44 protein-coding genes are annotated in these 51,470 nt (G+C 40.7%); 17 read left to right on the top strand and 27 right to left on the bottom strand.

Annotation, left to right across the window (positions count from 1 at the left end; translation table 11 throughout):
* Positions 1–91: 91 nt before the first annotated feature.
* Positions 92–604 carry a hypothetical protein gene (locus tag HHA41_RS08510; RefSeq protein ID WP_104852169.1) on the bottom strand — a complete coding sequence of 171 codons (513 nt, stop codon included), beginning with the start codon at positions 602–604 and terminating at the stop codon, positions 92–94.
* Positions 605–798: 194 nt separating this feature from the next.
* Between HHA41_RS08510 and HHA41_RS08505 the strand changes: the two genes are divergently transcribed.
* Positions 799–1,845 (top strand): nitronate monooxygenase, encoded by a 1,047-nt coding sequence (locus HHA41_RS08505; RefSeq protein WP_168461353.1) that lies wholly within the window; start codon positions 799–801, stop codon positions 1,843–1,845.
* 84 nt (positions 1,846–1,929) lie between these two features.
* On the opposite strand, the gene dusB is transcribed toward HHA41_RS08505, so the two are convergent.
* The gene (dusB, locus tag HHA41_RS08500) at positions 1,930–2,952 is read right to left on the bottom strand and encodes a tRNA dihydrouridine synthase DusB (RefSeq protein WP_168461352.1); all 1,023 of its coding nucleotides are present in this window, start codon (positions 2,950–2,952) and stop codon (positions 1,930–1,932) included.
* Positions 2,953–3,035: 83 nt separating this feature from the next.
* Between dusB and HHA41_RS08495 the strand changes: the two genes are divergently transcribed.
* Positions 3,036–4,241, top strand: coding sequence for a DUF1615 family protein (locus HHA41_RS08495; protein ID WP_168461350.1), 1,206 nt, complete (start codon positions 3,036–3,038; stop codon positions 4,239–4,241).
* Positions 4,208–4,855, top strand: a complete 648-nt coding sequence (locus tag HHA41_RS08490) for an HAD-IB family hydrolase (RefSeq protein ID WP_168417956.1) — start codon at positions 4,208–4,210, stop codon at positions 4,853–4,855. The genes HHA41_RS08495 and HHA41_RS08490 overlap by 34 nt, the downstream gene beginning before the upstream one ends.
* A gap of 150 nt (positions 4,856–5,005) precedes the next feature.
* On the opposite strand, the gene HHA41_RS08485 is transcribed toward HHA41_RS08490, so the two are convergent.
* A complete protein-coding gene (locus HHA41_RS08485) occupies positions 5,006–6,100 on the bottom strand; it encodes an acyl-CoA desaturase (RefSeq protein WP_168417957.1) in 1,095 nt (364 codons plus the stop codon).
* A 13-nt stretch (positions 6,101–6,113) separates the two neighbouring features.
* A complete protein-coding gene (locus HHA41_RS08480) occupies positions 6,114–7,184 on the bottom strand; it encodes a ferredoxin reductase (RefSeq protein WP_168417958.1) in 1,071 nt (356 codons plus the stop codon).
* A 154-nt stretch (positions 7,185–7,338) separates the two neighbouring features.
* On the opposite strand from HHA41_RS08480, the gene fabR reads away from it, so the two are divergent.
* Positions 7,339–8,019, top strand: a complete 681-nt coding sequence (fabR, locus tag HHA41_RS08475; RefSeq protein ID WP_168461349.1) for an HTH-type transcriptional repressor FabR — start codon at positions 7,339–7,341, stop codon at positions 8,017–8,019.
* 197 nt (positions 8,020–8,216) lie between these two features.
* On the top strand, positions 8,217–8,654 hold the full coding sequence (locus tag HHA41_RS08470; protein WP_168461348.1) for a hypothetical protein: 438 nt from the start codon (positions 8,217–8,219) through the stop codon (positions 8,652–8,654).
* 109 nt (positions 8,655–8,763) lie between these two features.
* Here the strand turns inward: HHA41_RS08470 and rapA are convergent, their stop codons facing one another.
* The 7 genes from rapA to HHA41_RS08435 form a co-directional block, all read right to left on the bottom strand.
* Positions 8,764–11,601 carry an RNA polymerase-associated protein RapA gene (gene rapA / locus HHA41_RS08465; RefSeq protein WP_168461346.1) on the bottom strand — a complete coding sequence of 946 codons (2,838 nt, stop codon included), beginning with the start codon at positions 11,599–11,601 and terminating at the stop codon, positions 8,764–8,766.
* 146 nt (positions 11,602–11,747) lie between these two features.
* Complete coding sequence (locus tag HHA41_RS08460; RefSeq protein WP_168461344.1) at positions 11,748–12,392, bottom strand: RluA family pseudouridine synthase; 645 nt, start codon at positions 12,390–12,392, stop codon at positions 11,748–11,750.
* A gap of 162 nt (positions 12,393–12,554) precedes the next feature.
* Positions 12,555–13,271, bottom strand: coding sequence for an acyl carrier protein (locus HHA41_RS08455; protein ID WP_168461343.1), 717 nt, complete (start codon positions 13,269–13,271; stop codon positions 12,555–12,557).
* A gap of 645 nt (positions 13,272–13,916) precedes the next feature.
* Positions 13,917–14,333, bottom strand: coding sequence for a heme-binding protein (locus HHA41_RS08450; protein WP_168417964.1), 417 nt, complete (start codon positions 14,331–14,333; stop codon positions 13,917–13,919).
* Between the two features lie 78 nt (positions 14,334–14,411).
* Entirely contained in the window at positions 14,412–15,713 is a 1,302-nt protein-coding gene (gene hemL / locus HHA41_RS08445; protein ID WP_168417965.1) for a glutamate-1-semialdehyde 2,1-aminomutase, read from the bottom strand.
* A gap of 33 nt (positions 15,714–15,746) precedes the next feature.
* Positions 15,747–16,367: a thiamine phosphate synthase gene (gene thiE / locus HHA41_RS08440; protein ID WP_168417966.1), complete on the bottom strand. Its 621-nt coding sequence runs from the start codon at positions 16,365–16,367 to the stop codon at positions 15,747–15,749.
* Positions 16,368–17,056: 689 nt separating this feature from the next.
* Complete coding sequence (locus tag HHA41_RS08435; RefSeq protein WP_168417993.1) at positions 17,057–17,440, bottom strand: DUF962 domain-containing protein; 384 nt, start codon at positions 17,438–17,440, stop codon at positions 17,057–17,059.
* Between the two features lie 241 nt (positions 17,441–17,681).
* Between HHA41_RS08435 and HHA41_RS08430 the strand changes: the two genes are divergently transcribed.
* Together HHA41_RS08430 and HHA41_RS08425 are read left to right on the top strand one after the other, a co-directional pair.
* Positions 17,682–19,148, top strand: a complete 1,467-nt coding sequence (locus HHA41_RS08430) for a CYTH domain-containing protein (protein ID WP_168417967.1) — start codon at positions 17,682–17,684, stop codon at positions 19,146–19,148.
* Between the two features lie 171 nt (positions 19,149–19,319).
* Positions 19,320–20,786, top strand: coding sequence for a CHAD domain-containing protein (locus HHA41_RS08425; RefSeq protein ID WP_168461341.1), 1,467 nt, complete (start codon positions 19,320–19,322; stop codon positions 20,784–20,786).
* Between the two features lie 127 nt (positions 20,787–20,913).
* On the opposite strand, the gene HHA41_RS08420 is transcribed toward HHA41_RS08425, so the two are convergent.
* Positions 20,914–21,546, bottom strand: a complete 633-nt coding sequence (locus HHA41_RS08420) for a hypothetical protein (RefSeq protein ID WP_168417969.1) — start codon at positions 21,544–21,546, stop codon at positions 20,914–20,916.
* A gap of 108 nt (positions 21,547–21,654) precedes the next feature.
* Between HHA41_RS08420 and HHA41_RS08415 the strand changes: the two genes are divergently transcribed.
* Both HHA41_RS08415 and HHA41_RS08410 read left to right on the top strand, forming a co-directional pair.
* Positions 21,655–22,056, top strand: coding sequence for a DUF3144 domain-containing protein (locus tag HHA41_RS08415; RefSeq protein ID WP_019836689.1), 402 nt, complete (start codon positions 21,655–21,657; stop codon positions 22,054–22,056).
* Positions 22,057–22,191: 135 nt separating this feature from the next.
* Positions 22,192–23,256 carry an amidohydrolase family protein gene (locus HHA41_RS08410; protein WP_168461339.1) on the top strand — a complete coding sequence of 355 codons (1,065 nt, stop codon included), beginning with the start codon at positions 22,192–22,194 and terminating at the stop codon, positions 23,254–23,256.
* Between the two features lie 105 nt (positions 23,257–23,361).
* Here the strand turns inward: HHA41_RS08410 and HHA41_RS08405 are convergent, their stop codons facing one another.
* The 3 genes from HHA41_RS08405 to HHA41_RS08395 form a co-directional block, all read right to left on the bottom strand.
* Entirely contained in the window at positions 23,362–26,157 is a 2,796-nt protein-coding gene (locus HHA41_RS08405; protein ID WP_168461337.1) for a M16 family metallopeptidase, read from the bottom strand.
* 158 nt (positions 26,158–26,315) lie between these two features.
* Positions 26,316–27,140, bottom strand: a complete 825-nt coding sequence (locus HHA41_RS08400) for a PhzF family phenazine biosynthesis protein (RefSeq protein WP_168461335.1) — start codon at positions 27,138–27,140, stop codon at positions 26,316–26,318.
* A gap of 104 nt (positions 27,141–27,244) precedes the next feature.
* A complete protein-coding gene (locus tag HHA41_RS08395) occupies positions 27,245–27,805 on the bottom strand; it encodes a M23 family metallopeptidase (protein ID WP_168417973.1) in 561 nt (186 codons plus the stop codon).
* A 248-nt stretch (positions 27,806–28,053) separates the two neighbouring features.
* Here HHA41_RS08395 and HHA41_RS08390 point away from each other — a divergent pair, with 248 nt between their 5' ends.
* Complete coding sequence (locus HHA41_RS08390) at positions 28,054–28,839, top strand: rRNA large subunit pseudouridine synthase E (protein WP_168417974.1); 786 nt, start codon at positions 28,054–28,056, stop codon at positions 28,837–28,839.
* An 86-nt stretch (positions 28,840–28,925) separates the two neighbouring features.
* On the opposite strand, the gene HHA41_RS08385 is transcribed toward HHA41_RS08390, so the two are convergent.
* A complete protein-coding gene (locus HHA41_RS08385) occupies positions 28,926–30,629 on the bottom strand; it encodes a M61 family metallopeptidase (protein WP_168461333.1) in 1,704 nt (567 codons plus the stop codon).
* A gap of 205 nt (positions 30,630–30,834) precedes the next feature.
* On the opposite strand from HHA41_RS08385, the gene HHA41_RS08380 reads away from it, so the two are divergent.
* From HHA41_RS08380 to HHA41_RS08370, 3 genes are all read left to right on the top strand, one after another.
* Positions 30,835–32,145 carry a D-alanyl-D-alanine carboxypeptidase family protein gene (locus HHA41_RS08380; protein ID WP_168461332.1) on the top strand — a complete coding sequence of 437 codons (1,311 nt, stop codon included), beginning with the start codon at positions 30,835–30,837 and terminating at the stop codon, positions 32,143–32,145.
* Positions 32,146–32,426: 281 nt separating this feature from the next.
* Positions 32,427–32,909: a peptidylprolyl isomerase gene (slyD, locus tag HHA41_RS08375; protein ID WP_168417977.1), complete on the top strand. Its 483-nt coding sequence runs from the start codon at positions 32,427–32,429 to the stop codon at positions 32,907–32,909.
* A gap of 206 nt (positions 32,910–33,115) precedes the next feature.
* Positions 33,116–34,558: a deoxyribodipyrimidine photo-lyase gene (locus tag HHA41_RS08370; RefSeq protein ID WP_168461330.1), complete on the top strand. Its 1,443-nt coding sequence runs from the start codon at positions 33,116–33,118 to the stop codon at positions 34,556–34,558.
* A 78-nt stretch (positions 34,559–34,636) separates the two neighbouring features.
* On the opposite strand, the gene yaaA is transcribed toward HHA41_RS08370, so the two are convergent.
* The 6 genes from yaaA to HHA41_RS08340 all read right to left on the bottom strand — a co-directional run bounded on the left by yaaA (position 34,637) and on the right by HHA41_RS08340 (position 42,247).
* Positions 34,637–35,416, bottom strand: coding sequence for a peroxide stress protein YaaA (yaaA, locus tag HHA41_RS08365; protein ID WP_168417979.1), 780 nt, complete (start codon positions 35,414–35,416; stop codon positions 34,637–34,639).
* A gap of 343 nt (positions 35,417–35,759) precedes the next feature.
* On the bottom strand, positions 35,760–36,125 hold the full coding sequence (locus HHA41_RS08360; protein ID WP_168461328.1) for a hypothetical protein: 366 nt from the start codon (positions 36,123–36,125) through the stop codon (positions 35,760–35,762).
* A 137-nt stretch (positions 36,126–36,262) separates the two neighbouring features.
* A complete protein-coding gene (locus HHA41_RS08355; protein WP_168461326.1) occupies positions 36,263–38,509 on the bottom strand; it encodes a bifunctional prephenate dehydrogenase/3-phosphoshikimate 1-carboxyvinyltransferase in 2,247 nt (748 codons plus the stop codon).
* A gap of 3 nt (positions 38,510–38,512) precedes the next feature.
* Positions 38,513–39,604, bottom strand: a complete 1,092-nt coding sequence (hisC, locus tag HHA41_RS08350) for a histidinol-phosphate transaminase (protein ID WP_168461325.1) — start codon at positions 39,602–39,604, stop codon at positions 38,513–38,515.
* Positions 39,605–39,676: 72 nt separating this feature from the next.
* Positions 39,677–40,786, bottom strand: a complete 1,110-nt coding sequence (gene pheA / locus HHA41_RS08345) for a prephenate dehydratase (RefSeq protein ID WP_168461323.1) — start codon at positions 40,784–40,786, stop codon at positions 39,677–39,679.
* A 318-nt stretch (positions 40,787–41,104) separates the two neighbouring features.
* The gene (locus HHA41_RS08340; protein ID WP_168417982.1) at positions 41,105–42,247 is read right to left on the bottom strand and encodes an acyl-CoA dehydrogenase family protein; all 1,143 of its coding nucleotides are present in this window, start codon (positions 42,245–42,247) and stop codon (positions 41,105–41,107) included.
* 237 nt (positions 42,248–42,484) lie between these two features.
* On the opposite strand from HHA41_RS08340, the gene HHA41_RS08335 reads away from it, so the two are divergent.
* On the top strand, positions 42,485–43,495 hold the full coding sequence (locus HHA41_RS08335) for a glycosyl transferase family protein (protein ID WP_168417983.1): 1,011 nt from the start codon (positions 42,485–42,487) through the stop codon (positions 43,493–43,495).
* 97 nt (positions 43,496–43,592) lie between these two features.
* Here the strand turns inward: HHA41_RS08335 and HHA41_RS08330 are convergent, their stop codons facing one another.
* Together HHA41_RS08330 and HHA41_RS08325 are read right to left on the bottom strand one after the other, a co-directional pair.
* Positions 43,593–43,862 (bottom strand): DUF1315 family protein, encoded by a 270-nt coding sequence (locus HHA41_RS08330; RefSeq protein ID WP_168417984.1) that lies wholly within the window; start codon positions 43,860–43,862, stop codon positions 43,593–43,595.
* Positions 43,862–44,779 carry an NAD(+) kinase gene (locus HHA41_RS08325; RefSeq protein WP_236162403.1) on the bottom strand — a complete coding sequence of 306 codons (918 nt, stop codon included), beginning with the start codon at positions 44,777–44,779 and terminating at the stop codon, positions 43,862–43,864. Before HHA41_RS08325 ends, HHA41_RS08330 begins: the two co-directional genes overlap by 1 nt.
* Positions 44,780–44,959: 180 nt before the next feature.
* Between HHA41_RS08325 and mrcB the strand changes: the two genes are divergently transcribed.
* Positions 44,960–47,353 carry a penicillin-binding protein 1B gene (mrcB, locus tag HHA41_RS08320; protein ID WP_168461322.1) on the top strand — a complete coding sequence of 798 codons (2,394 nt, stop codon included), beginning with the start codon at positions 44,960–44,962 and terminating at the stop codon, positions 47,351–47,353.
* A gap of 28 nt (positions 47,354–47,381) precedes the next feature.
* On the top strand, positions 47,382–47,945 hold the full coding sequence (locus HHA41_RS08315) for a tetratricopeptide repeat protein (RefSeq protein ID WP_168461320.1): 564 nt from the start codon (positions 47,382–47,384) through the stop codon (positions 47,943–47,945).
* A 78-nt stretch (positions 47,946–48,023) separates the two neighbouring features.
* Here HHA41_RS08315 and HHA41_RS08310 read toward each other — a convergent pair whose 3' ends face one another.
* A complete protein-coding gene (locus HHA41_RS08310; RefSeq protein ID WP_168417988.1) occupies positions 48,024–48,923 on the bottom strand; it encodes a thiamine phosphate synthase in 900 nt (299 codons plus the stop codon).
* A 136-nt stretch (positions 48,924–49,059) separates the two neighbouring features.
* Here HHA41_RS08310 and HHA41_RS08305 point away from each other — a divergent pair, with 136 nt between their 5' ends.
* The gene (locus HHA41_RS08305; protein WP_168417989.1) at positions 49,060–49,230 is read left to right on the top strand and encodes a hemin uptake protein HemP; all 171 of its coding nucleotides are present in this window, start codon (positions 49,060–49,062) and stop codon (positions 49,228–49,230) included.
* A gap of 115 nt (positions 49,231–49,345) precedes the next feature.
* Here the strand turns inward: HHA41_RS08305 and HHA41_RS08300 are convergent, their stop codons facing one another.
* Together HHA41_RS08300 and HHA41_RS08295 are read right to left on the bottom strand one after the other, a co-directional pair.
* Positions 49,346–50,692: an ATP-binding protein gene (locus HHA41_RS08300; RefSeq protein WP_168417990.1), complete on the bottom strand. Its 1,347-nt coding sequence runs from the start codon at positions 50,690–50,692 to the stop codon at positions 49,346–49,348.
* Positions 50,693–50,704: 12 nt separating this feature from the next.
* Entirely contained in the window at positions 50,705–51,370 is a 666-nt protein-coding gene (locus HHA41_RS08295; RefSeq protein ID WP_168417991.1) for a response regulator transcription factor, read from the bottom strand.
* Positions 51,371–51,470 lie beyond the last annotated feature (100 nt).

Raw genomic sequence — 51,470 nt, 5'->3', positions numbered from 1 at the left:
CTTGCCACTACTGAATCGACATAGACAAAATGAGCACTTATGCAAATATTTGTCTATATTTTTAGTTATAGTTAATTGCTCCCATTGCCTACTATAAAGCTGCCTTTAAATTGCAACCATAACCCATCGTCTGCTGGACTTGTCGGTAACTGGTATAGCGATTCAAAATAAAATCATAATATGCTTCAGGACTTGCAAAGTTAGCCGGCAAATTCTCTTTTTCAGCTTGCGGCAATTGCACATCTTTTAGCAACGCTAGATTGTAATGCCCCAGCCGATACAACTCTGAAAAATAGCCATTCATCATGTCACAATATGCAATTTTAGTCGGCTTCAACGCAGTACTGCTCACGAGATGCTGATTTAAACTTCGCAGGTTATTTACATCTAATGGAAATTGATGTGAAAACGCAATGCTTTCCACTTGTTTGAACTGCTTAAAATCTTGAGCTAATTTAGTATTTAAAGCATCTATACGTTGCTGCAATGCTACTGCATCCTGCACCTGATATTTTTGAGGATCAACTTGCTGTACTTTTGGTTCTTCACGACAAGCCACTAAACCCAGCACAGTAAGTAAAGCACCGTAAACTAATGGTTTCATTTATTTACTCAATCATTTCACACTTGTTAGACATTATGCCTGAAAAAAAGTGAAAAGAATGACTAAAACGAACCTGTACTTTCCCCCTCCTACATAGTTAAAGTTTAGTGCTGATATTTCTAGAATAAATGATGAATATGATTTGCCAATTTTTATAGACTTGGGCAAAGTAGATAAAAACTGGAGTAAATAATATGGCTTTATTAAAACAACTGAATATAAAACATCCTATTTTTCTTGCTCCAATGGCGGGTGTTTCAACCCCTGAACTTGCTGCAGAAGTTTCTAATCAAGGTGGATTAGGCTCGCTTGGTTTAGGCGCACATACAGTCGAAGCTGCGCGTGAACAAATCATTCAAACTCAAGCCCTCACCGACAATTCATTTCAAGTAAATTTCTTTTGCCATGAATCCACACCACTCAATGAACAGATTGCACAGGCATGGATTACACAATTTGCGCCAATTTTTGCCCAATATGATGTCACCCCACCTGCACAACTAAAATGTATTTATCCAAGCTTTAAAGACCATGATGATTATTTAAATCTGGTTTTGGAAACCCAACCACAAGCAGTAAGTTTTCATTTTGGAATTCCACATGAGCATCAAATTCAAGCATTAAAAGATGCAGGAATCATCACCATGGTTTCTGCTACAAATTTAGCCGAAGCTCAGGCGATTGAAGCAGCAGGAATTGATATTATTATTGCGCAAGGGATTGAAGCTGGTGGGCACAGAGGTGTTTTTAATCAGGCATTTGATAGTGCTGTGAAAACCAGTGATTTAGTGCAACTGATTCATCAGCATTGCACAACACCTGTGGTCGCTGCAGGTGGAATTATGAATGGTCAGCAGGCCAAACACATGCTTAACCTTGGTGCATCTGCCGTACAACTGGGTACTGCGTTTGTACAATGTAAAAGTTCAAATGCCAATGCGGCTTATCGGCAAGCTTTGTTCCAACAAAACATCACCCAAATTACAGAAAGTATTTCTGGACGTCCTGCACGTGGTTTGATTAATCACTGGCACACAAAGATTGATACACCTAATCGTATCGCTGTGCCTAGCTATCCATACACTTACGATCTCGCCAAACAATTACATGCAGCAGCAGTCAAACATGGTGAGCAAGGTTATGCGCCATTCTGGGCAGGCAGTAATGTTAGCCAAATTCGTGAATTAGAAGCTGCAGATTTAATCAATCAATTGGTGCTAGAGATGATTCACGCACATTAAACAAGAATACAACCGCTCTGCTTTAAACAAGCAAAGCGGTTAAGAGTGAAATTTTAACTATAAAATCAAAATCTTAAATGCTAATCAAGTATCCAGTAAATTAACACTTTCTACTTGTACATCACTCATGATTTCACCATGTGCCAATAACTGATTGAAGTAGTCCTCCACCACTTTAAATTGTTCGGCAGTACTTTCAACTTTATACATGTTTTGGCGAAACTCATTACTTGAACGTAAACCTTTGGTGTACCAAGCAATGTGTTTACGTGAAATTCGACAACCTGAATATTCCCCATAAAACTCATAAAGCTCGGCTAAATGCCCCAATAAGACTTTTTGAACTTCTGCAATACTCGGTGCGGCAAGCAACTCCCCTGTTGCTAAATAATGTGCAATTTCCCGAAAAATCCACGGACGTCCCTGTGCTGCACGTCCAATCATAATGGCATCAGCACCTGTGTAATCTAGTACATATTTGGCTTTTTCAGGGCTATCTATATCACCATTGGCAATGACTGGAATCTGCAACATACTTTTCACGTCTTTAATCAGTGAGTAACGTGCATGATTTAAATACATATCTTCACGGGTACGACCATGCAAAGCCAAAGCGGCAATACCGGCTTGTTCCGCACGCTTTGCCACACGTAAGATATTTTCCTGACCATTTAAAAAACCCAAACGGGTTTTAAGGGTTACAGGTACATCAACCGCAGCAACAACTGTGTCTAAAATACGTGCCACCAAATCTTCATCTTGCAACAAGGCAGACCCCGCCAATTTATTACAGACTTTTTTGGCAGGACAGCCCATATTGATATCAACAATTTGCGCCCCGTTGGCCACCTGATAGCGTGCTGCTTCCGCTAAATCATGCGGATCTGAACCTGCAATTTGTGCAGAAATTGGCGCAAGCTCCCCATCAAAATTGGCACGATACAAACTCTTTTTACTCATGCGCAAAGTTTTGTCAGATGTCATCATTTCACTGACTGCATGCCCAGCTCCAAAGTATTTGCACAGTGAGCGAAATGGCCGATCAGTAACGCCTGCCATTGGGGCAACAATCAAATTATTTGACAGTTGATAGGGACCAATATACATATATATTCTTAACTTTAATGATTGGCATAGTATACTGCATCTGCCCTTTGGGCTCATCCATTTGGAACGAGTTTTCCCTATCTATGAAAGACACTGTATTCACTTCTTTGATGAAACCCTTCAGCGTGCTCGCCTTATACTTAAGCTTAGCAGCCTGTGGAGACAGCGCATGGTGGTCTAAGGACAATGAGCCAACCTTGGAAGCAGAACATATTCGCAAACTGATTCCTAACCGTGTCAGTGAACGCAGTGCTTGGGCTAAAGATATTTATGATATTTCTGAGCAATTAGGTATTCCACAAACCAAAGAAAATATGTGCACCATTATTGCTGTGGTTGATCAGGAATCCAACTTTGTAGCAGACCCGCAAGTTTATGGTTTAGGCGAAAAAGCTGTTAAAGAAGTACAAGATCGTTTGGATGAAAAATTTAAAGATAAACTGGGCGAAGCAATTGGCGGTACGGTTGCAGGCTATTTTCAGGATGTGCTGAAAAATCACCCTAGCCCTGAAGATAACTATTTGAGTCAAATGCGTCGGGTAAAAACTGAACGTGAATTAGATGAACTATACCGTGAAATTTTTGACTACATGGCAAAGCATTATCATGTTTCCGCACTAACAGGTGCTGCCAAACTGTTTGGTCAAAATATTGGTGAAAAACTTAATCCAATTACCACTTTAGGTTCTATGCAAGTGCATATTAGCTATGCCAAAGAGCATAAACGTCAAAGTGGTAACATCGCAGAGTTACGCAGTGATCTATATACCCAGTATGGTGGCTTATATTATGGGATTCATCGTTTAATGATGTACCCTGCTGACTATGATCAACCGCTATACCGTTTTGCTGACTATAACTCGGGCATGTATTCGAGCCGCAATGCTGCATTCCAAAGTATGCTGAATGATTTAACCGAAGCTGAACTCGATTTAGATGGTGATTTACTTCTTTACGCTAAAGATGGCGGTGTGCGTAATGCAAAGAGTGAATCAGAACGTGAATTAATTGCTGTTTTTGCTAAACATAATATTTTGGTTACACCACGACAAATTCGTGCAGACTTAAAAAAAGAAAAAGAAAAGAAATTTGAAGATACTGCGACCTATCTGGCTGTCACTAAACTCTATAAAGCACAAACGGGCAAAGAGCCATTTTATGCCATGATGCCACAAGTGGTGATTTCAGGGCCTAAACTGAGTCGAGATTACAACACCAATTGGTTCGCAACACGAGTCAATGGACGTTATAAAACATGCATACAAAAAGCCAAAAATATAAAAATCTAGCCTTATTTGATTTTGATGGCACCCTGTGCAGCAAAGACAGTTTTACGGGGTTCATTTTCTATGCCTTGTCTAAACGACACATTATCAAACAAGGTTTAAAAACCTTACCGTGGATTCAGGCCTTTTATTTAAAAGTCTATCCTGCACATGCCATGCGCCCTAAATTATTTAATGCTATGTTTAAAGATGCAAGTACAACTGAAATATTAGCACTTGCACAACGCTATGCAGCAGATTTAATGCATGATCTAAACCCACAACTATTACTACAATTAAAGCAACATCAATTCAATGGTGATGATGTGGTGGTGGTTTCTGCGAGTGTGGATATTTATTTGCAGTATATTTGTCAGCAATTAAATGTTGGTTTGATTTGTACCGAAACAGAAATTGAAAGTCAGCAATTTACAGGGCAATATTCAACACCTGATTGTAGTCGGGAACAAAAGCAAATTCGGATTTTAGAACAGTATGATTTAAAAAATTATGCTGCTATTTATGCGTATGGCAATAGTGATGAAGATGAAGCTATGCTGAGTTTAGCAACCCATCCATATATGGTCGGTGTAGATCAAACCTTACCTGAAATTATGGCTTATAAAAAACTGGCTTGATAAAGCCTAGTAAAAGTATTATTTTTAGGGGGGGATTACCACATAAAAAAAGCGGCTCATCTAAGCCGCTTTTCTATATCATTAAAGATATATTTATCACTGTTTGATGAATCACTTACTAATCTAAAATTTCATAAATGATATTCATGCTTATTTCTTGAATGGAAAAGCATATTTCACAATACGTTTTAATACACTGCCGTATTGCTTAACCAAGCTAGCATTGTTGTAGTTCAAGCCATATTTTTCACACACAGCTTGCACTTTTGGCGCCATTTGACGATAACGACGCGCAGGCACATCTGGGTACAAATGGTGTTCAATTTGATGGCTTAAATGCCCTGTCAAAATGTGGAATGCTTCTGAACCTGTAAGATTAGATGAACCACGAATTTGACGCATATACCAATGTCCACGGCTTTCATTTTGCATGACTGACTTTGGAAACACTTCTACATCTTTAGTAAAGTGACCGCAGAAAATAATACTAAATGTCCAAATATTACGAATACCATTCGCAACCAAATTACCTGTAAATACTGGCAGAGCTGATGGCCCAGCAATTAGTGGGAAAAACACATAGTCTTTGAACAATTGTTTGCCAATTTTCTTCTGCATTGGCTGCCATTCTTTTTTAGCTTGTGCTTTGCTTTTTCGGCCATTCAAAATTTTACCAATTTCTAAATTCTGAATCGCAACGCCCCACTGGAACAATAAGCAGAACGGGATACTATATAAAGGTTGTAATAAATAGCCCGATCTCCAACGCTGTTCTGGGAACAAACGCACTAAACCATAACCAATATCATCATCCATGCCTTTAATATTGGTATAGGTATGATGTTTGAAGTTATGGGTTTGACGCCAGTTGTCTGAAGTACCCACAGTATCCCATTCATAGCTTGCGCCATTGAATTTAGGATCATTCATCCAGTCATATTGACCGTGCATGACGTTATGGCCTAACTCCATGTTTTCCATGATTTTGGCAAAGCCTAATAGCCCTGTACCCAATACCCATGCTGGCGGAAACCAACCAGCAAACAATAAGGCACGACCTGCCATTGAGCTATAACGAATCGTTGAGTAAACACGGCGGATGTATTTCGCATCTTTTTCGCCAATATCATCCAAAACTTCTTGTTTAATAGCATCTAATTCACGTGCAAGCTCATCTAATTCTAATTGAGTGAGTTCACGGTTTTTAGGATTGCGAAAGTATTCTATTTTCACTGGCATATTCATAATCGAAACTCGCTTATAAATCAATAATTAAATCTGTTTGTGCTGAGTTAACACATATTTTTAACTGGTTATTTGGTTCACTATTTTGAACACTATCTACCAAGTTTTTTGTTGAGCCTTCAGCTTTATTACATACGCATTTATGGCAAATACCCATGCGGCAACCATATTTCGGTTTGATATTTTGCTGCTCTAGGCTTTCTAAAATTGATTTGCCTTTTGGAATGGTCACAATCTTTTTAGATTTAGTTAAGGTGACTTGTACCAAGCCCACATCGTCCCCTAAAACAGGGGTCATGCTAAAAGCTTCAGTTTTAACCACAGCAGCCTGAGTAAACAGTTGTTCAACCTGAGTAGTAAAACCAGATGGGCCACATGCAAATACGGTGCTCTGATCCATATTTGCCAAGTCTTGTAGATGTTCCGCATTTAAACGACTGTGTTTCAAACTCGGCTCTTGGGTATAAAATACTTGCAATGTAAAGTTAGGAAATTGCTCTGCCCAAGCTTCGAATTGTGCTTTAAAAGCTGCATCTGCAAAGGTTTTAACCCAATACAGTAAATGAATTGAAGTACCACCCAAACGGCCTGACTGCACCAAATTCTGAATGAAGCTGTACATTGGCGTAATGCCACTGCCCGCTGCCAATAAGATTAAAGGCTGCGTTTGAGCAGGCAATTGCATGTCGCCATAAGGTGCACCAAATTCTAATGTGTCGCCCAACTTAGCCTGCTCAACCAGCCATGTACTGACTTTGCCCTGATCGACCTTTTTCACGGTCAATAAAACATGTTGTGCATCTAACTGAGTCAAACTATAAGTTCGCTCATAGCGTACACCTTGAATGTTTACATAAACTGGATGATGCTGACCTGCTGCACCCATTTGAAACTTTTTATTGACTTGTAGTGTGAGACTCACCACATCTTTTGCGGTTTGCTCTTTTTTTACAATTTTGCCGAGTGACTGATTCACCGACCATAAAGGATTTACTTTTTGCAACCAGAAGTTTGCTGCATAAGGGTCTAACACAGCCGTTGCAAGACTACTAAGGGGAGATTTTCTTTTTTCAGTTAGCTGCATGATTCAGCACCACCCGATGAAATTTTAATTATTATACACATGTATATATATTTGTATATACACTTGTATTGTTTCTAATCATTTCACAAGTACTAGCGCAGCCGCTATAATGCCTCTAAGCTTATAAATTATTGAAAATATGACTCAACCTGCCATGAAAACAAACCATGATGTGACTTTCCCAGAATCTGAAACGGTTCGTGAGCCTCTTGTCGTGCGTACGGTTGGGCGAAAAGCCACCATTACCAAACAAGAGCTATTTCAGGCAGCATTAAATTTAATTGGCCCACAGAAAAGTATCGCCTCGTTAAGTTTACGTGAAGTTGCACGTGCAGCAGGCATTGCACCAAACAGTTTTTATCGTCATTTTAAAGATATAGATGAACTTGCAATTGAGTTGATTGATCGTGCAGGTGTGGTCTTACGTCAAATTTTGCATCAAGCACGCTTAAAAGCATCTAAACAAAACAGTATTATTCGCAGCTCGGTTGAAGTATTTATTGAACAATTAGATACCGATGAAGGCAATTTAAGTCTGTTATTACGTGAAGGGTATACAGGTTCAATTCCATATAAACTGGCAGTAGAGCGTCAATTGAACTACTTCCAACAAGAATTGCAGGATGATTTAATTCGTCTAGAACGCTTAAATAACAGTAAGCTGGCGCATCCTGATATTGCAGCCAAAGCGATTACTCAACTGGTGTTTAATATGGGCGCCAAAGTGATTGATATGCCCACGGCTGAACGTAAAGAAACCGCCGAACAAACCATGATTATGATTCGTATGATTTTAGAAGGCGCACGTCATTTGGATGAAGCTAAAATTCGATAAATCTAAACTTTGCTCCTCTCTATCAAAGCGGCTTTGTGAATACAAAGCTGATTTTTTATTTGGAATGAATCTGTTTTGATATACAGCATAATTTACTAAGCAGAAAACCACAACGTCACTTTATGACGCAGAAATTCGACAATAAATCCCAAACTTTCTATGATAATAGTGTAATAACAACAAACTAAAGGAAAAATATGCTCTTTCTTGATGACACGAACGATGCACAACCGCAACAACAATTCAGCCTCGATGTATCACAAAATGCTGCCTCTATTCAGCGACACATCTTAGCACTCTGTCAAAAGCATAAACCTGAAGTGATTGTCGCTGAAGGTATAGAGGCAAATTATATTTTAGAAAATTTACCTGAAATTCAACCTCACTGCGGTGCCATTGCCCTCAAACAACCAACGCTAGAAAATGTTTCTTTTGAAAAGTTACAACAAGCCTTTTTACAACGTGGGCAACAGCGTTTTTATAATGTAATCGTGATGCTATCTCAGGATCATCCTCAATTTAAACAATTGAGTCATTTATTTTATATGATCAAACCCGATGCTAACTTTGAGGCAGAAGTCGAATATTTACTCAATACCTACTTTCTACTAGGTGATGCAACAGACACAGATTAAATGACAAACCCTAAATAGCAAAACCTGCATGACACAACTAAAGTCAAAAAATAAAGCACCCGAAGGCGCTTTATTATGGATACAGTAGATACAGATTTACTGTCACTGATTATGGCTTAACCACCACCATCACCTGAATGGCTTCAGGCGTAACCGACAAACCATCCAACAAACTCAAACCTTCTTTTTGCAATTTCTGTAAGCGTGTAATTTCATCTTCACGAATACTTGGGTTAAATTGCTTTAAATAGCTTAAACGGTCAATTTCGTATTGCCATTTTTTGCTATATACATCTTTGGCTTGTTGCTTAAATTCAGGCAACGCAGCTTTGGCCAATTCCAAGGCTTGTGTATAACGTGCTTCGATTACATCGCGGCGTGCTTTCACCACTTGGCGGCAACTGTTGCCATCTAAATGATGTAAATAAGGTTTTAAAATTTCAGGTGCAATTTTTTGCGATAAGTCCTGACCTTTTTCACTCAATAAAACACGAACAAGTTGCTGCGGCAGACTCGATGGCAAGTTCAGCGCTTTCGGTGCAATTACATCCACTTTAAACCAAACTTCCAGTAATATCGAACCTTGTGGCAAGGCAGCAGATTTTAATACTGCAACGTTAGTACTACCGAACCCTTGAGTATTGATCATTTCCATCACACTTTCTGTGAATGGATGCTCTAGTGTTAGATATTGCGCATCTTCACGAATTTGTGCCTGATCACGATAAAAAGTCGCAGTCATGCCCTCTTCGTCTAAAGTCAAACCTTGAACTTGCATTTGATCCGTAGGTTTAATAATCACTGTACCGTTACTTTGCTCATCGAAGTCAATATTGGTCGAGGCCATAAAGCGCTTCATAAATATTGGCAAAGTGGTATTGTCATCATACTCTTCAAGTGCCTGCACAATTTCTTGTGCTACCACAGGACGGCATGAGTTGTACTCCAACAAACGATCTCGGCCTGCTTGTAATTCTGCTTCCAACGCTTCTCGCTGTACGCTTACTGCTTCCAATAAATCTTCAAACTGTTGTCCCAAATCTGCAAGTAAGCAGTCTTTTAAATCGACAATAAAGTTTTCTTGTAAGGTTTGTGCAGTTGGGGAAATGTTGCTGAAAATATTAAGTGCTTCGTTGTACCAACGGAACATACGTTCTTGTGCTGTACCAATTAAATATGGCACATGAATCTGAATACGGTTTTCCTGACCAATACGGTCTAAACGACCGATACGTTGCTCCAATACATCTGGGTTGGCTGGCAGGTCAAACAAAATCAGGTCTGAGGCAAACTGGAAGTTACGTCCTTCAGAACCAATTTCAGAACACAATAAAATTTGTGCGCCGTAAGAGTCTTCTGCGAAATACGCTGCCGCTTGGTCACGCTCAAGTAAGCTCATACCTTCATGGAACATTGCTGTACGAATACCTGCATGTAGGCGCAGCGCATTTTCAAGCGCCTCTACTACAGGGCCGCTACGCGCAATTAAAAGCACTTTTTTGTGTTTTAAATCGCTGCGCAAACGCTCCATTAACCACATCACACGTGGGTCAGTTTCCATCCAGCTACCATCGAGCTGTGCTTCTTCTGGCCACATTTGTTCACGTAATTTACCATCTTTAGACCAGTTTTCTGGTGCAGCCAATGGCGCAGGCTGACAATCACGACCTGGGAAACCTTGAATTGCTTCACGCGTGTTACGGAACAAAATACGCCCTGTACCGTGACGATCTAATAATTCGTGGATAGCACGGAAACGCTGCTCGGTATTATCTTCAATGCGATGTCCCAACAAACCTTCCAATGCTGCAAAATGGTTTTCTTCCAATGCAGTATCTGACATTAACACTTCAGCAATTTTTGCCGTATGTTGATATTGTGCTTCTTCATCCAAGAAACGATCTAGTGAACTAAAACGTTGTGGGTCAAGCAAGCGTAAACGTGCAAAATGGCTTTCTACACCCAATTGTTCAGGCGTTGCTGTGAGTAATAACACCCCTGCCGTTTGTTCTGCTAACTCTTCGACCAGATCATAGCGGTCATTGCCGCCTTCTTCTTCGCTCCACATTAAGTGATGCGCCTCATCCACCACCAGCAAATCAAAACCGGCTTCTAGGGCTTGCTCACGTAAATCATCGTGGTCAATCATTAAATCGACTGAAGCAATAATACATTGTTCAGTTAAAAATGGATTCAGGTCAGGGTCATGTTCTTTAATAGATGCTGTGCGGGTTAGATCAAACAAAGAGAATTGCAGATTGAAACGGCGACGCATTTCAATCATCCACTGATATTGCAGAGAATCTGGCACCAAAATCAGGATACGTTCTGCACGCCCTGTTTTGAGTTGCTGATGGATAATCAAACCTGCTTCAATGGTTTTACCCAAACCAACTTCATCTGCTAACAGTACGCGTGGTGCAAAACGCTTACCCACTTCATGTGCAATATAAAGCTGATGCGGAATTAAACCGACACGTGAACCGACCAAGCCTCGTAATGGACTGCTTTGCATATTGGCTTGCATCAACATCGCTTCAATACGCAGGTCGTACCATTCTTTATAATCAATTTGGCTGGCAAGCAAGCGGTCTAAAGGTTTAGACAGTTGAATACTGGCCCCTATACGGGTTTCATTCAGTGATTTATGTTCTTCTGTGCCATCGGCTAAACGGCGTCCGACGTTATAGCGCAGCACCCCATGGCGGTCTTCTACAGATTCAACCGTCCACAGATTGCCTTCTTGGTCTTGAACTTCATCATTTACATTAAAAATAATACGCGATAAAGGTGCATTGTTGCGTGCATAGACACGGGTTTCATCACTTTTAGGGAATAAAATGCTGACCGATCGCTCATCTACATCAATCAGAACACCTAGTCCTAATTCTGTTTCTGTGTCTGATAACCAACGTTGACCAATAGCAAACTGCTGCAATTTTTCCACCTTTATTTAGAAGTTAGGACGTATAAATTTTTGCGCAAAACTTGATGAGTATTTGAGCAAAAATTCAGTGCGTATAGCAATATATTTTGACATAAAGCGCACTAAAAAGAGAGCCTAAAGCACAGGCTTTACATAATCTTTTTAGCTTAAAATGGGACTGGGCAAACAAACTGCACACGTTGTTCAGTTTGCGGATGCAAAAAACTCAATTCGGCAGCATGTAAACACAAACGCGGCATGAGTTGTTGTTGTTCTGGCGTAGCATATAAGGTATCGCCAATAATCGGATGACCTAAATATTGCATGTGCACCCGCAGTTGATGTGAACGCCCTGTAATCGGAGTTAGCTCTACACGGGTCACGGTTTGCCCCTGCAATTCAAACTGTTCCAACGCACGCCAATGCGTTAAAGCTGGTTTGTTATGGGTTGCATCGGCAATATGTAATGGAGGATGTGCAGGATCATACACCACAGGCACATCTACAGTGCCTTCACCTTGCAGTTGCCCTGCTACCAATGCTTGATAGGTTTTGTCGGTTTGGCGCTCTTGAAACTGACGTGAAATTCGCTTTTGCGCCCATTTGCTTAAAGCAAAAACCAAAATGCCAGAAGTATCACGATCTAAGCGATGTATCAGCAAAGTACGTGGTTCAATTTTAACTAAACGACTAATCAGACAATCTTGCAAATCGACTGTTTTACCTGGAACTGTGAGTAGACCTGCGGGTTTATGTATCACCATAAACTCATCATCACGATGAATCAGGTGTTCGCTTAGAAAATTACTCAATTTCAATTCCAGGCCGATCGTGAAAATAAGGCGGCAATGATAAAAAGCCTGACACAGAATTACAATGCAAAATTTGCGAATTCCAGATGAATTTTCCGATTTACATTCCTGAATCCGACAATCTGCTGGATTTTAAATCAGACCACTTTTAGAAATGTGTTTTTATGACGTAGATGATATGGGTGACTTTAAAATCTGCAGCAATTGCAACAAATTTAAGCTCGGTTGATAATCTTCATAACGGATATTGGCGCCATTGGCTCGCCACAATCCAACTAAGCTGACTATTGCCACAGAATCGAGCCCATAATCTTTTAAAGCAACATGTGGATCAATTTCTAAGGCTTCCATATTGAGCTGTTCTGCAAGAGCGAGCAAAATTCCTTTAGGGGAAAGAACATAGTCGGATGGTGCAGTTAAACTCCATAAACGATTCAGCGTATAGCTATTTACATGATGTAAGCCTTGCTTGGAAATAGTATCAATCCATTGAATATGCTGCTCTAAATTGGACAATAAAATGGCGTCATCCACCACACAAATTGTTTCTGTGACACTTTGCAAATAAGGCAAAACCTGTTTCAAAGCGGGTGTGATCTGCCCTGCAAAAATAAGCTGTGGATGACTCGCTGCATATTCTCCAAGTTGCTGCATCCCTTGAATCAGATCATCGCCATATAAATCGACAATTGGAATATCAAGTGCTTTGGCTTTGTTGCTAATTTGAATCAGATGCTGCATGAGTTGGCTTTCTAAAGCCCCAGACAAACTTCTGATATGGTGTAAACCGACTAACACTAAAACTGAAGTAGATGCATGCAGTGACCATTTGGCTTGTGATGCTGCCAATTGGATTTTTTTAGGCATGGGGTAAAACATGAGCGGCTCTTAAAAACAAAGTAATACTTCAATCATTCGATGTTTATTGTAGTTTACAATTGAGTTATCTTTTTGATGTTATTTTCCAAACCTTCATTATCATATGTTATTCCCAAGTAGAAATGTCCTACCTTAAAACCAAATAGAAATGTCCCATACAGACATTATGTTAAATAAGCATACAATTTGTTTCTTAATTCATTTAAATAGTTATTTTCTTTAATAATAGGAATTCCATCACTATGTAAGATGAGATCATTAATTGATCCCATTCCACCAAAACTAATACGCAATTGATACTTTGCATAATCGGGATCTTCTTGAAGACATAAGAGCATATTCTTATATGATTTTTCCCAAATTTTTAAATCAAACTCTTCAAATAATGCTATCAGCTTTTAAATTATTAAGGCTCTAGACTTTCAATTTCATTGTTCATCAATTATTTAATTTCCCTAAAATTAACATAGTACAGCTTATACGCAATTCAATTTTTTATTCCATATAAATCACACTCTTACAGCATTCCAAAAAGCCCATTCATACCTGAGTGGGCTTTTTTAATGATTTGTCAGGTTCCACGCTTCATGTTGGAACAACTTTAGTTGAGTTTATTGAATTGAGCTAATCAATTTCTATTTTGAATTAGCTTTGCTGCGCCAAAAACTTCTCAATCGCCACCTGAGCAATTTCCGCATCTTCAAATGACTTGACGCCAGACACACCTATTGCACCCACCAATTGCTCTTGATAGATAATCGGCTCAGCACCTTCGAGCATGCCTGAAAAACTGTCTAGGCTGAGAAAACCTAATTGTCCATTTTTAATCAAATCTTCCAACAATTTAGTTGGGCAACGGCTGAGCGCAGAACACTTGGCTTTTTCCAAACTCAAACTTGCTGTCATTGGCGATGCACCATCCATACGTTTCATCGCCAAAGCAGAACCTGTTTCATCGACCACTGCAATACTGACATTAAAGTTATTCTGAATTGAGTATTGATGGGCTTGGTCTAATAAAAATTCCGCATCGCTTAAAGTCAAATAATGTTTGGTTTGCATCTCGCTATTTCTCTTAATCAAAGTCGTATAAAAAAGCCCGAACGAATTCGGGCCTAATGTTTTGCAAAAATAAAATGTTTAAGCTTTCATTTCCGCAAATGTTTCTTTCGCTGCTTGAATGGTGAAAGCAATATCTTCATCACTGTGTGCAGATGAAATAAAGCCTGCTTCAAATGCAGATGGTGCCAAGTTCACACCACGTTGCAACATACCGTGGAAAAACTTACGGAAAGCATCTACATCACATTTCAGCATAGAATCAAAACTAGTGATGTCTTCTTGATCGGTAAAGTACAAACCAAACATCGCACCAACTTGTTGCGTCTTGAATGGAATACCGACTTCATCTGCTGCAGCTTGCAAGCCTGTAAGCAATTTTTCCAGTTGTGCGGTTAGCTTTTCATAAAAACCTTCGGCACGTAAATGTTTGAACATTTCAATGCCTGCACGCATGGCCAATGGGTTACCCGACAAAGTACCGGCTTGATACACTTTGCCTAATGGTGCGATACATTCCATCACTTCACGCTTACCTCCGAAAGCGCCCACTGGTAGGCCTGCACCAATAATTTTACCCAATGTGGTCAAGTCAGGTTTAACACCATAATGTGCCTGAGCACCACCTAAACCAACACGGAAACCAGTCATTACTTCATCAATAATAAAGACTGAACCATGTTCATCACACACATCACGAATGGCTTGCAGGAAACCATCGATTGGTTTCACTAAGTTCATATTGCCCGCAACAGGTTCAACAATTACACCTGCAATTTCAGCACCGAATTTTGCAAAACATTCTTTTAAGGTTGCAATGTCGTTGTATGGAAGGGTTAAGGTGTGTTTAGCAAAATCGGCAGGCACACCCGCAGAAGTCGCCTCGCCCTCACCACTGGTCAAAAGTCCTGAACCTGCTTTTACTAACAAAGAATCTGAATGACCATGATAACAGCCCTCAAATTTCACAATTTTGTCACGGCCTGTATAACCACGCGCCAAGCGAATTGCAGTCATGGTCGCTTCTGTACCTGAGTTGGTCATACGCACCAATTCAATTGAAGGCATGATTTCACAAATAATATCGGCCAAGGTTGTTTCATGCACAGTTGGCGCACCAAAGCTCAAACCATCTTCTGCCGCAGCTTGCACTGCCTGAATAATTGCAGGATGTGCATGCCCTAAAATCATTGGTCCCCAAGAACCAACATAGTCAACATAGCGTTTGCCATCGACATCATACAAATAAGCACCTTTGGCTTTTTCAATAAACACAGGGGTTCCACCTACCCCATTAAATGCACGTACAGGTGAATTGACCCCACCTGGAATATGTTTATTGGCTTGTTTAAACAATTGTTCTTGCTTTGGAGATAAGCTCATGGAGGCACTCAACTTAAAAGATAAAATTAAAAATTAGGCTTCTGCATTAAAAAGAGCAGACCAATCATAAACTCGCTGTGCAACGGTGTGCATCGGACGATCCAATACATCACTCACTACTGCACACAAATCTACACCTGCATCAATCACAGGTTGACTATTTTCGACCGTTAAACCACCAATGACACAAATAGGCACATTCAAATTTTGCTTAGCATGCTGAATGGTATCTAGGCTGACCTGACTCGCTTCTGGTTTGGTTGGTGTTGGATAGACTGCGCCGAATGCCACGTAGTTAGCACCATCGGCGATGGCTTGTTCCGCCAGTTTCAATGAGTTATTACAACTGCGACCAATCAGAACATTTTTAGGTAAACGCGCGACCGCTTCAACAATTGAACCATCGTCTTGGCCCAAATGCACGCCAACGCCATATTTAACCGCTGTTTCAAGATCATCATTAATCACAAAAGGAACTTTGTATTGATCACACATCGATTTCATATATTCAATTTCGTAAGCCTGCTGTTCTTTCGGCACATTTTTACGGCGATATTGCAATACTGCCACTTCTGCGGTTGCCATTGCTCCTTCCAGCTTTGCCAACAGAAGTTCAATCGGATCATCATTGGTAATCAAATATAAACCGCGCATCATCCCAACCACACAAAATACAATGCGCGCATTATGACATATTCGGATGCACTACGGCAGAAGCCTGCGGATAAAAGCTAAATTTACTCAAATGCTATGCGCTTCATTTATAGAGATAAAAATTTTAAAAATACCCAATTCTAGTGATAGCCGCATCTAGCAAATTTAGTTTTAATTGAATTGCGCAAAACAAAGCAAGAACTGTAAAAAGTTCAATAAGATATGGATACTTGGTGATGTAGACTGAGCAATCCATAATGTTTACCTAACATAATAACAATATATTTAGGTAAGCCATTAGACACCCGAGGGTTTGTGCCAGAGCGCATGTGGGGGTGCGACAAATCATCGGGTGTCTAAATTTTTTAATAAACAATGTATTCAATGCAATTTTTTTTAAGGCTATCTCCAACTTACATCCTATAAAAGCTATGCTTAAAGGTATTAGATAGTTGATCTTTATTCATATTAAGTCGAAATTGCACAGCCATAAAAAAAGCCTAGAGAAGGTCGCTCTAGGCTTGGAAAGTCACAAATGTCATCAAATTGTCATATTAAATTTGATAGACACATTATTAGAATATTCACTCTAGTATTTCAAGAAAAAATTAATTTAATTTGTACATTTTTTATGAAAATAATCACACATCGGTAGTTTTTTGTCTAAATGGTATAAAAATACTTTTTATTCAACTTGGAATTTTATCTTTAGCACGGTTTTGTAAACTTAAATGACCGCGTAATACGTCGGCAAACATGCGCCAATCTGAAATGAAACTATATACAGGTTGTTTAAAACTGGCAGGTTTGTTTTTTTCAAATACAAAATGCCCAACCCATGCACAGGCATAGCCCGCAACCAAGCCATACAACACATATTTGGCTTTTTTATGCCGTATCGCTTTGCTCACACAATACAACCCAATACTGCTACCCGCCACGTGCAAACGACGACTCATGATATTGCGATGTTCAGTCAAATAAAAACGATAAAAAGTTGAGTAGTCTTGAATAGGCAATTCAAACTCAGGTTCTGGCGTCGGTTCAAATTCTGATTTTAATGCAGCGTTCATGTTCATCTTCCTGATGTTAATTGGCTTGGGCGAATTCTTATGCTTATTACCACACTCTAAACGATGCTCAAATAAAAACCAACCCATGAAAAAGCATCAGGTCAAGTCTTACATCTTTGCTGATTTTAGTTACAATCAACGGCACTTTTGCAAAACTCAAATTTTGCGCTTTATCACAAATTTATAATACCAATATGTTTGCTGCTTCATGGTAGCTTGCTTTATTTTCAGGACGTCATTCATGGTCGAAGTTGAATTAAAATTTCAAATTCCAGTCGCACGCCGCACTGCTTTACTCAAAACTTTAGACCCTAAAAAATCCACTCAAATTGCATTAAAAGCTTTGTATTTTGATACACCAACTCATGATTTAGCACAACACGGAGTAGCCCTTAGACAGCGTTTAGAAGGCCAACAATGGATTCAAACGTTGAAAGCTGCAGGACAAAGTCATTTTCACAGTTTTGAACATAACCACCCGCTCGAAACAACAGAGATACAAGACACTCCTCCACAGCTTGATCTGCACATTTATCAAAATACTCCAGAAGCACAGGCAATTTTACAGCATGCTTTGGGCACAAAATTCGATCAATTACAGCTTCAATTTGAAACGGATATTCAACGTACCTCACGGGTGATGACGTTAGAAGATACTGATATTGAAATCAGTTTAGACGTTGGCAAGATTCGTTGTGCAGATTCAGAAGTTGAGGTACACGAAGTTGAATTTGAGCTTAAACAAGGTTCGATTCAGCACCTGTTAGCCTTCAGCTTTGAATGGGTAAAAAAATTCCATTTGTGGTTAGATGTACGGAATAAAGCAGAAATTGGACATTTACTTTCGGTACAACAAAAAGTCAGCCCTGCAACATTAGCTAAAGAATTCCACTTTAGCAAAAAGGACAATGCAGACCAAAATTTACGCCTCTTGATTGCACAACAATTACAGCATTTGTTGCCTAATATTGCCGCTATTTCTGCACAAGTGGCGGAGCAAAGTCATATTGATCAGGCACAGCTTGCCTTGCAGCATTTACAATTCACCCTGTCGTTATTTAAAGACTGGTCTAAACATTTGGGTGATAAATGGGCCATGCAAATTGCAGCTTTTAAACAGCATTTTGACCATTTGCAGCACTTAGAACACATGCAGGCCACACTGGGTGCTTTTTTACAGAATCCAACCACAGCAGAAAACCTGAAAAAAGACACACTGTATGCACAGGAAAAACTGGTCAACTTAGTCCGCTCAACGCAAAATGTGCATCACTATTTAGAATTGCTCATGTTTAGTTTGGCACCAAACGACAGCACAGGTATTGACTTAAAAACTGCAGCACAGAATACCCTGCAACAACAATATAAACAGCTGCATGAACAACTACAGCAAAGCAATATTCATGACTTTGAAAGTTTAGATCAGCTGGCTTTGCGTATTCAGGAACTTAAATTTAGCTTCCCAGTTTTAACACATATTTATGATGTGAAAAATTTGCAAAAATATAGTAAAGCCCTGAATGATGCGCAACTGGCTGCACAGGAATATCAAATTTTGGCATCTTCTGCACAATATATTCAGCAAACGGAACTTGAAGCCAGCGACTGGTTTGTTTTAGGTTGGCTCACGGCTAAACAAGAAGTCTATGCACAACGTCTGTTAGAAGCGACAGAACAATTTATGGTGAGCCGTAAATTTTTAAAGTAATCACAAAAAATCATACATAGCAGCATGGGCACTCCCCCTGCTGCTTGGGCAAAACACCAACTTTAGATTTATTTTCCTTTTCAATCTTTTATTCACATTTTCTCTCTTGTTCATTTATAGATTTGCACTATAGTAAAAAGAACTTGGCTTGTTTCATCGAGGGTGTTCCCGATGTCTGAAATAGAATTAAAGTTTCAAATTCCGTCTACTTATCGTGCCGCATTTGAAAAAGCATTTAAAAAGAACAAACTGGTTCAGCAACAACGCTTATGGGCTAAATATTATGATAGCCCTGAACAGCACTTGGCCAAGCAGCGCATTGCACTGCGTCAGCGTTTAGAGGGTGATATTTGGCGTCAGACTCTAAAAGCACCCAGTCCACAACATTATGAACGCTTTGAGCTAGAGCATGAATTAGGATACGAAGCACCTGAACAATGCGACTTGGCATGTTATGAAAACCATAAACAAGCCAGAAAGATTTTGAAAAAAGCATTGGATGGTTCAAATGCGAATTTAACCCTGCAATTTGAAACCGATGTTTTGCGCTACAGCCAATTGGCACATTATAAAAACAGTCAAATTGAAGTTGCTTTTGACTTAGGTGAAATCCGCCAAGGCAAACAATCGGTAGAAATTTACGAAGTTGAGTTTGAACTCAAACAAGGTGAGATTGCAGATTTAATTGCCTATATTCAGCCTTGGATTAAGAAGTACCATTTGTGGCTCGATACACGCAGTAAATCACAACGTGGCAATATGCTGCATAACAATGAAAGTATGATTCCTGTGCAACAGCAAAGTGCTTTACAACTGGAACATCCAGAAAATATGCACGCACTGTTGGCACAAATTACCCAAAATTGTTTGGCACATTTACTACCGAATGCAACCGCCATTGCCAGTCAAGATTATGCCAGTGGGCATGTGCACCAAGCGCGTGTCGCTATCCGCCGTTTACGCAGTGCCTTTAAAATCTTTGCTGAATACGATGCGCTGGCCAATCAAAACTGGGAAAGCCAATTGGCCACCCTGTTTCAGCAATTAGGCTCCACCCGCGATCAAGATGCCTTGCGTGAAAGCCTGATTCCACAACTTGAAAGTGCTGGTTCGCCAATTACAGAATTACCACCTGCGGCCAATGAAAATATTGCGATTGATGCGATTTTCCGCTCACCCACAACCACACTCTTACTTTTACAATTGATCAGCTTTAGCCATGCTTCGGCTGCTGAAGACCCTGAGCAAAAACCAATCAAGAAAATTTTGCGTAAACGACTGCAAAAAATGCATCAACAGATTTGTGAAGATGCAGGTCATTTCCAACAATTTGATGTAGAAACCAAGCACCGTACCCGTAAACGAGTCAAACGCTTGCGTTATACAGTTGAATTTGTCAGCAGTCTATTTGCAGAAAACGAAGTCAAAACATATTTAAAAACCCTAAAACCGTTACAGGAAACTTTAGGACATTTTAATGATTTGATGGTGGCACAAGGTTTATACGAAAGCCACGCTCAAACTGAACCCAAAACGTGGTTTGTATTGGGTTGGATTGCATCAGAAGAACGTCACATTTCCGTGCAGGCCGAGCAAGATTTACAACAATTTGCGCAAAGCGAACCATTTTGGTCATAGCTGATTGTTCAGTTTTGATAAATAAATAGCTCAACACAGTCATTAGGATTGTGTTGAGCTAAATGGTTTTGTGATCATTTTTGAATCACATTTATTACCACAAGATTTAATCAATACCCCATACCTTCTAACGATACTTACCAAATACTTTCCAAGTCTGATTATCGGCTAAAGGGTCTTGATAGCTGTCACTGCGCTGTTTACGTGGCTTGTCACGAGCATCAACCAGTTCAAAATGCGGCTCTACACTTAAAACAATACCATTCACATAAAAACGGGTACGAGTATAGTCACTTTGCCCATGTTGAAACACGTAAGTGCGCAAATCAATAAACTCACGATGTGCTACCAGTGCTGCTGTATCATCACTATCTAACCAGCGCTGCATGGCCTGAATTTCAGATGGTTCAAATTGCCCACATTTTTCAATTAGACTGGCAATCCCCCGAAAAGTTTTAGACTCTTTAGCACGGGTTTTATTCACCCGAATTCGATCTACATGAAAATAAAACAACGGTAAATTTAAATGGCTAGGCAAATGAATGGCATCGATTACTTCATCTTGCATAAAAGGCTGGAATAAATCCTGAGCACGCTCAATTAACCCCGTCCACTGCCCATAATAATGTGCAACTTCGGCAGCAGTTCCATAGTAAATAGGCAGCCCTTCTACATGTGCAAGCTGTGCAGGTGGCCAAATATTTTGACGTAATAAGGCAATATCACTTTTTAAACTTTGTACTGCAATTGCATCTTGCATGACCCGCTCCAATCTTACTTAGGCTATTTTTAGATTAAGGCAAAGGTTTTGTTTCTGCAAGGCTTTGCCTATAATGAGGCATCTAAATTCTTAGCTTAGGAAAAGTTCATGGTTCAAAAGATTGAAGCAACCGATGTAACCGAAGAAGAAGCATTAAATGCCGCTTTTTTTGAACGTGCCGATGAATTTATTAAACAGGCGAATGGCTTTTGTCACTTTGAAAAAGGCTCTACAGTAAAACCCGCTGAAATTCGTGGTCAGGTCAGTGCTGCCATGTTGTTCGCTACAGCGCGTTTTAATACTTGGGTCGCTGCCAATAACTTTAAAGATGGCAATGAAATGCGCGATGCCAAAGATCAGGTGATGTCGTATATTTTGCAGCAATTTCAAATGATGCTAGAAGATAACTACGACGAATACTGCGAACAGTTTGAAAACTATTTGCGCTTCCGTCATAACGAAGAGTTTCATACCAATAAACATGATCATTCACACGATCACGAACATTAAGTTCTGCATAAAAGCCCTATGGGGCTTTTTTAATGCGCTAGTTTTCCAATTTGTAGTTTTTCGATCAATACCCTTCCCTTTTGCAACGTGATGGCTTTGAATAGTGAAATAACAGCGTTATAAAAAAGGATGATTATGCAGAATCTAGGATTTGCACTCATTGATGCGCATATTCACCAATGGGACCCGTATAACACGCCACACAGCGCAAGATTGGCGGTAAAACTTTTGGGGAAACATCCCAATTTACTCGATAAAACCATCCGCTTGATTAAACCCAAAGCGCTGATTGAAACATTGGGACGCACAGAACACGTTACTTCAGCCTATTTACCTGAACACTATGCACGTGATTTAGGCTTTTATCCTGCCGAAAAAGTCGTGCATATTGAAGCCAACTGGCACGATCATAAAAGCAAAGGTGTGGTTGGTGAAACGGAGTTTATAGAACGCCTAGATTTTAAAAATAATGGTTTCGCCTTGGGTGCAATTGTGGCTGCCGCAGACCCGCGTGACCCAAATTTTAAGAAAATTCTAAAACTGCATCATAAAGCTTCACCGCATTTTTGTGGTATTCGCAAAATGGCTGCAGTGCATGAAGATCGTGGGATTTTTGCATGGGCAGATGAACCTAATTTGTATCGAAATAAAAAGTTTCTAAAAGGCTTTGAAGTCTTGGCACAATACAATTTAAGTTTTGATGCATGGACATATTCGACCCAACTGAGTGATGTCTTGGCACTGGCCAAACAGTTTCCTGAAACATCCATTGTACTTGACCATTTGGGCACACCTGCTGGACTGTTTGGACAGGTGGGCCATCACACAGGTGTGACAAAAACTGCACGGGAAAATATCCTGTTCCGCTGGCAGGAAGATATTGCAGAATTAGCACATTGTCCAAATGTTTACAGCAAAATATCAGGCTTATTCATGCCTGTTTTGGGGCACCAATTTCACCCACAAAAACGTGAAGCATCGAAACAGGAAATTATAGATTTGACCGCACCACTCATTCAGCATGCTTTGCAAAGCTTTGGTATGTATAGGTTAATGTTTGCCTCAAACTTCCCTATGGATCGAGTCAGTACCTCTTTGGTCAATTTAATTGATGCAACTAGCGATATTGTTGCTGCATATCATCCAAATGCTTTGCAACAAGTGTTTCATCATAACGCTAAACAGTTTTACCGCTTATAAAGCCGTGAAACAGCTTTTCAAAACGCTCCAATCAAACTTCAAGAAAAAAAAAGCGCATCGAAGTTGATGCGCTTTTTATGTGCCTGTTAAATACTAGATTGAATCTTATTTCTGTGCAGCTTTGGGTGTGACCATATCTGCTTGCACTTGACCGTATTGATCTGCCGCCACTTCCAGTAAATGTTCCAAATTTAAATATTTTTGAATCACAGCATCCACATCAGCTTTACTGAGTTTGGCCAAAGCCTGATCACGGCGTTCACGGAACAATAGATCACGCCCTTGTTCTAATTGCGGCACCAACATACGGTGGATACTGCGTTCATCCTCCAAAGCCGTAACACGTTTTTTTAGAATATCTGCTTTTGCTGCTTCAACTTCTTGCAGCGTAACACCATCACGGCGCAAGTCCATCAACACCTTATGAACAGCTTGCGATACTTGAGCCGACTTGCCTGCACTATACTGTGCCGAAATACTTAGCGCACCCGATTGCTCAAACTCACTTAGACTCAAGCCACTGTTAAAACCATAGACCAAAGCATTTTTTTCACGTAACTCTTGTGCCAAACGAGAAGACAATTGTGATTCACCTAAAATATAACTCAGCACCATCATGGCAGGTGTGTCTGGATGATTCACGCCCAAAGGTAAAGTCAGTAGACTCTGATAACTACCAAATTCACGTTGTTCTGCCAATACATGCAACTTTTGTGCAGGATATGCCGTGTATGCCGAATCTAGGCGTTGATATGGCTGATGACTTCGCCACTGCCCTAAACGCTTGCTCAATAGCTTCTGCATCGATTTCGGGTCGAACTCCCCTGTAATCGCAATATGGGCATGATCCATAGCAAAAAACTGACGATACAACTGCTGTACTTGTACCTGTGTCGCAGCTTGTAATTGCTGTTTGGCAAACTCTGGTTCAAAGTGATAGCGTAAATCGCCCTTTGGGTAAATTTCGATTAAACGTGCCATGGTCAACGCCGCTACAGTTTCAGGCTCGGTATAAGGTCGTTCTAAACTCGATAGACTTTGTGAGCGTATTAAATCGAACTGACTTTGTTCAAAGCTTGGGGCTTGCATCACATCTAAAACAAAGTTAAAAAATTCATCAAATTTTTCTTTTTTTGCCACAATTTGGATATGCATACTATTGGCATCGGCTTGGGCAAAAGCTGAACCGCCTGCGGCAATGGATTGATCTGCAATGTCTTGCAAACTATGTTCCTGTGAAGCCCGTAGCAATAAATATGCGGTTAAATCTAGAATTTCACCTTGCTTAAATAAAGTCTGAGCCGTACCTAAATTGACTGAAATAGCGGCATAGGTTTTATCATCACGGGTCGCTGTTGGAAATAATGCATACTTGGCCCCATTTTTTAAACTTCCACGCAGAATCTTTTTTTCATTTTTAATCAAAGACTGTTTGGATTTTTGCACATACTCTGCAACTTCGTGCTGATAACTTTGCACATCTTTTAAAGGGATAACAGGTGCATCTTGCTGATCTAAAGTTTTAGCAACGCTTGAATTATTTTTCGCTGTAAGTGCCTGTTTTTGATCTTCAGGTGTGGGTTGAATTTCGCCAATGACCCGATGTTCTGCGGTAAAAAACTGTTTTAAATGTCGATTCAACTCATCTACATTTAACTGCTGAATATCTTGTAAATCACGCCAATACTGCGTCCAGTCCCCCTGATAAGCCACCGCATAATCACTCAAGCGACCGCCCAAAGCTACTGCATCATTCATAACACTATCAGCTTGATTTTGAATCAGGTTTTTAACCCGTTGTAATTCTGCTGCATCAAAATTCTTGGCCTGCTCGATGCTCTTATTCAAACTAGCTTGTACTTGTTTAGCGTCGTGATTTGGCGCATACAATGCCCCCATCAGCACTAAATTAAAATCTTGATCTAGCCATGTGCTAGATTGCACCATGGTGCTTGTACCTGTTTCCACAAGATTTTGATATAAATGTCCGCTCGGCTGTAAGGTATGCAAATAAGGCGACAACACCAAAGCGGTTTTTAACTTTTCGTCCTTGCCATTTAAATACAAATTAAATTTTGCCAGTTGACTGCCCTTTTGTACGACAAAATTGCGTGGCTGAATTTTTTTGCTGTCCAATAACGGAACTTGCACCTGCTTTGGAATTTGACGTGCTGCAATTGGACTAAAATGCTGATCAATTTGCTTTAACACAGCAGTCTGATCAAACTTACCTGTCATAACCAAAACAGCATTATTCGGTGCATACCAAGTCCGATAAAACTGGTTCAATTCCTGCATTTTAATGGATTGCAGTTCATTTAAATCACCAATCGGTAAGCGTCCAAAATACTGATTCCCATAGGCCGATTTCCACACCTGATCCAACAAAACTGAAAATGGCTGATCCATACGTACTTCACGTTCGCGTTTCACGATCGCAATTTCAGCAGGTACGTATTTTTCTTGCAGCACCAGTTTGTCCATACGTTCAGCTTCTAGAAAAATCATTTCATTAACTGCACGTGTTTCAGGACGAATGATATTGGTATATTTGGTCGAGTAATAATCCGTGCTGGCATTGTGCATTAAGCTGTGTTGATCTAGACGGCGCTGAAACTCCTCTTCGGGCACATTTTTTGTACCTTTAAACGCCAAGTGCTCTAATAAATGTGCTAAACCACCTTTGCCTTGTGGGTCATTGAGTGATCCTGTCAAATACACCATATTCATAAAGACTTTGTTTTCTTTTTGATTAGGTGCAAGAATGACACGTAAACCATTATCTAGTTGATATTCTTGTATATCTTGTTTTGATTTAACTAAAACAGGCTGGGCAAAAACCACACCATTAAATGCTAACACACATAAAGACAAGCTCAAGGTTTTCAAACGTAGCAACATTATTTTTCCGATAAATTTCATTTTATTTTTGACTGCTACAGCGCACAGTCATCACGCATTTTTGCCAAAACAGCTTAACAAGATGTACTTCTTTAAACAGTAAAAATTTGCAAAATTCAGGATTTAAATCAAACAACCAACACACTGCCAAATTGGACTTAAAGCATAATTTCACCCTGTAGATATAACTGGGCATAACCTGAAATTTCAATGCGCTCATGGTCTAGCACACAGCAATACAACACCCCACCACGTTGTGAAGCCTGATAAGCCACCAATTCAGTTTTCCCTAATAGTTCTGCCCAAAGCGGGGCAATTGCTGTATGAATCGAACCTGTTACAGGGTCTTCAGGAATACCCATGACGGGCGCAAAATAACGTGAAACACAGTCATAATCGGCTTGTGAAGATGCTGTAATTGCAACATCAACACTTGAACATGCGGCAGTTAAAGCAGTTCGTAACTGTCCAAGCTGTTTTAATAATTCTAGATTCGGCTGCTCGTCTAGTACATCTTGCACAGATTCATATTCCACAATATAAGCTTGCGCATTCAGATATACATTTTTAAATGGCTTGCTCAGTGCCTGTCGCAAAACTGCAGGATATTCCTTGACTAACTTGGCACGACGGATTGGAAAATTCATGCAGATTTTGCCATCTGGCTGTTGATGTACCGTAAAAATACCCAAATTTTTCACATGAAATTGAATGGTTTTGGCAGCGGTATAGTCCTTAAATATGACAAAGCTACTTGCAAGCGTCGCATGTCCACAAAAATCAACTTCGGTGGTCGGGCTAAACCAGCGGATTTCAAAGTTTTCAGCATCCAACATTTTCACAAATGCGGTTTCTGATAGATTATTTTCCTGTGCAATATGTTGCATCAAGTCATCGTCTAACCATGTATCAAGTAATACAACTGCAGCAGGATTGCCTTTAAATAATGTATGGCTAAAAGCATCGACTTGATAAATTTTCATGGCTAAACGGTTTGTCCTAAAAAAGATAGCATCGACCTAATATAAATAGGCTTGAAACGGAAATGGTTAAAAGATTTGATATTTACACAATATTTGATCTGAAATTAACGTGCACTTGCCTGTAAATATGGATAAGGATTCACTGCTCCTTGCTCACGTACATAAATGCCATAATGCAAATGTGGTGGTGTGTTTTGGGCATTGCCTGTTGTGCCAACAAAACCAATGACTTCTCCAGCCTGTACCCAATCTCCCGCTTGAATGTGTTCGGCATAATCATCAAGGTGCGCATAATAATGCTGGCTTAATGCAGGCCCTGTAATCCAAACAACTTTACCACCCAAACGGTCTAAACCAATTTTATGCACAATGCCATCTGTCGCAGCAATGACGGCTGTACCACGCGCTGCAAAAATATCAGTCCCCTGATGCTTACGGCCTTCGCTGCGGGCTGCACCCCATGTATCTTGTATTTGACCTATATTTACTCCTTTCACGGGAATTTGTAATGGAGTCCCAGCCAGTTCAGTTTGTTGCAATTTCCAGTATAAATACGGGGTTTGAATTCCTGCAGATTCACCAGACACAGGTGGCTGACATGCACTAAGCAAAGCCAACATTGAGAAGATAAGTGAGAGTTTTAAGCACCAACGACCTTGTTGCATAACATCCTAATTTTTATTCATATCAGTTTTATCTTAATTTTATGCACTATAGATGCCTAGCCTGTTTCTGTAATTTTAAATGCACACACTAAAAATAATTGCCAATATGCAATACTTTCTGTTGTTCTTATCGCATAATAGCGACATCCAAACCCACTTTATTTGAGTTTTAATTGGGAAATAATATTTTCCTCATTTTAGACAACTCACTTTATCTCCAATTTGTTGAATTTAAAGAAGCATTTCTTATGAAAATCGTCATCCTGAACAAGCCATATGACGTTCTCTCTCAATTCCGTGAGGATGAAAAACACCTCACCATGTCTGCTTTTGTAGACGACCCTGACTTACGTTTAGCAGGGCGTTTAGATATGGATTCGGAAGGCTTGGTATTCCTAACCGATCATGGCGGCTTAAATCAGTTTATTACCAACCCTGCCAATAAAAAATACAAAACCTACTTGGTACAAGTCGAAGGTGATGTCACAGAAGAAGCTTTAGCACAACTACGCAAAGGTGTAGAGCTTAAAGATGGTATGACTTTACCTGCACAAGCACACAAAGTAGATGAACCAGAATGGTTATGGGAGCGTGATCCACCTGTCCGTTTCCGTGCTTCTGTTCCGACCTCTTGGGTTGAAATCTCAATTTGCGAAGGACGCAACCGTCAAGTACGCCGCATGACTGCTGCTGTTGGTTTTCCAACCCTGCGTTTGATTCGTACTAAAATAGGTTCAATCGACTTGGTACAACTTGGCTTGCAACCTGGTGAAACCAAAGAAATTGAACCGTTGTTGTATCCTGACTTTAAAGATGTCCCTGCGGCAGAGCCATATCGCTCGCGTTCTTATGTGAAAAAACCAGGTGGTACGGGCGGCAAGCCAATGCATCAAAAGAAAAATAAAGATGGTACGCCTAAGAAAAAATCTGGTACGCCACGTATTTGGCAAATGGAAGAAGGTGAAAAACCACGTCGTAAGACCAATGGTACAACACGCCCAAATACCAAAAGCCGTGGACGTCGGGCGCGTTAATGCTTGAGTGCCGCATTAGCTCAACACAAAAAATGGATGCCAAAGCATCCATTTTATTATTGCAGAATTTTAAAATTAACTTCAAATCAACCTTTTAACCACAATTCCACTTTCGCCTGATCTTGCAGTTTTAATTCAACTTCATGTAATTCAGTCTGTGCAGCATTCACTTTAAAGGTCATCAACTCATCACGGCGGAAAGCATGAACAGTATAAGCTGCATCTTGTTTAGCATATTGCTCAAGCGACTTTGTCGTAGCTTTTAAACCATCTATCGCAACAATCACGTCATGTGCAGAAAGCCCTGCTTTTGCAGCCGCACCTTCACGACGCGCAGCTTGGACCAACACCCCTTCAGGCTTATCTGTCAGTTTCAGACCAAATGGCAAAGACTTGTCCTGCTTAAGCTGATACTGAATACCAAATTCAGGCAATAACTGATCTAAAGGCAATTCATCTGTCGTGTTGATTAAATGATGGATTTGCTCTGACCAATCATCTCCTGTCAACTCTTTACATAACTCAAAAATTGTACGCTCATGCACTTGAATGCCCTGTTGCGCATTGGCATATAATTTCTGCATTAAGGCATCTAAACTTGAACCACGTAAACGCAAGCCCAAATCTAAGCACAAAGCAACCAAACAGCCTTTGTTATAGTAGCTGGTTCCTGCATGGTTCGAGTTTTCATCCTGACGATAGAACTTCACCCATGCATCAAAACTTGATTCTGCCACAGTTTGAATCGCACGCCCTGGGTTTTGTAAATAGCGATCAATTTGTGCTTTAAGTAATTCTAAATACGCTGCCTGATCAATCACGCCACTGCGCAATAATAACAAGTCATCGTAATAAGAAGTAAAACCTTCAAAAATCCATAACAGTGAGGTATAGCCTTCTTGATTCAAGTCATAATTAACAAAGTTTTCAGGGCGAATGAATTTGACTAACCAACTATGGAAATACTCATGACTACACAAGCCTAAAAAGCGCTGATAATCTTTAGATGGTTGTTCAGGCTCATTGGCTTTAGGTAAATCATCACGTGGTGTAATCAGGCTAGTACTGTTTGGATGCTCCAAACCACCATAACTATTGCCTGTTGCCATGGTCATAAAGGTATAGTTTTCAAATGGCGCAGAACCAAACATAGCAATTTGTGTAGCGCAGATTTTTTCAATATCTTGCTGCATACGCACAGCGTTCATCGCGTGTTTGCCCGATACCACAAATTCATGTGGAATATCTGCTGCGCTAAAACTAAAACGGGTTTGTTCTGCCAATTCAAATGGCGCATCAATCAATTCTGCATAATTTTTGGCTTTTAAGGTATACCGCCCTTTCACCAAACTTTTTGCAGCCAAACCTGTCGCAAGTTGAAAATGCTTTAATTCATCTGGTAAAAATAATTCGACTTCAACTGCTTTATCTTCCTGACCATCTAAGCCCAAACAAGCACAGGCAGGATTGACATATAAACGGGTCTGATCGACATAAGCGCCACGCACCGACAAATCATAGGCATAAACATCATATTCCACCGTAATCAATTCATGGTCGGTATTGAACAAACGCCATTTATTCTTTGCAAATTTCTGAATTTTGAGGATGCGCCCCGCCTCATCATAAGCACGCACCGACTCAATATGTTTTGAAAATTCACGAATTAAATAACTGCCTGGAATCCAAGTGGGTAATGATAAAACCTGAGTAGGATTAGCCAAAAAACGCACGGTGACATGCATAAGATGCTGACGATAATCGTCAAATTCGATTTGATAATGCAACATAATGGGCAATACAAAATGTATAAATAAGAACTTGGCCACAAGCTTAACATTTTTTTAGCAATTGATGCGTCATCGCCTGATTTGTGGGTATTTTTGGCTAGTCATTCGGCAAAAAAAAGCATAGCATGCCTAAGTCACTCGACACCGATTTTACTGTTTAGACACCATTACAGCACCAACGGACTGGTGTACATAAGGAACTTCTTTGAAACGTGTTATTTATCTGATTGCGCTACTCTGCTGGCTTTGCAGCGCAATCACACATGCCGCATTATTGAATATCCAAGCCGAAAGTGTTGAAGCCGAAGCTTGGGCAATTTTAGACCCACAATCTGGACAAATCATTGCAGAGCACAATAGCCACGTACAACGTGCGCCTGCGTCACTGACCAAAATGATGGTCTCCTATATTGTGCTGAAAGATATTCAGGCAGGTAAATTAAACAAGCATGAAATTTTGACCGCAACACCTGTGGTACAGCAAGTGATGTGGGATGAATCACAAATGTACTTAAAAGCAGGTGAACAAATTTCGGTAGATCAATTGTTGGCTGGGCTAATTATTATGTCTGCCAATGATGCTGCGCTGACTTTGGGTGAGCGTGTTGCAGGTGGTGTACCGCAGTTTATTGCTCGAATGAATCAGGAAGCGCAAGCGCTGGGCATGCAAGACACACTGTTTCAGAATCCATCTGGTGTAACCATGCCAAACCATTATTCTTCTGCGGCAGATATGGCCCGTTTGGCACAAGCCATTGTGACCGAAACACCTGATTATTTGATCTACTCTAAACAGACCAGTTTTACCTACAATCAGCACTATCACCGTGCGACCAATATTTTATTAAAACAAGACCCAAGTGTAGATGGTTTAAAAACAGGTTATACCAAAGCAGCGGGATATAACCTTGCTTTAACCGCAAACCGCCCAACATTAGACAGCGATGCACCTGAACGTCGTTTAGTGGTAGTGGTCATGGGCACCAAAAGCGTTCAAAAACGTGCAGAAGTCGCGCATAAATTGTTAAATTTAGCCTATAGCTACACCCGTAACGAGCTTGCAATTAAACCTAAACAAATGATTGCTGAACTTCCTGTCGTAAAATCGACATTACGCATGTTTAAAATTGAAAGCAGCCAACCAAAGTTTGTGACAACATCTTTATACGAACGTGCGGATGCGATTGATTTAGCAGCATTTGACCAAAACACTTTGCGTCTACAAATGGCAACAGCAGATGGCCTGTTACATAGTATTGAGCCCGCTCAACGGACTCAAACCCACTTGAACATTGAGTTGTCAGAAAAGTTACTGACAGCCCCGCTTGAGCAAGTTATGAAGTTAGCAACGGTGCATGTCTATCAAAATAATCAATTGATTAATAGCTTTGCAATTGAAGAACAAGTGCAAATTGCAGAAGCCAATATTTTTGAACGTATTATGATGTGGTTTGGAAACTTGTTTAATTTCTTTGGGCAGCAAACTACAGAAGATCAACACACTTCTCTGGGCTAGAACCAAAGCATCACTAAATTTTAATATAGTGAAGATGGGCCATGCCCCATCTTTTCTATTGTCATCTACACATTACAAAAAGCTGGCAGAATCAGTTGCAGCGAAAAACCGTAAAAATTTGCAGACTTGCATATTTTTGCATTGAAATAATAAACTTTGCCCTTATTAATTAAAAAATGTCATAAAAAACTTGGAAAAGTGAAGAATTTGCAGAAATGTCTATAACAAATTCCACATTTCACTTTATGATGTACCCTTAAAAAATTGAATGGATCAATAACATGACTGCTATTGCAAATGACCTCGTGGTTTCTTTCCACTACACATTGACTAACGCAGAGGGCGAAACTCTCGACAAATCTCAAGGTGAACCACTTGCCTATTTGCATGGTGCAGGTAACATCATCCCTGGTTTAGAAAAAGCGTTAGAAGGTAAAACAGTAGGCGAAAAATTTACTGTAAACGTACCTGCTGCTGAAGGTTATGGCGAATACAACCCAGACCTAGTTCAAGAAGTTCCTGCACAAATGTTCCAAGGTGTAGACAACATCCAACCTGGTATGCAATTCCAAGCGCAAACTGATGATGGCGTTCAAATTGTAACTGTAAAAGCGGTTGAAGGTGACAACGTTGTTGTAGATGCAAACTTCCCACTTGCTGGTCAAGATTTAACTTTTGAAGTTGAAATCGTTGAAATCCGTGAAGCTTCTCAAGAAGAATTAGATCACGGTCACGTACACGGTGCGGGTGGTCATCACCACTAAGATCATCTGATCAAATGAAAAGGCAAAGTTATATAACTTTGCCTTTTTGTTTTTATTTTGGAAAGTAATCTTCAAGTCTTATCATTATTATTCTGCGCTATACATTGCCGATTTATTGAGCAAACAAACTTTTTTCATTGAACACAAGGCTGCACAGCCATGCTTATAATGAGACAACATTTCAGCCCACCGCAAGCATATTTTCCATGCGCAGCTATAATTTAGTTTGGTTCCGACAAGATTTAAGAATTTCAGATCACAGTGCGCTTTGGCATGCGAGTCAAAATGCGCCATGTATTGGTTTGGTGGTTCTGTCTCCACAGCAACACCTCTTGCATGATGATGCGTCTATAAAAATTGACTTTTATTTGCGTCAGTTACAAGCCTTAAAAAACCAGTTAGCACAGCTAAATATTCCCCTTATTATCCAAACTGTTCCACTTTGGTCAGATATTCCAACTGCTGTAAGCCAACTCTGCACACAATTGAGTACCTCACACCCCATACAAAACATATATGCCAATATTGAATTGGGCGTAAATGAGTTAAAACGTGACTTACAACTACAACAGACCCTGAACAAGCAAGGGCTGGATTTAATCCTCTACCATGATCGTACGCTTTTCCCTGTAGGCAGTGTGCGCAATCAGAGCATGAAACCCTATCAGATATTTAGCGCATTTAAAAAGTATGCATATCAGCTATTAAGTTTGGCTATACCACGCTGCTTCCCATCACCAAAGCCACAAATCGCAATTAAATTACCTTCTGAATATGAATCGACTGTTCCCAATTTAGAAACTTGGGGATGGGCTGCCGTTCCACAAAAACAGCAAAATTTATGGGCAGTTACGGAACAACATGCGCAGCAATTGTTGGATGATTTTGTGCATCAGCACATGCAAGATTATCAGCAACAGCGTGATTTTCCTGCACGGTCAGGCACAAGTCGGCTCTCTGCTTATTTAAATTGTGGGATTTTATCTATTCGGCAGTGTCTGGCTGCGGTTTTTGCTTCGTCGCAAGGTCATTTTCATCTGGAAAATATTGGGCAACAAACTTGGTTAGATGAATTACTTTGGCGTGAGTTTTATCAACATATTTTGTTTGATTATCCCAAAGTTTCCCAACGCCAACCTTTTAAAGACCAGACTGCACAAATTGTGTGGCGTAATGATCCAGCAGGTTTAGCGGCATGGCAACAAGGACAAACAGGTATCCCAATTGTAGATGCAGGAATGCGGCAACTCCTGCATACAGGCTGGATGCACAATCGGGTCAGAATGATTACTGCAATGTTTCTATGCAAGAATTTGTTGATTGACTGGCGCTTAGGCGAACAGTGGTTTATGCAGCATTTGATTGATGGTGATTTAGCTGCCAATAATGGTGGTTGGCAATGGTGCGCCTCGACAGGGACAGATGCTGTGCCCTATTTTCGGATTTTCAACCCTGTAAGCCAGTCCCAAAAGTTTGACCCACAGGGAGATTATATTCGCAGCTGGTTACCTGAACTGGCACATTTAGATGCCAAACACATTCACGAACCTTATGCGAAAAATCCAAATTTAAAACTGAATTATCCTCAGCCGATAGTAGATTTAAAACAGAGTCGTCTGCGCGCGATTGAGGCATTTAAACAGTTATAGGCGAAATGCAGATTGAATCAACACTCCCATCAGCTAAACTTTAGCCATGATGGGAGTTTTAAGAATTAAACCGACAGTTTAGGCCGCCTGTTCATCACGTTTAAAGACCAGTTCACCTTTTAATGAGCTGTCTGCATCGAAATAATAACCTTCACTATTGAATGCTTTTAAGTCTTCTGCGCGTTCTAATTTATTCTCGATGATAAAACGCGCCATCAAACCACGGGCTTTTTTGGCATAAAAACTAATGACTTTGTATTTGCCATTTTTCTGATCTAGAAATACTGGCTTAATAATTTCAGCCTGAATTTTTGTTTCCTGAACGGCTTTATAGTATTCATCTGAAGCCAAATTCACCAATAGATCAGACTGACTTTGCGTTAAATCTTGATTAATCAAATTGGTGATAATCTCACCCCAGAAATGATATAGATTTTCACCACGTGCATTATGCAATTTAGTGCCCATTTCCAAGCGGTACGGCATCATTAAATCTAAAGGACGCAATAAACCATATAGCCCCGAAAGCATACGCAAATGTTGTTGGGCAAACTCAATATCTGCAGGAGACAGACTATAGGCATCTAAACCTGTATACACATCCCCTTTAAAGGCAAACATGGCTTGACGCGCATTGGCAAGATCAAATTCTGCTTGCCAGTCACGAAAACGCTCAACATTCAAAGTGGCAATTTTTTCACTCACGCTCATTAAACTGGCAATTTCAGTCGCTGATAGTTTACGTGCCACATCAATTAATTCTTGTGAATGTTCAAGTAATCTAGGTTGAGTATATACATCGCTAGGTAATGCAGTTTCGTAATCTAAAGTCTTGGCTGGAGAAATTAAAGCGAGCATAAACCACCTAAATAAAAAATACAGAGCTCACTATAGCAGCAGCACAAGGCAAACTCCAATGTGTGTTTTTGCTTAACTGCATCGGAAAAAGTTTTCTTAAAAATATTTTTTAAGTCGCTGTAACTTAGGCGATGTTTAATTTTATTATTCTCTGGGCAATAAAAAACCCACTTAACTCTCCCAAATTAAGCGGGTTAAAATCAGGTTGTTATGTTGTATTTTTCTTGCTGCTCAATATACGGTTAGGATGTGTCAATTAGATGACATATCATTTAAAAAATGAATAATTTTGATTTATAAATCAAGTATAAATTTTAAATGACTCATTTGCATCTACATTGTTTTAACCTTTCCATTCAAACTCGCTAAATGAATGATCTTCTTTCAGGGTGTTTTCTACTGCTTGCGCCAATTGATTTAGCAAGCTTTGCTCAGTAATACGCTCTAGCCAGTCTTGCTCTTCATTTGGGTATGAGGTAATTACACAAACCAAATGCCCATCTTCATCACGGCTTTGACAGTTTACTGCCAATGGTAAAGCGTATTCATCTACACTCACTGCCACCTGCGCACCGCTTTGTGGCAAAGTCTGAAAACCATATTGGGATAAATTCTGTGAAAGTAAATTTGCAACATAATTCTGTGCCAAGGTGCAATCTTGTAACTCTTGTTTATTTTCACAATTCGCCATAAATTTTAATTTGCGCATGCTCAGACCCAAAGGCTTTTTTCTTGTATGGGTTTAGCATAAGCAATAAAACGCAAACAGCCAAGCAAAAGCTTGGCTGTTTCAGCATAAAGTATAGGGTTTGTGATGCTTCATCTCATCCCCTATATCACTTTGGCTTATTCTGTTACTTGAATATTTAAACCCGCCACGCCAGCAAGTTCAGTAAAGGTTGGGAAACTGGTCGCAACAGTTTCTGTACCGACAATTTTAATTTCACCTGAGGTACGCAAACCTGCCATAGAGAAACTCATGGCAATACGGTGGTCATGATGTGATTCAATTTCACCGCCAGTAAATACTGGTGACCAGTCGCCTGCTTTACCTTTACCCTGAATGATAATGCCATCTTCAGTTGGTGTGCAGTCAATACCCATAGTTTTTAAACCATCTGCCATAACTTGAATACGGTCAGATTCTTTCACGCGCAATTCTGCAGCACCTGTCAGTACAGTTTCACCTTCGGCACATGCTGCTGCAATGAACAATGCTGGAAATTCATCAATTGCTAAAGGGACTTGATCTTCAGGAACATGAATACCTTTTAAAGTACGTGAACCACGAATACGAATATCTGCAATAGGTTCACCGCCTGCAATGCGCTCATTTTCTACACTTAAGTCCGCACCCATTTGTTTCAGAATTTCAATTACACCAGTACGGGTTGGGTTAATCCCCACCGCTTCCAAGGTGACATCTGAATTTTCTGTAATGGCAGCACCCACCATAAAGAACGCAGCAGAGGAAATATCGGATGGTACTTGAATATTAGTGCCAACTAATTTACCGCCACCTTGCAATGAAATACGGTTGCCTTCTGTTTTCACTTCATAGCCAAATGCACGCAACATACGCTCTGTATGGTCACGGGTTGGTTCAGGTTCAGTCACTGACGTTTCGCCTTCTGCCCAAAGTCCTGCCAGTAAAATACCTGACTTCACTTGCGCAGATGCCATTGGCAAGTCATATTGAATGCCTTTCAGTGCTTGCGCACCTGTAATAGATACAGGCGGTGTTCCACGTTCACCCGTCGTTTGAATTTGAGCACCCATTTCACGTAATGGTTTTGCAATACGTTCCATTGGTCGCTTGGTCAATGACGCATCACCAGTCATAACAGAGTCAAACTGCTGCGCAGATAACATACCTGCTAACAAGCGCATTGAGGTGCCTGAGTTGCCCATATAAATTGCGCCTGCAGGTGCTTTTAAACCTTGCATGCCCACCCCATGAATAGTGACTTCACCATTTTTAGGGCCTTCAATGCTTACACCCATATCACGGAATGCTTGCAAAGTCGCTAAAGCATCTTCACCTTCAAGGAAACCTGTCACATGCGTAGTGCCTTCAGCAATGGCACCAAACATAATTGAACGATGTGACACAGATTTGTCACCCGGTACGGTAAATTTACCTTGGAAAGTCTTAGCACCCGGCAAAATCGTAAATTGTTGTGTCACGTTATTGTTCTCCATAAAAGGTTTCTTGGCGAGCATGTAGTTAAAATGCTGTCGTGCCGCTTGCGCATGTCCTAGCAAGCCCATTAAAGCATGCGAGTCTTCTTGTTCAATCAATTGGCGAATAATCTCAAGTTGACTTTCAAAGCCATCCACCGCTTTTAACAGTGCAGTTTTATTGGCAAAGAAAATGTCATGCCACATTTGCGGATCACTGGCAGCAATACGAGAGAAGTCACGAAAGCCTCCCGCAGCATAACGGAAAATGTCTAAATTATCTTCCCGATTTGCCAATTGTTCGACCAAATTAAAGGCCATTAAATGGGGAAGATGACTGGTATATGCCAAGACTTCATCGTGCTTTTCCACATCCATGCAAATGACTTCAGCTTTGGCGCTTTCCCACATTTGAATCAGTTTGCTGACTGCCCATGACGCACTACTAGGTAAAGGAGTCAAAATCACTTTGTGGTTGGCAAATAGATCAACCTTACCTGCATGCACACCTGTATGTTCTGCCCCTGCTATTGGATGACCAGGGACAAAACCTTCAGGTAAGTTATCACCAAATACGGCTTTGGCTGCAGCCACTACACTACCTTTGGTGCTACCAACATCGGTCAGAATCACGTGATCTGCCAAATAAGGCTGAATCTGTCGTAAGACTTTTTCTGTCGCTTGTACAGGCAATGCCAACACCACCAAATCTGCACCCTGTACGGCCTCTACAGGATTATTAAAACCTTGTTCAATCAACCCTAATTCTAAAGCATCCTGTAAGGTCTTTTCAGAGCGGGTCGAAGCAACAATATGCTGAGTTAAATTTTCTGCCAGCATTACACGTGCCAAACTCGAGCCAATAAGCCCGAGTCCGATAAATGCAACTTTTTCAAACAATGGTTGCGCCATGTTTTATGCCTTTGCTTCCTTGCCCAATACTTTTGCTAATGCACGTAGGAACTTGGCATTTTCTGCTTCTGTACCAATTGAAACACGTAAATGCGTTGTAATACCTACAGGACGAACAATCACGCCTTCTTTCAATAAAGCATTAAATGTTTGACCTGGATCAGCCTCTACATCAACCAAAATAAAGTTAGCACGTGAAGGCACATAATTTAAGCCCAATGCTTTAAAGCCTGCTTCTAATTGCGCCATACCAGCTTTATTGCTAATACGAGATTTTTCAATAAAATCTTCATCTTGTAATGCAGCAACTGCGGCCACCATTGCCAAATGGTTAACGTTAAATGGCTGACGAATACGGTTTAAATAGTCAGTCACTTCTGCCGATGCCAATGCAAAACCAACACGCAATGCAGCCAAACCATAACATTTAGATAAGGTGCGGCTCACGATAAGGTTCGGATATTGCTCAAGGAATTTCAGGCTGTTGAAGTTTTCTGGGAAATATTCCACATAGGCTTCATCAAGTACCACAATCACCCGTGCAGGAACTTTTTGCATAAAGGCTTCAAATTCAGCCTCTTCAAACCAAGTACCTGTTGGATTATTTGGGTTCGCAATAAAAATTAATTTAGTGTTGTCTTGAATTGCTGCAGCCATTGCATCTAAGTCATGTGAAAAACCTTTGGCAGGTACTTCAATGGCTTGTGCATTAATCGCTTGCGTTACCAAGGCATAGACTGCAAAAGCATGCTGACTATACAAAACTGAATCTTTGTCTGAAACGAATGCACGAGCAAACATTTCAAGCAAGTCATTTGAACCATTACCTAAAGTAATTCGGTCATGTGCAAAACCAAACTGTTTTTGAATTTGGTCTTTTAAAATAAAACCACCACCATCTGGATAGCGACCAATTTCTGCAATTTCAGCCGCTACAGCTTCTTTAACTTTGTCTGAACAGCCCAATGGGTTTTCATTCGATGCAAGTTTGACGATATCTGTAATCCCTAGCTCACGCTCAAGTTCACTGATTGGTTTACCTGGTTGATAAGGCTTTAACTTCGAGATACCTTCATTGGCTGGGACAAACGACATTTTACACTTCCAGTAGACTAGGTGATGGAGGTGGTGCGCATCATGAAATGCACACCAACAAATTAAATACGGTTATAGCACTGCAGCAGGATATGAACCCAAGACACGAATTTCTTTTACCAATGGGCGAATTTCTTCAATCGCTGCACGTACATTGTCTTGATCGACATGCCCTTCTAAATCAATAAAGAACACATACGACCATTTTTCAGGTAAAGCAGGACGGGTTTCAATACTGGTCAGGCTAATATTGTGCTTCGCAAATGGTGCAAGAATTTCAAGCAAGGCACCTGCACGGTCGTGCGCAGACACTAACAATGAAGTTTTGTCATTGCCACTTTGTGGAACTTTCTCACGACCAATCACCAAAAAACGTGTGGTATTTTCAGGGTTATCTTCAATATTGCTATGCAAAGTTTCGAGTTCGTAAATGCTAGCTGCAATTTCAGAAGCAATAGCAGCAGAATGCCATTCATTGCGAATACGGCGTGCTGCTTCTGCATTTGAGCTAAGTGCTACACGTTCAACGCCCGGATAATGCACATCTAACCACTTACGGCATTGAGCTAAAGTTTGCTGATGTGCATAAATTTGTTTAATGCTGTCTTTGCGGGTATTTTCAGACACAAGGAATTGGTGATGAATACGCAACTCCACCTCACCAATGACATTTAATGGTGAAGATTTAAAACAATCTAGCGTGTGGTTTACCACACCTTCAGATGAGTTTTCGACAGGTACTAAGCCATAGTGTGCACTGCCTGCTTCCACTTCACGGAATACTTCATCAATGGTAGGAAGCGGACGCACTATCGCATCCTGACCAAAATGTTTAAGTACGGCAGAATGTGTATAAGTGCCAATTGGACCCAAGAACGCAATACTTTGTGGCGCTTCTAGCGCCAAACATGCCGACATAATTTCACGGAATAAACGTGCCATGGTCACATCAGACAACGGCCCTTCGTTGCGTTCCATAACATTACGTAAAACTTGTGCTTCACGTTCAGGACGGTAAAACAACGGATTCTCTTCTGCTGCAAATTTTGCTTTCGCCACCGCCTCTGCAAGTCGTGCCCGACGGTTAATCAGCTGTTGAATCTGTTGGTCTACAGAGTCAATATCTTCACGGATTTTAGCGAGATCAAGAGAAGTCGTTGTGTTCTGATCGTCTTGGATCATTGTTATGTCGCCCTTCATAAACATTTTGCAAATAGTATAACAATAGTTAGCTTTCAAATGTTGCGCAATACAACTTTCAGTGTTTCAGATTTAAAAACATACAGTTGATCAAAGCATCACCAATCTCTTAAATACATGATGGGTATAAGTGATAACTGACTTAGTTATTTGCCCGATTATTTTAACCTGCTCCAAACTTAGTTTGAGTGTAAATAGCAATTAGCTGATTGCTTTTAAGTCTGAATATAAAAAGAGCCAGCACAGGGCTGACTCTCCGTTTAAATTTTTCGGCTTGATATCAAAAATAGATGTTCCGACTTAACGTCCTAATAAACTACGTGCCACAATTTCTTTCATAATTTCATTGGTTCCACCGTAAATCCGCTGGATACGCGCATCCACAAAGAAACGTGAAATCGGATACTCAGTCATATAGCCATAGCCTCCGAACAGTTGTAATAATTGATCGGCTATTTTCATTTGCATGTCTGTTGAAAAGCTTTTGAGCGCAGCTGCGGTTTCTACATCGAGTTTGCCTTGCATATACAATTCGACGTTTTGATTATAAAAAGCAGCTGTTGCCAATTCATCAATTTTGGCCTGCGCCAATACAAAGCGAGAGTTCTGGAACTGTCCAATCGCTTGTCCAAAAGCCTGACGCTCTTGCACATATTGTGTGGTTACATCAATCGAGCCGCGAATTGCGCCTAATGCTGTCGCTGCAATAGCAGTACGCTCACGTGGCAATTCCTGCATTAAATAGGCAAAACCTTGCCCTGCCTGACCCAACAATTGATTTTTTGGCACTTTAACATTGTCAAAAAATAGCTCTGACGTGTCTTGTGAATGCAAACCAATTTTTTCCAGATTGGTTCCTTTTTTAAAGCCATCTAAATGCGTATCGACCAACATCAGCGATACACCTTTGGCACGTGCTTGTGGATCAGTTTTTACAGCGAGAACCACTAAGTCTGCATGCTGACCATTAGAAATAAATGTCTTGGAGCCATTTAAAACATAATACTCATCTTGCAAAATGGCATTGGTACGCATGGCCTGTAAGTCAGAACCTGCACCTGGTTCAGTCATACCAATTGCGCCAACCACCTCACCCGACACCATGCGTGGCAACCAGTATTGTTTTTGCTCTTCTGTACCAATATGCAAAATATACGGCGCAGCAATTTCAGAGTGACAAGAAATACCTGTAGACAGTGCGCTATAGCCTGCACGTGCTGATTCTTCGACTAACATTAAAGAATAATGTGTCGGCACGCCATAACCGCCATATTCTTCTGGCACATCAATACATAAAAAACCATTTTCACCGAGCAAATTCCAGACACTGCGCGGCATGATGCCTTCGCGTTCCCACGTTGCATAATGCGGTGCAATATGTTCCTGCATAAAACGGCGAAAGTTATCTCTAAATAATTCTAAATCTGCATCATAAGCCAGCATATAACATCCTTGGTTTTTCAATTGTTGTTTTCAATCCATCCCATGCTATGCATTTTTAACCTAGCTGTCATGCATTATTGTGCGCACTTATATTACTTTGCAGTCAAACTTTAATGCACAGCGCAAATGCTCACTTAAACTTATAGCCAACGCTGTGAATAATGCTGCAAACTGTTGCCGAAGTTTATACACTAAGGTCATTGTGAAATTTCAAATGAAAGACGTATGAACCCGCTTATGCTAAATACAAACCCAAATAAAAGAAATATTTATAAAGATGCAGAACATCCTTTTGCACAATTTATCCGTATTATTGGTAAAGGCAAAACAGGCGCACGTTCACTAACCTATGATGAAGCCTATCAAGCCTTTGGCATGATTTTGCGCAATGAAGTGCTCGATGTGCAATTGGGAGCTTTTTTAATGCTGCTGCGTGTAAAAGAAGAATCGGTAGATGAATTGGCAGGCTTTGTCCAAGCGACTCGTGATCAGTTGCAATTTAAACCACTACACGTCGATTTAGATTGGTCTTCTTATGCAGGTAAACGCAAACATTATCCGTGGTTTTTATTGGCGGCACTGACTTTGGCAAAGCATGGCTATAAAGTAGTCATGCATGGCGCTTCTGGGCACACCATTAACCGCTTATATACCGAACAAGCACTGCAATATTTAGGTTTCCCCATTTGCGAAAACGACCTACAAGTTGAGGAGCAATTGGCACAACGCAATTTTGCCTATTTGCCGCTACATGCCATTTCACCCATTTTGAGTGATCTTATCAACTTACGCAATGTCATGGGTTTGCGCTCGCCAATTCATACCCTTGCTCGGCTGATCAATCCATTTAATGCCAAAGCCACGATGCAGGCTATTTTCCATCCTGCTTACCGCAGTTCACATCAACAAGCGGCATTTCAGCTAGGTTATCAAAACAGTGCGGTCATTAAAGGTGAAGGTGGTGAATTTGAACGCAATCCAGATGCCAGAACTTTAATTTGTGGTATTAAGAATGGCACCTTATATGAGCACGAACTACCTAAATTGACCGATAGCCGCAGCCCTGTAGAAGAAGAACTAGATTTGGCTGTTTTGAAAGCGGTGTGGTTAGGTCAGCAACCGCATGAATATGGTGAAATTGCAGTGACTGAAACCATGGGCATTGCTTTATACACCATGGGCGTTTGTGACGATTATGATGCAGCAATGCAAACCGCACAGCAGCTTTGGCAAAATCGCCATCACTAAAACCCAAAACTTTGCTAAAAATACGGCAATAAAAAAGACACCTTCAGAGGTGTCTTTTTGCGCTTTCAATTCTAAATTAAAAGTTACATGGCGTGATTTAAACAAAACGAATAGGTTTAAATTCCTCATGCTTGTGATGATCGTCATCACATTGCTCGCCTTCTTCTTTAGTGCCACGGTCAATATAGCCACTGCGCTCGGTTTCAGGCAGGTTTTTCATTTCCCATGCATATACCGCTTGCATGCAAATTTCACGTTGCTCCTTGGTCAAAGCAACGCCATTTGGCCATTTACCAATTTCAACTGCCGTTTTTAAACGTCCAACAATTTCAGGATCGAGTACGGCAAGCATTTGTTCAATATTCATCATTCATCCTGCTGTTGCATTGATTCAAAATCTTGGTTCCATCCTAACTTGGTACGACATGCCATATAAAAGTCATAACCAGGTGGATGTAATAAATTCAATTTATAAGGATGTTTGCGGATATGCAAACTATCTCCAACATTTAATGAAACACTATGTTGACCATCGGCACTGACCATTGGCAACACACGGTTTTCACGAATCTGGATTTTAATTTCACTGTGTCCGCCCACCACAATTGGACGCGAAGACAACGTATGTGGATGCATAGGCACCAACGCAATTGCATCCATGCTTGGATGTACAATTGGCCCACCACCCGACAAAGCATAAGCGGTTGAACCTGTAGGGGTTGAAACAATTAGACCATCACTATGCTGACGGTAGACATACTGCCCATCAATGTTCAGCTCAAAGTCAATCATGTGCACAGACTTGCCCGAATGCAGCACCACATCATTTAAAGCAATCGCTTCATAAATGATTTCGCCTTTAGAGCGCACTTCCATTTCCAGTAAAAAACGACGGTCTGACTGGAAGTGACCTTGTAACACTTGATCTAATTTAAAAATAACTTCAGTCGGTTTAATATCGGTCAAGAAACCTAAACGACCACGGTTCACACCAATCACAGGCGTATTGTATTTGACCAGTGCCCGTGCTGCATGCAGTAATGAACCATCGCCACCCACCACAATCACCAAATCAACCACTTCCCCCAATAAAGCACGGCTAACGGTTTGTGTGTTGGCATAAGGCACAAGTTCAGCAGTTTCAGAATCAAAAACGGGATGCAAGCCCAAGCCTAAAATATGATCATGGATCAGACATAAAGTTTCTACGACAGAATATTTGTCTGGACGACCAATCAGTCCAATGTTCCGAAAGTTCTTATGTGAGAGTTGCACCTGCGATATCGCTCCGCTACGATTCGATGCCTATAATAGCACTAACCCGATTGATTTAAAAAAACTTTAAAACTACATTTTACGGCCTATTTTATGACGTAATTTTCTGTTCAGTCACAGATTAATTATTGCAAATTCAGTAAAAGCTTCGCATGATTAGCAAAATTTATCAGGATCTTATCGCGATTTATGAAGTCTGAGCGTGGCATAGGCATAATTACATTACTATTTTGCATTATCGTTATTGGTGGGTTTATTGCATTTAGTATCTACTTGATTCGTCTAGATAATATTGTCAGAGACAAATTCGAGGGACAACGATGGGATATTCCAGCCAAGGTATTTGCACGCCCATTAGAAGTGTATAGCAATGCACCTGTGAGTCAGACTGACTTTACGCAAGAACTAAAACTGCTGGGTTATAAAAATACGGATAATTACGCCAAAACAGGCAGTTATGTCACAGATGGCAATACCTTATTTGTGCATACCCGTGGTTTTGACTTTGGCGATAGTGTCGAACCTGAACAAGTACTAAAAGTAAGTTTTGCCAATAACCAAATTAGCGAAGTGAGTGCCACCAAACCGTCTAATACAGGTATTGCACGCTTAGAACCTATGCTGATTGGCGGGATTTATCCGCAGCACAATGAAGACCGTGTCCTGATTAAACTCAATAAAGTACCAAAACCTTTAATTGAAGCGTTAATTGCCACTGAAGATCGTAATTTTTATCAACACCACGGGGTTTCAATTCGTGGTACTGCACGTGCCATTGTCAGCAACGTCACTGGCGGAAAGCGTCAGGGTGGTTCTACACTCACCCAACAGTTGGTGAAAAACTTTTATTTAAGCCCAGAACGTACTTTAAAACGTAAAGCCAATGAAGCACTTATGGCTATGCTTATTGAGCTGCATTACAACAAAGATGAAATTTTAGAAGCCTATTTAAATGAAGTAAATTTAGGCCAAAATGGTAACTATTCAATCAATGGTTATGGCTTGGCTTCGCAATTCTATTTTGGGATGCCATTACGTGAACTGAATATTTCACAACAAGCTTTTTTGGTCGGTTTGGTACAAGGCCCTTCTTTATATAATCCGTGGCGTAACCCAGAAGCTGCAAAAAAACGCCGTGACATTGTTTTAAATAATATGTTGGTGATGGGTTATTTAAACCAAGAACAATATGAAAAAGAAACTGCACGTCCATTAAATGTCATTGCAAAACCAACCTTAGGCCCTGCCCGCTTCCCAGACTTTTTGGATATTGTGCGTCGTCAATTGCGTACCGAATACCAAGAAGGTGACTTGACCAATCAAGGTTTGCGGATTTTTACCACGCTTGATCCAATTGCCCAAACCAATGTGCAAAGTGCGTTTAAAGCTTCGGTTGAGCGTTTAAGCAAAATCAATCCAAAACGATTAAAAGACCTACAAGGTGCGGTGCTGATTTCTCATCCTGAAAATGGTGAATTGGTGGCAGCTGTGGGTTCAACTCAAGATTTCACAGGCTTTAACCGTGCATTAGATGCCAAACGTCAGGTTGGTTCATTACTCAAACCTGTGATTTATTTGAGTGCTATTGAGTCCGGGCGTTATAACTGGGCCAGCCCTGTAGAAGACAGCCACATCAGTATCCCAATTGATGGTAAGTCTTGGACACCACGTAATTACAGTGGCAGTGATCATGGTATTGTGTCTATGTCTCAAGCGCTCTCTCAGTCTTATAACCTGTCTGCAGTGCGCTTGGGTCAAGAGTTTGGACTCTCTACTTTCCGCAATCACCTGATCAAATTTGGTGTACCGAGTGATGCAGTTCCACAATACCCATCTATTTTCTTGGGTGCGGTAGATTTATCACCTATGCAAGTCATGGATATATACGGCAACTTTGCCACAGGTGGCTTCAAATATCCGACCAAAGCCATTCGTTCAGTGGTCGATGCCAATGGGCGTTTATTAGATCGTTACGGCTTAACCGTACAACAAACCATTGACCCATCGGCAGCCTATATTTTGAATTATGGCTTACAGCAAGTCATGAGCTCAGGTACTGGTCGCTCGGCATATAACAGCTTATCCACCGATTTAAAATTGGCAGGCAAATCAGGCACCACCAATGATACCCGTGACTCATGGTTTGCAGGTTATTCTGGCAACTATTTAGCGGTGGTTTGGTTAGGTTTAGATGACAACAAAGTCACTGGATTAACAGGTTCATCGGGTGCACTGCCAGTGTGGGCCAATGTGATGCAGCAATTGCGTCAAAAGCCAGTTAATTTACGTCAAACCGAGCAAATTCAATGGCACTGGATTGACCGCAGTTCTGGGCATCTATCTGCACAAGGCTGTGAAGGTGCAATGTATATTCCTGTGAATCGTAACAATGTACCACGACAGGCAACAGCATGTGGTATGCCACATTATCAGGTCGAGCCTATTTACCAACCCGATACCGAAACTCACCAAGCTACACCTGAAACGGACGACAGTATCGAGAATTATATCCGTGAAACTGAATCTGAATTTGATGACAATGCTGAAGGACGTGTCATCTCTAGCGGTAGTTATATCAATTAACACTTGAGGATATAGGTCATTGGGTCTTATGAAATTACATTTTACAGGTAAAACTTTTTTCAGCGCACTGTTGCTCGGTTCACTGAGTTTAATTGTGGGCTGTCAAAGTCTGCCTGAATCAACTCCTGCTCAGCCAACACCAGAAAAACCTAAAACGGTGACGACACCCGAGGGTGTGGTCATTCGACCTTATGAACGTGAAGAAATTAAACGTCAATCTCTGCAAGTGGTGGTGCCACAACAGAAGGTACAACAAAAGTTAGAAGATGGTCGCAGTTTACCTGCTTTTAAAAAGTTAATGCAGCAAACCCAAACGGCGTATAAACAAGGGCAATTTAATCAGGCTGAAACTGCAGCCTTACAAGCACAGCGTCTTGCTCCACAAGCGGCTGAAACTTATTTATATTTGGCTTTAATCGCCAATCAAAAAAACCAACCCGCCAATGCCGAAGCGTTGGCACGTCGCGGTTTGACTTATGCACAAAGTGATGCCATGAAGCGCCAATTGTGGCTGGTGATTCAAAAAGCTGCACAAAAACAAAATAATGCGAAAAGCCTAGCGCAAGCCCAACAGGCTTTAAAGAATTTGTAATGACAAGTGCATGAGCAAAATTTAGAAAATCGCTGAGTTAGACCACATCAGCGATTTTTTTGTTTGGGAATCAAAAGATCAAATAAAACGCACGCCCGCAATACCATAGGCATGGTGTTGCTCTGCCACGGCGAGATCATCCTGCGTTAAGCCCCCCAAAGCAAACACGGGAATATCGACAAGTTCGGTAATCTGTTGGAATTTTTCCCACCCTAAAGCAGTTGCATCTGTATGGGTAGCCGTTGGTAGAACGGGGCTAAGTAAAATTGCTTCACAGCCAATCTGCTGTGCATGCTGTGCCGAAACAATATCATGGCACGCTGCAATATAGCGCAGACCAACTTTTAAATCGCCTTTTTGTAATTGCATCAGTTGAGATTGTTTAAGATGAATCGCAGCGACTGCTTGCTGCTGCATCGGATTAAGCTGCTTCCATAATTCCAAATTAATAATCACCTGCCCCAATTGTTCAACGCAGTATTGGATCAACTCCATTTTCTGCTCAGCTGTTGGCTCGACTCGCCAATACAGTAATTTTTCTTTTGGTAAGCTGCTTAAAAGGCTTAAATCTTCACTAATTTTAATAGCTTTTGGCCAAACTAGCCGCTGTAGAATTGCACGGTTGGCTTGAGGGAAATTCAAATCTAATAACTGTGAGCGGCTAAACCAAGCCCAAGGCACTTGAATATCCTTTAATAAAGCAGTGGGTACTGCAGCATGAAAGATGTGTAAATTGACAATCACATCGTCATATTCATGGCAAATCACATCAAAGTCATGCCAATGCTGAAGTCCAATGCCTACTTCTTCAAATACCTCACGACGGCAAGCCGCTACAGGGCTTTCACCTGCTTCCACTTTACCACCTGGAAATTCATGCTTATTGCCTTGATGCTGTTTGGCTTCCCGCCATCCAACCAAAACTTTATTTTGGTGAAAAAGTAAGGCTATTGCCACATGAATAGTTGGCTTGAACATGAATCTCATTCCTTCTGTAATGCAGCATATTTCGGTAGGCATTACCGATTTTATAAATTCTACAATAATTCGTTGACAGGTTTACATGATAATGATTATCATTTAAAACAATTCTTACACACCACGGAGTATAACAATGAATGCCCCATTTCGCTTTTTTTCAGGTCATTCCGACACTCAGCATGCCTTACCTATGTTACATTCAAATAACTTATTTGCGCTAGGACGTGAAATTCGTATTCTGCATGCGGGCGAAGAGTATCGTTTGCGTTTAACCCGCAACAATCGCCTTATTCTCACAAAATAACAAAAATAACTAATACAACAATAAACGTGGGAACAGCAGTATGAATCAGCGCATACTGCTTTTTTGCGCTGAAGGATTTATTTTTTAGATCAATTTTAAAAACTAACGAGGCCTTTTAATTATTTTTAGGCAGTACAATTCGCACTTGCAAACCACCTTGTTCGGCTCGTGCAAACTCAATTTTACCTGCATGTAATTCTATAATTTTTTTACAAATGGAAAGCCCCAAACCAGAACCTTGAGTTTTACTGCCCAAAGCCCGATAAAAGCGCTCCCCCAAACGTGCCAAGACTTCATTGGTTACGGTTTGCCCATTATCGGCTATGCAAATTTCCTGCGTAAATTCATGGGTTTTGGTCTTTATCCAAATCGTCCCTTGTGGCGCAGCATAGCGCACTGCATTATCAACCAAGTTACGTAAGCAGCTAAATAATAATTCTGCATTGCCCAGTACCTGTATGGGCTGTATATCCAACTGAACATGCATATTTTTTTCCTGAATGAACGGCGCCAGGCTTTGTAGAACCTCATCCATGAGGGTTTGGACAGATACCGCACTTTTGTTTAAGGACTGTTCATCTGTCGGGTCTAAACGTGCCAGTAACAGCAAATTTTCCAACACTTGTGTACCACGGCTAACATCACGCTGAATTTGCTCTAGATCTAGTGCAAGCTCAGGTTGCTGTTGATATTTACGCTTCAATACCTGTAAACGCATTTGAATGGCAGATAAGGGGGAACGTAATTCATGCGACGCATCTGCCGTAAAACGCTGTTCTGCAATTAAAGATTGTTCCACACGTGATAGTAATTTATTCAGTTGCTGCACCATCGGTTGCAGTTCTTTCAATTCGGGTTGGCTAGGCACAATGGCACTTAAATCGTGCTGATTTTTAGCTGCAATTTGTTGAGATAATTGCTGAATCCGCTTAAATTGGCGACCAATCATAAAATGTACAATTGCCCATTGCAGTAACCATAACACCAATAAAATGGCGGCATAACCCAAACTAGTAGCAGCAATTTCCTTGAAGCGATACTTTAGCGGCTGCGTAACAATTACCTGTAAGCCATCTTCTTGCGCAATATAGCTTCGCCAAATTTGAGCATCGTGCCAATGAAATGAAAAACTATCTGTCGAAGTTTGAACTAGCTGAGGCAAGTTAAGCTGAGAAAGGTCATCTTCATCTTCTGATGTCGTCAGAATCAGATCATCCAAAGTTAATTGATAGCCAATATGAAATTGTTCGCTTAATTCATCAACTTGATTACCTGCATGATCACGCAAGTCTGCCCGCAGCAGCATATCGGCAATTTCATCCATAATTTCATCATGCACTTGCATGGTCTGATAACTTGCAACTGCCAACAGTAAAATTAAGGCAAGGCTTCCCGCCAAGACTGAACTCAGTACTGAACTTTTGACCAGTTTTGACTGTAAAGAAACCGTATGTTGTGACATGCTTAATCAGCTTTAGGTTGTATCTTGCTGCATACGATAGCCTAAACCACGTATGGTTTTAATACGAGTACTGCCAATTTTTTTACGTAACTGATAAATAAAAACCTCAATCGCATTACTTTCAATTTCATCGCCCCATGCATATAAAGATTCTTCTAACTGCTCGCGAGTCACTACATGCTGCGGGTTTTGCATCAGTTTATGTAAAATCTGAAACTCTTTGGCAGTTAAATTCACTGGCTGATCATCTACTTTCACCTGTTTGCTTTGTGTGTCTAGAACCAAATTAGCAAAAACCAAATCATGGCTTGGATGGCTTTGTGCATTGCGTAACTGACTGCGCACCCGAGCCGATAACTCTTCTAAACTGAATGGCTTGACCAAATAATCATTGGCACCCAAATCAAGTCCTTGCACCCGATCTTGAATGCTATCTCGTGCGGTGATGAAAATGACTGGAGTATCTTGTTGCTGTTGTCTTAAGGCTTGCAGAATTTCATCGCCACTGTGTTTAGGCAAACCACGATCTAGCAACACACAATCATATTGATGCTGCTGAATGGCTAAAATAGCATGATCACCACGCTCGACCCAATCGACGTTATAGCCATCCATTTCTAACCAAGTTTTAATACTTTCTGCTTGAGATACATCATCTTCAGCCAAGAGTAATCGCATGCCATCCTGTTCCTTAAAATGTATCAAACATACTCAAGGACTAATTCGCACTCTGTTAATGTCTTGTTGCCAAGCGTGTAACTAGAGCCTGAGTCGGTCA

Origin of the sequence: Acinetobacter sp. A1 (genome assembly GCF_012371315.1) — a bacterium.
Classification (GTDB): Bacteria; Pseudomonadota; Gammaproteobacteria; order Pseudomonadales; family Moraxellaceae; genus Acinetobacter.
This window is presented reverse-complemented; position numbering and strand designations above follow the sequence as displayed.

Coding starts and splice junctions, on each gene's coding strand:
- HHA41_RS08510 (WP_104852169.1), bottom strand. CDS start 604: ATGAAACCATTAGTTTACGGTGCTTTACTTACTGTGCTGGGTTTAGTG.
- HHA41_RS08505 (WP_168461353.1), top strand. CDS start 799: ATGGCTTTATTAAAACAACTGAATATAAAACATCCTATTTTTCTTGCT.
- dusB (WP_168461352.1), bottom strand. CDS start 2,952: ATGTATATTGGTCCCTATCAACTGTCAAATAATTTGATTGTTGCCCCA.
- HHA41_RS08495 (WP_168461350.1), top strand. CDS start 3,036: ATGAAAGACACTGTATTCACTTCTTTGATGAAACCCTTCAGCGTGCTC.
- HHA41_RS08490 (WP_168417956.1), top strand. CDS start 4,208: ATGCATACAAAAAGCCAAAAATATAAAAATCTAGCCTTATTTGATTTT.
- HHA41_RS08485 (WP_168417957.1), bottom strand. CDS start 6,100: ATGAATATGCCAGTGAAAATAGAATACTTTCGCAATCCTAAAAACCGT.
- HHA41_RS08480 (WP_168417958.1), bottom strand. CDS start 7,184: ATGCAGCTAACTGAAAAAAGAAAATCTCCCCTTAGTAGTCTTGCAACG.
- fabR (WP_168461349.1), top strand. CDS start 7,339: ATGAAAACAAACCATGATGTGACTTTCCCAGAATCTGAAACGGTTCGT.
- HHA41_RS08470 (WP_168461348.1), top strand. CDS start 8,217: ATGCTCTTTCTTGATGACACGAACGATGCACAACCGCAACAACAATTC.
- HHA41_RS08455 (WP_168461343.1), bottom strand. CDS start 13,271: ATGTTTTACCCCATGCCTAAAAAAATCCAATTGGCAGCATCACAAGCC.
- HHA41_RS08450 (WP_168417964.1), bottom strand. CDS start 14,333: ATGCAAACCAAACATTATTTGACTTTAAGCGATGCGGAATTTTTATTA.
- hemL (WP_168417965.1), bottom strand. CDS start 15,713: ATGAGCTTATCTCCAAAGCAAGAACAATTGTTTAAACAAGCCAATAAA.
- thiE (WP_168417966.1), bottom strand. CDS start 16,367: ATGCGCGGTTTATATTTGATTACCAATGATGATCCGATTGAACTTCTG.
- HHA41_RS08435 (WP_168417993.1), bottom strand. CDS start 17,440: ATGAACGCTGCATTAAAATCAGAATTTGAACCGACGCCAGAACCTGAG.
- HHA41_RS08430 (WP_168417967.1), top strand. CDS start 17,682: ATGGTCGAAGTTGAATTAAAATTTCAAATTCCAGTCGCACGCCGCACT.
- HHA41_RS08425 (WP_168461341.1), top strand. CDS start 19,320: ATGTCTGAAATAGAATTAAAGTTTCAAATTCCGTCTACTTATCGTGCC.
- HHA41_RS08420 (WP_168417969.1), bottom strand. CDS start 21,546: ATGCAAGATGCAATTGCAGTACAAAGTTTAAAAAGTGATATTGCCTTA.
- HHA41_RS08415 (WP_019836689.1), top strand. CDS start 21,655: ATGGTTCAAAAGATTGAAGCAACCGATGTAACCGAAGAAGAAGCATTA.
- HHA41_RS08410 (WP_168461339.1), top strand. CDS start 22,192: ATGCAGAATCTAGGATTTGCACTCATTGATGCGCATATTCACCAATGG.
- HHA41_RS08405 (WP_168461337.1), bottom strand. CDS start 26,157: ATGTTGCTACGTTTGAAAACCTTGAGCTTGTCTTTATGTGTGTTAGCA.
- HHA41_RS08400 (WP_168461335.1), bottom strand. CDS start 27,140: ATGAAAATTTATCAAGTCGATGCTTTTAGCCATACATTATTTAAAGGC.
- HHA41_RS08395 (WP_168417973.1), bottom strand. CDS start 27,805: ATGCAACAAGGTCGTTGGTGCTTAAAACTCTCACTTATCTTCTCAATG.
- HHA41_RS08390 (WP_168417974.1), top strand. CDS start 28,054: ATGAAAATCGTCATCCTGAACAAGCCATATGACGTTCTCTCTCAATTC.
- HHA41_RS08385 (WP_168461333.1), bottom strand. CDS start 30,629: ATGTTGCATTATCAAATCGAATTTGACGATTATCGTCAGCATCTTATG.
- slyD (WP_168417977.1), top strand. CDS start 32,427: ATGACTGCTATTGCAAATGACCTCGTGGTTTCTTTCCACTACACATTG.
- HHA41_RS08370 (WP_168461330.1), top strand. CDS start 33,116: ATGCGCAGCTATAATTTAGTTTGGTTCCGACAAGATTTAAGAATTTCA.
- yaaA (WP_168417979.1), bottom strand. CDS start 35,416: ATGCTCGCTTTAATTTCTCCAGCCAAGACTTTAGATTACGAAACTGCA.
- HHA41_RS08360 (WP_168461328.1), bottom strand. CDS start 36,125: ATGCGCAAATTAAAATTTATGGCGAATTGTGAAAATAAACAAGAGTTA.
- HHA41_RS08355 (WP_168461326.1), bottom strand. CDS start 38,509: ATGGCGCAACCATTGTTTGAAAAAGTTGCATTTATCGGACTCGGGCTT.
- hisC (WP_168461325.1), bottom strand. CDS start 39,604: ATGTCGTTTGTCCCAGCCAATGAAGGTATCTCGAAGTTAAAGCCTTAT.
- pheA (WP_168461323.1), bottom strand. CDS start 40,786: ATGATCCAAGACGATCAGAACACAACGACTTCTCTTGATCTCGCTAAA.
- HHA41_RS08340 (WP_168417982.1), bottom strand. CDS start 42,247: ATGCTGGCTTATGATGCAGATTTAGAATTATTTAGAGATAACTTTCGC.
- HHA41_RS08335 (WP_168417983.1), top strand. CDS start 42,485: ATGCTAAATACAAACCCAAATAAAAGAAATATTTATAAAGATGCAGAA.
- HHA41_RS08330 (WP_168417984.1), bottom strand. CDS start 43,862: ATGAATATTGAACAAATGCTTGCCGTACTCGATCCTGAAATTGTTGGA.
- mrcB (WP_168461322.1), top strand. CDS start 44,960: ATGAAGTCTGAGCGTGGCATAGGCATAATTACATTACTATTTTGCATT.
- HHA41_RS08315 (WP_168461320.1), top strand. CDS start 47,382: ATGAAATTACATTTTACAGGTAAAACTTTTTTCAGCGCACTGTTGCTC.
- HHA41_RS08310 (WP_168417988.1), bottom strand. CDS start 48,923: ATGTTCAAGCCAACTATTCATGTGGCAATAGCCTTACTTTTTCACCAA.
- HHA41_RS08305 (WP_168417989.1), top strand. CDS start 49,060: ATGAATGCCCCATTTCGCTTTTTTTCAGGTCATTCCGACACTCAGCAT.
- HHA41_RS08300 (WP_168417990.1), bottom strand. CDS start 50,692: ATGTCACAACATACGGTTTCTTTACAGTCAAAACTGGTCAAAAGTTCA.
- HHA41_RS08295 (WP_168417991.1), bottom strand. CDS start 51,370: ATGCGATTACTCTTGGCTGAAGATGATGTATCTCAAGCAGAAAGTATT.